49 protein-coding genes and 1 tRNA gene (2 of these 50 only partly in view) are annotated in these 57,671 nt (G+C 46.5%); 31 read left to right on the plus strand and 19 right to left on the minus strand.

All coding sequences use genetic code 11. From position 1 onward, the window contains the following. The 4 genes from DXN04_RS21395 to DXN04_RS21410 all read right to left on the minus strand — a co-directional run. Positions 1–353, minus strand: partial view of a DUF5995 family protein gene (locus tag DXN04_RS21395; protein WP_116855431.1) — the beginning only. Its footprint begins 418 nt before the window's first position; the window shows 353 of its 771 coding nt (coding positions 1–353); its start codon is at positions 351–353; its stop codon lies beyond the left edge, outside the window. 165 nt (positions 354–518) lie between these two features. Further along, entirely contained in the window at positions 519–3,749 is a 3,231-nt protein-coding gene (locus DXN04_RS21400; RefSeq protein ID WP_116855432.1) for a glycosyltransferase family 117 protein, read from the minus strand. A 253-nt stretch (positions 3,750–4,002) separates the two neighbouring features. Next, entirely contained in the window at positions 4,003–4,839 is an 837-nt protein-coding gene (locus tag DXN04_RS21405; RefSeq protein WP_116855433.1) for an SAM hydrolase/SAM-dependent halogenase family protein, read from the minus strand. Positions 4,840–5,068: 229 nt separating this feature from the next. Continuing rightward, positions 5,069–5,881, minus strand: coding sequence for an SDR family oxidoreductase (locus tag DXN04_RS21410; protein ID WP_116855434.1), 813 nt, complete (start codon positions 5,879–5,881; stop codon positions 5,069–5,071). Positions 5,882–6,045: 164 nt separating this feature from the next. Between DXN04_RS21410 and DXN04_RS21415 the strand changes: the two genes are divergently transcribed. Continuing rightward, positions 6,046–6,118, plus strand: a tRNA-Lys gene (locus DXN04_RS21415). Between the two features lie 62 nt (positions 6,119–6,180). Here DXN04_RS21415 and DXN04_RS21420 read toward each other — a convergent pair. Beyond that, positions 6,181–8,079: a DUF4132 domain-containing protein gene (locus DXN04_RS21420; RefSeq protein ID WP_158569099.1), complete on the minus strand. Its 1,899-nt coding sequence runs from the start codon at positions 8,077–8,079 to the stop codon at positions 6,181–6,183. A 207-nt stretch (positions 8,080–8,286) separates the two neighbouring features. Here DXN04_RS21420 and DXN04_RS21425 point away from each other — a divergent pair, with 207 nt between their 5' ends. Then, the gene (locus tag DXN04_RS21425; protein WP_116855436.1) at positions 8,287–9,147 is read left to right on the plus strand and encodes an alpha/beta fold hydrolase; all 861 of its coding nucleotides are present in this window, start codon (positions 8,287–8,289) and stop codon (positions 9,145–9,147) included. Between the two features lie 193 nt (positions 9,148–9,340). Here the strand turns inward: DXN04_RS21425 and DXN04_RS21430 are convergent, their stop codons facing one another. Beyond that, a complete protein-coding gene (locus DXN04_RS21430) occupies positions 9,341–10,291 on the minus strand; it encodes a hypothetical protein (RefSeq protein ID WP_116855437.1) in 951 nt (316 codons plus the stop codon). Positions 10,292–10,436: 145 nt separating this feature from the next. Here DXN04_RS21430 and DXN04_RS21435 point away from each other — a divergent pair, with 145 nt between their 5' ends. From DXN04_RS21435 to DXN04_RS21445, 3 genes are read left to right on the plus strand one after another with little or no spacing between them, the layout of a single operon-like run. Further along, positions 10,437–10,760, plus strand: coding sequence for an ArsR/SmtB family transcription factor (locus tag DXN04_RS21435; protein WP_116855438.1), 324 nt, complete (start codon positions 10,437–10,439; stop codon positions 10,758–10,760). Then, positions 10,760–11,230 carry an SRPBCC family protein gene (locus DXN04_RS21440; RefSeq protein ID WP_116855439.1) on the plus strand — a complete coding sequence of 157 codons (471 nt, stop codon included), beginning with the start codon at positions 10,760–10,762 and terminating at the stop codon, positions 11,228–11,230. The genes DXN04_RS21435 and DXN04_RS21440 overlap by 1 nt, the downstream gene beginning before the upstream one ends. Before the next feature lie 18 nt (positions 11,231–11,248). Then, positions 11,249–11,782, plus strand: a complete 534-nt coding sequence (locus DXN04_RS21445; protein ID WP_116855440.1) for a DUF4256 domain-containing protein — start codon at positions 11,249–11,251, stop codon at positions 11,780–11,782. A gap of 61 nt (positions 11,783–11,843) precedes the next feature. Here DXN04_RS21445 and DXN04_RS21450 read toward each other — a convergent pair whose 3' ends face one another. The 5 genes from DXN04_RS21450 to DXN04_RS21470 form a co-directional block, all read right to left on the minus strand. Beyond that, positions 11,844–13,715, minus strand: a complete 1,872-nt coding sequence (locus tag DXN04_RS21450) for a family 2A encapsulin nanocompartment cargo protein cysteine desulfurase (RefSeq protein ID WP_116855441.1) — start codon at positions 13,713–13,715, stop codon at positions 11,844–11,846. Then, entirely contained in the window at positions 13,702–14,622 is a 921-nt protein-coding gene (locus DXN04_RS21455; protein WP_116855442.1) for a family 2A encapsulin nanocompartment shell protein, read from the minus strand. The genes DXN04_RS21450 and DXN04_RS21455 overlap by 14 nt, the downstream gene beginning before the upstream one ends. A gap of 219 nt (positions 14,623–14,841) precedes the next feature. Then, entirely contained in the window at positions 14,842–15,309 is a 468-nt protein-coding gene (locus DXN04_RS21460; RefSeq protein ID WP_116855443.1) for a hypothetical protein, read from the minus strand. A gap of 28 nt (positions 15,310–15,337) precedes the next feature. Continuing rightward, positions 15,338–16,774: a glycoside hydrolase family 28 protein gene (locus DXN04_RS21465; RefSeq protein WP_116855444.1), complete on the minus strand. Its 1,437-nt coding sequence runs from the start codon at positions 16,772–16,774 to the stop codon at positions 15,338–15,340. Positions 16,775–16,805: 31 nt separating this feature from the next. Next, positions 16,806–17,642 (minus strand): methylated-DNA--[protein]-cysteine S-methyltransferase, encoded by an 837-nt coding sequence (locus DXN04_RS21470; protein WP_116855445.1) that lies wholly within the window; start codon positions 17,640–17,642, stop codon positions 16,806–16,808. An 86-nt stretch (positions 17,643–17,728) separates the two neighbouring features. On the opposite strand from DXN04_RS21470, the gene DXN04_RS21475 reads away from it, so the two are divergent. The 7 genes from DXN04_RS21475 (at position 17,729) to DXN04_RS21510 (ending at position 26,137) form a co-directional block, all read left to right on the plus strand. Next, complete coding sequence (locus DXN04_RS21475) at positions 17,729–18,292, plus strand: PhnA domain-containing protein (RefSeq protein WP_116855446.1); 564 nt, start codon at positions 17,729–17,731, stop codon at positions 18,290–18,292. Positions 18,293–18,641: 349 nt separating this feature from the next. After that, a complete protein-coding gene (locus DXN04_RS21480) occupies positions 18,642–19,142 on the plus strand; it encodes a T9SS type A sorting domain-containing protein (RefSeq protein WP_116855447.1) in 501 nt (166 codons plus the stop codon). A 25-nt stretch (positions 19,143–19,167) separates the two neighbouring features. Continuing rightward, positions 19,168–20,349 (plus strand): type IX secretion system outer membrane channel protein PorV, encoded by a 1,182-nt coding sequence (gene porV, locus DXN04_RS21485; protein WP_116855448.1) that lies wholly within the window; start codon positions 19,168–19,170, stop codon positions 20,347–20,349. Positions 20,350–20,375: 26 nt separating this feature from the next. Further along, a complete protein-coding gene (locus DXN04_RS21490) occupies positions 20,376–20,789 on the plus strand; it encodes a hypothetical protein (protein WP_116855449.1) in 414 nt (137 codons plus the stop codon). Between the two features lie 27 nt (positions 20,790–20,816). Beyond that, positions 20,817–24,158 (plus strand): collagen-like domain-containing protein, encoded by a 3,342-nt coding sequence (locus DXN04_RS21500; protein ID WP_199415100.1) that lies wholly within the window; start codon positions 20,817–20,819, stop codon positions 24,156–24,158. Positions 24,159–24,235: 77 nt separating this feature from the next. Further along, positions 24,236–25,186 carry a helix-turn-helix domain-containing protein gene (locus tag DXN04_RS21505; protein WP_116855450.1) on the plus strand — a complete coding sequence of 317 codons (951 nt, stop codon included), beginning with the start codon at positions 24,236–24,238 and terminating at the stop codon, positions 25,184–25,186. A 60-nt stretch (positions 25,187–25,246) separates the two neighbouring features. Next, on the plus strand, positions 25,247–26,137 hold the full coding sequence (locus DXN04_RS21510; RefSeq protein WP_116855451.1) for a hypothetical protein: 891 nt from the start codon (positions 25,247–25,249) through the stop codon (positions 26,135–26,137). Positions 26,138–26,180: 43 nt separating this feature from the next. Here the strand turns inward: DXN04_RS21510 and DXN04_RS21515 are convergent, their stop codons facing one another. Beyond that, the gene (locus DXN04_RS21515; RefSeq protein ID WP_116855452.1) at positions 26,181–26,834 is read right to left on the minus strand and encodes a suppressor of fused domain protein; all 654 of its coding nucleotides are present in this window, start codon (positions 26,832–26,834) and stop codon (positions 26,181–26,183) included. A 143-nt stretch (positions 26,835–26,977) separates the two neighbouring features. On the opposite strand from DXN04_RS21515, the gene abc-f reads away from it, so the two are divergent. Continuing rightward, positions 26,978–28,567, plus strand: a complete 1,590-nt coding sequence (gene abc-f / locus DXN04_RS21520) for a ribosomal protection-like ABC-F family protein (RefSeq protein ID WP_116855453.1) — start codon at positions 26,978–26,980, stop codon at positions 28,565–28,567. Between the two features lie 66 nt (positions 28,568–28,633). On the opposite strand, the gene DXN04_RS21525 is transcribed toward abc-f, so the two are convergent. Further along, on the minus strand, positions 28,634–31,015 hold the full coding sequence (locus DXN04_RS21525) for a discoidin domain-containing protein (protein ID WP_116855454.1): 2,382 nt from the start codon (positions 31,013–31,015) through the stop codon (positions 28,634–28,636). 100 nt (positions 31,016–31,115) lie between these two features. Here DXN04_RS21525 and DXN04_RS21530 point away from each other — a divergent pair, with 100 nt between their 5' ends. The 7 genes from DXN04_RS21530 to DXN04_RS21555 all read left to right on the plus strand — a co-directional run bounded on the left by DXN04_RS21530 (position 31,116) and on the right by DXN04_RS21555 (position 35,702). Next, a complete protein-coding gene (locus DXN04_RS21530; protein ID WP_116855455.1) occupies positions 31,116–31,841 on the plus strand; it encodes a DUF72 domain-containing protein in 726 nt (241 codons plus the stop codon). A gap of 22 nt (positions 31,842–31,863) precedes the next feature. Next, complete coding sequence (locus tag DXN04_RS21535; protein WP_116855456.1) at positions 31,864–32,970, plus strand: tetratricopeptide repeat protein; 1,107 nt, start codon at positions 31,864–31,866, stop codon at positions 32,968–32,970. 30 nt (positions 32,971–33,000) lie between these two features. Further along, on the plus strand, positions 33,001–33,690 hold the full coding sequence (locus DXN04_RS21540) for a DUF2461 domain-containing protein (protein ID WP_116855457.1): 690 nt from the start codon (positions 33,001–33,003) through the stop codon (positions 33,688–33,690). Positions 33,691–33,708: 18 nt separating this feature from the next. Continuing rightward, complete coding sequence (locus DXN04_RS21545) at positions 33,709–34,572, plus strand: serine hydrolase (RefSeq protein ID WP_116855458.1); 864 nt, start codon at positions 33,709–33,711, stop codon at positions 34,570–34,572. 19 nt (positions 34,573–34,591) lie between these two features. Then, positions 34,592–34,990 (plus strand): DoxX family protein, encoded by a 399-nt coding sequence (locus DXN04_RS21550; RefSeq protein WP_116855459.1) that lies wholly within the window; start codon positions 34,592–34,594, stop codon positions 34,988–34,990. A 69-nt stretch (positions 34,991–35,059) separates the two neighbouring features. Then, the gene (locus DXN04_RS34610; RefSeq protein ID WP_147320014.1) at positions 35,060–35,266 is read left to right on the plus strand and encodes a hypothetical protein; all 207 of its coding nucleotides are present in this window, start codon (positions 35,060–35,062) and stop codon (positions 35,264–35,266) included. A 148-nt stretch (positions 35,267–35,414) separates the two neighbouring features. Further along, a complete protein-coding gene (locus DXN04_RS21555) occupies positions 35,415–35,702 on the plus strand; it encodes a hypothetical protein (protein ID WP_116855460.1) in 288 nt (95 codons plus the stop codon). Positions 35,703–35,746: 44 nt separating this feature from the next. Here the strand turns inward: DXN04_RS21555 and DXN04_RS21560 are convergent, their stop codons facing one another. Then, on the minus strand, positions 35,747–36,838 hold the full coding sequence (locus DXN04_RS21560; RefSeq protein ID WP_199415101.1) for an anaerobic sulfatase maturase: 1,092 nt from the start codon (positions 36,836–36,838) through the stop codon (positions 35,747–35,749). 545 nt (positions 36,839–37,383) lie between these two features. Here DXN04_RS21560 and DXN04_RS21565 point away from each other — a divergent pair. Next, positions 37,384–38,094: an alpha/beta fold hydrolase gene (locus tag DXN04_RS21565; RefSeq protein WP_116855462.1), complete on the plus strand. Its 711-nt coding sequence runs from the start codon at positions 37,384–37,386 to the stop codon at positions 38,092–38,094. Here the strand turns inward: DXN04_RS21565 and DXN04_RS21570 are convergent. After that, on the minus strand, positions 38,064–39,461 hold the full coding sequence (locus DXN04_RS21570) for a carboxylesterase family protein (protein ID WP_158569100.1): 1,398 nt from the start codon (positions 39,459–39,461) through the stop codon (positions 38,064–38,066). The genes DXN04_RS21565 and DXN04_RS21570 overlap by 31 nt on opposite strands. 78 nt (positions 39,462–39,539) lie before the next feature. On the opposite strand from DXN04_RS21570, the gene DXN04_RS21575 reads away from it, so the two are divergent. From DXN04_RS21575 to DXN04_RS21595, 5 genes are all read left to right on the plus strand, one after another. Beyond that, a complete protein-coding gene (locus tag DXN04_RS21575) occupies positions 39,540–40,634 on the plus strand; it encodes a vWA domain-containing protein (RefSeq protein WP_072366085.1) in 1,095 nt (364 codons plus the stop codon). 85 nt (positions 40,635–40,719) lie between these two features. Beyond that, the gene (locus DXN04_RS21580; protein ID WP_116855464.1) at positions 40,720–42,231 is read left to right on the plus strand and encodes a MoxR family ATPase; all 1,512 of its coding nucleotides are present in this window, start codon (positions 40,720–40,722) and stop codon (positions 42,229–42,231) included. Between the two features lie 88 nt (positions 42,232–42,319). Next, entirely contained in the window at positions 42,320–42,901 is a 582-nt protein-coding gene (locus DXN04_RS21585; protein ID WP_116855465.1) for a TetR/AcrR family transcriptional regulator, read from the plus strand. Between the two features lie 13 nt (positions 42,902–42,914). Continuing rightward, positions 42,915–43,682, plus strand: a complete 768-nt coding sequence (locus DXN04_RS21590) for an SDR family NAD(P)-dependent oxidoreductase (RefSeq protein WP_116855466.1) — start codon at positions 42,915–42,917, stop codon at positions 43,680–43,682. A 40-nt stretch (positions 43,683–43,722) separates the two neighbouring features. Continuing rightward, positions 43,723–45,036, plus strand: coding sequence for a Gfo/Idh/MocA family protein (locus DXN04_RS21595; RefSeq protein ID WP_116855467.1), 1,314 nt, complete (start codon positions 43,723–43,725; stop codon positions 45,034–45,036). Between the two features lie 281 nt (positions 45,037–45,317). Here the strand turns inward: DXN04_RS21595 and DXN04_RS21600 are convergent, their stop codons facing one another. Continuing rightward, positions 45,318–45,824 (minus strand): GNAT family N-acetyltransferase, encoded by a 507-nt coding sequence (locus DXN04_RS21600; protein WP_116855468.1) that lies wholly within the window; start codon positions 45,822–45,824, stop codon positions 45,318–45,320. Between the two features lie 224 nt (positions 45,825–46,048). Beyond that, on the minus strand, positions 46,049–47,263 hold the full coding sequence (locus tag DXN04_RS21605; RefSeq protein WP_233525655.1) for an MFS transporter: 1,215 nt from the start codon (positions 47,261–47,263) through the stop codon (positions 46,049–46,051). A 107-nt stretch (positions 47,264–47,370) separates the two neighbouring features. On the opposite strand from DXN04_RS21605, the gene DXN04_RS21610 reads away from it, so the two are divergent. After that, complete coding sequence (locus tag DXN04_RS21610; protein WP_158569101.1) at positions 47,371–48,249, plus strand: LysR substrate-binding domain-containing protein; 879 nt, start codon at positions 47,371–47,373, stop codon at positions 48,247–48,249. Here DXN04_RS21610 and DXN04_RS21615 read toward each other — a convergent pair whose 3' ends face one another. Continuing rightward, on the minus strand, positions 48,250–49,479 hold the full coding sequence (locus DXN04_RS21615; RefSeq protein ID WP_116855470.1) for a BamA/TamA family outer membrane protein: 1,230 nt from the start codon (positions 49,477–49,479) through the stop codon (positions 48,250–48,252). It abuts the gene before it with no gap. A 264-nt stretch (positions 49,480–49,743) separates the two neighbouring features. Next, a complete protein-coding gene (locus tag DXN04_RS21620; RefSeq protein ID WP_116855471.1) occupies positions 49,744–51,096 on the minus strand; it encodes an amidohydrolase family protein in 1,353 nt (450 codons plus the stop codon). A 50-nt stretch (positions 51,097–51,146) separates the two neighbouring features. Here DXN04_RS21620 and ligD point away from each other — a divergent pair, with 50 nt between their 5' ends. From ligD to DXN04_RS21635, 4 genes are all read left to right on the plus strand, one after another. Further along, entirely contained in the window at positions 51,147–53,114 is a 1,968-nt protein-coding gene (gene ligD, locus DXN04_RS21625; RefSeq protein WP_233525656.1) for a DNA ligase D, read from the plus strand. Between the two features lie 32 nt (positions 53,115–53,146). After that, positions 53,147–54,838, plus strand: coding sequence for an arylsulfatase (locus DXN04_RS21630; RefSeq protein ID WP_116855472.1), 1,692 nt, complete (start codon positions 53,147–53,149; stop codon positions 54,836–54,838). A gap of 22 nt (positions 54,839–54,860) precedes the next feature. Beyond that, positions 54,861–55,295, plus strand: a complete 435-nt coding sequence (locus DXN04_RS34615) for a hypothetical protein (RefSeq protein WP_147320015.1) — start codon at positions 54,861–54,863, stop codon at positions 55,293–55,295. A 142-nt stretch (positions 55,296–55,437) separates the two neighbouring features. Further along, on the plus strand, positions 55,438–57,671 hold the 5' portion of the coding sequence (locus tag DXN04_RS21635; protein ID WP_116855473.1) for an ABC transporter permease. Its footprint extends 193 nt past the window's final position; the window shows 2,234 of its 2,427 coding nt (coding positions 1–2,234); its start codon is at positions 55,438–55,440; its stop codon lies off the right edge, out of view.

Genomic DNA, 57,671 nt, shown 5'->3' on the forward strand with positions numbered 1-57,671 from the left:
ATACCGAGGTCAAGGTTGATATGTGCATTCATACCCAGGAGCAAATGCTGTAATACCAGCACGGAGCGTTTTTGCAACTGTGTAAATGCGATCTGCCAGGAGAGAGAGACAGCGGCTTTATTTTTTGCCGTCCATGCATCATAAGCGGCAATATACCGGTTTGCAAAGACGACATCGAGCTTTTCCATCCTTGGACCATCCTGGAATTCGCCGATGGCGATTCCTTCTTTTACGCGACAGGTGACTTTGTGATATAAGGCGGCGAAATAGCCGGCTCTGTTGTCTGTGGTAATTGCATCTGAGATAATTTGTTCCAGGCGGAGGATCACCTCGTCAATAGTTTGTGCGGGCATGTTTTGGGGGTTTATTTTGGTAGCAAGTTAAAATTAATCCAAGGTAGTAAAAATACCGGGCGCTGCGAATGGGGTGTTTTATTCAAATTTAAATAACAGGGGTATTATAATAAAAAATCCCCGGCTCATAAGAACCGGGGACTGTACTTACTACATACAATATGTTTATTTACCAGAAGAATCATCAGCGCTGATGACGTTGCCACCAGGCACATCCAGCTGTTGACGATGGCTGGAGTCGCTAAAGTCCGATTTCATACGATCGAGTAATGAAATGAACTGTTGCGCCATCTGGCCGTCACGCTGCAGGTCGCTTGTAATCCTGTTCTGAGGCAGGCTACGATAATAATTCAGCTGCTGGTTACAATCTTTCTTGATCAGGCTTGCAATCTCTTCTGCCTTTTTCTTGTCGCCAGCCAGGTAGTAAGCATATACAGTCTGCATAGAGCTGTAGTTATGCATCTGCCCCGGAGTGGTCATAGCGTAAGGGAAGGTACTTTGCAGCAGGTTGCTGTCAGCTTTATTCAGTGCCAGCAATGCCTGTTCTTTCTTATTGTCCAGTGCGAGTGCAGTACCCAGGCGGGTATATGCATTTCTCAGGTACTGGAGCAGTTTACGGTTAGGCTCGTCGAAGTAAGTGGTTGGAATATTAGCACCACCAAAGGTGAATTTATTCATCATTACATCGTACATCACCGGCACGTTTACGTTTTTCTCGGCACCCATTGGATCATCACTTTCTTCTTTCTTCAGCGGAACCAGGCGGTATGTCAGACCATCCATGCGGAGGTAGTCGTTCAGACCCAGGTCGGTTGGGCTGGTGAAGTAGATTGGACGTTTCCATGCATTGGTAGCAATGATATCCAGTGCAGCGAGGTCATTCTTCAACAGGTAGTTTTTATTGATCTGGAACGGCAGCTGAGGCAGGATGCGGGCGCTGTCGTAAGGGCTTACAGTATTGGAAGCCAGTACTTCGGCTTTATCAACCGGGATGAACAGCCTTTTCACAGGCAGGTAGTTCATCTGATCATTTGCCTGAGTAGTTACCATCGCACGGGGATCAGTAGAGCCCATGAATGACAGTACTTCTTTCAGGTTATAGAATTTATCCTGCGGGAAGTTGCCGCCGTCGTAGAACTGAACGTAGTTGTGGTTTTCGCCGCGGTATTTGTCAGCAGTCCAGGTCATTGGGATTGCCGGACTCTGGTTCACCGCCTGGCGGGCCTGATCGATATACCAGTCCACACCGAGTAAGCTCAGGTTGATCACGCGTACATCGGTACGGATACCTTCTACTTCCTGTGCGAACCACAGTGGGTAAGTATCGTTATCACCTACGGTAAAGAGGATTGCATTGGGTGCGCAGGACTCGAGGTAGTCAGCTGCTACATCTTTAGCGATGGTCTTGGTAGAACGGTCATGGTCATCCCATTCCTGGGCAGCCATCAGCACGGGTACAGCCAGGATACAGATAAGGGTTGCTACTGGCGCAGCTACGGCAAGTTTAGCCTTGTTCTTCAGGAACTGGTAAACGGAGAGTACGCCCAGGCCAATCCATACTGCATATGCGTAGAATGAACCTACATAAGCGTAGTCACGCTCACGTGGCTGGTTACCAGCCTGGTTCAGGTACAATACGATAGCGAAACCTGTGAAGAAGAACAGCAGACCTACTACCAGGGTATCGCGGCGGTGGTATTTATAATGGTACAGCAGACCGAAGATACCTAAGATGAATGGCAGGAAGAACAGGGTATTGTGGCCCTTGTTGTTCTTCAGTGAATCCGGCATCATAGACTGATCACCATACAGGAAGTTATCGATGAAAGAGATACCGGAGATCCAGTTACCATCTCTCACGTTGCCATAACCCTGGGTGTCATTCTGTTTACCGGCAAAGTTCCACATGAAGTAGCGGAAGTACATGAAGTTGACCTGGTATTCGAGGAAGAACTTCACGTTGTCGCCAAAAGTTGGCTTTTGGCCCTGATCTAAGCCCAGGAAGCTGCGATAGTAGTCAGCATGCCCCTGATCGTTGGATGCGTCCCATACGCGTGGGAACAACATCTTATCTTCTGCGGCATAAACAGGTTCCTGTTTTTTACCGGCAACTACATATTTGGATTTGCCATTTTCATCCAGGCCGCGGGCATAGATGTTACTGGTTTCTTTGTATTCTGTAGGACGTGCGGTAAATACCTGACCATAGATCAGGGGGAAGTCACCGTACTGTTCACGGCCCAGGTAACCTACCAGGGAGATGGGATTGTCTACATTATACATGTCCACAGCCGGGTTGGCAGTAGACCTTACCATGGTGGTAATATAAGTGGAGTAGCCCAGCAAGAGGAAGAGTGTACAGTAGATCGTGAGTTTGGTAGCGTGTACGACAGGAGCAGCCAGCAGGTTACCGCCGAACTGTTTTACCAGCCATGGAATAGCGATAACAGCGGCGGCGACCAGGATCTTGAAGAATACCATACCACCACCATCGGCATCAACGAATGCAGGGATGACGATTACGGAAGCGATCAGGATCAATGGACCGTAGATGCCGAATTTTGGATTTCTGAGGGCATATACCAGTGCGCCTACAATAGCAATAAAGTAGAAAGCAAAGCCGGTGAAGAAAGGCAGGTGCAGGGAGTTCACAAAGAACACGTCCATATAACCTGAAGCCTTGATAGTATCCTGGATAATGAATTTCTGAATCAGACCTGTGATAGCACAACCGATAATAAACGCCCAGAAGGTACCCATTGGGGTCACTTTGTAACGTTTAAAGTAATATACCATCACGATAGCAGGGATGGTGAGGAGGTTCAGCAGGTGGACACCAATGGAGAGACCCATCATGAAAGCGATAAACACAATCCAGCGGTCGGCATACGCCTCTTCTGATTCGTGTTCCCATTTCAGGATGGCCCAGAATACGATGGCAGTGAAGAAAGACGACATAGCGTAAACTTCACCTTCCACAGCAGAGAACCAGAAAGAGTCGGAGAATGTGTAAGCGAGGGCACCTACGATACCTGCGCCCATGATAGCGATCATTTTTTCGCCGGAAATCGATTCGCCGGGTTTAACCATGAGACGGCGGGCGAAGTGGGTGATAGTCCAAAAGAGGAAGAGGATAGTAAATCCACTAGCGAGGGCAGACATCGTGTTAACACCAATAGCGGCATGCTTCTGGCCGAAGAAAATAATAAAGAGCCTACCCAACAGCACAAAAAGTGGCGCACCAGGAGGGTGAGGTATCTGCACCTTAGCGGCGGTGCTAATAAACTCACCGCAGTCCCATAAGCTGCCGGTCGCCTCCATAGTCATAATGTAGACAGTGCAGGCAATGATACAAATAACCCAACCCACAATGTTGTTGGTCCTTTTAAAATTCATAGAGATGTTTTAGGTCCGACAAAAATATAAAAAGCAGCAAATTATGATAATTAGAGATAACAGTTTTAACTTTTTCTTTAATAAGTGAAAAAAAATGAAGATTTCCAGGGATTTATGGGATTGGGGCCGGGATTTTTTAATACTATTTTAATGAATGGGAGAAATACGTCAGTGGAATTCCGGGAAAAATGAATTATGGAGGGGTGGGGATAAAAAATGCCGGCCCTGGGGCCGGCATGTAAGTAAAATGATTTTATTCGTTGAAGATGACCCGCACTGTCTGATAAAACGACAGTTTCTGGTAGCCGGTATTCTGCTGACTGGTCAATTGATCTCTCCGGAATCCCTGTAAACCAAACAGGCCGGCGGCATTCCCTTTATTGATAGCGATTTCCAGGTAACCGGCGGCATTGAACATGGCCAGCTTATGCCCTTCCGGTACATCGGAATAGCTTTCACTGAGAGCGGAGATGACTTCATCCCTGCGGAAGAAGATGGAGAACTTTCTGCCCTGGCGTTGTTCTTCGAACTGTTTGCGGGTGATATTTACCACGACGTTTTCGAAGTTGTCGATATGGATGATCTGACCATCGATATAATCCTGCCCGGTCATGGGCTGTAAATTATTCTTAATGACGTATTCGTTTGCCTGTTCTCCCAGGTCAGTTAATTTCTTACCGCTTTTGAGATCGTTGAAAGCCTGCGCAAAGCGTTTGAGGATGCCAAAGGTATCTTTCGGCTGATCTTTTTCGAGTGGTAATTTGACTACTACTCCAGGTAACCCCTCTGCAATCATGGTAATCAGCCCGTTATCTGCGCAGGCGATATACTGACCATTGTGCTGAGCGAGCAACACATGATCTGCTTTTCTATCGAACAGATTAATGAGTACTATATGAAATGTACCTGCTGCAAAATGCGCGAAAGCACCTTTACAGATATACGTAGCCTGCGGCAGGTTGAACGGAGAAATCTGGTGAGTAACGTCCACTAACTGAGCACCGGGGCAGTCCTGCGACAGCTGCCCTTTGATGGCACCGACGAGGTAATCCTGTAAACCGATATCTGATGTTAGTGTTATAATGGACATTCGTGATTATTAGATTCGCTTTATCTTCAAATTTGATGCCATTGAAGACTGGCGTTGATTTTAATGCAAAGTAAGATAATATTTAGATGCGGGAGACTGTCAATATAAAAATACTTGTTCAGATGTGAATAACTCTGTGAAGTGTAATTGGTAAGGGTTTGGGGCTGTGAATATAAAAGTTGTGAGAAGTCCGGAACTGACTTTCATTCAGATCCGGACTGAGACTCAATTATTTTAAAGGAGAATTAGGTTCTTTTTTAAAATGGTTGTACACCATTCCATCGAGGAATCCGGGCAGTAGTTTACTCAGTAACACGGTCAGTTTGCCCTGTCCTGTTAACACTAAAGTACGTTTCCGTTTAGCAATCGATTTATTGATAGCCTGTGCAACTGCTTCGGCAGTCATCAGTTTACCTTCATCGAGGGGTGTTTCGCCTTGTACATTTCCTTTTTCATTCAGTGCGGTATTGCGGATATTCGAAGCGGTAAAACCGGGACATACCCACATTACGTTTACGCCTGTATGCAGGAGTTCAGTGCGGAGTGATTCCAGGAAACCCTGCATGGCGAATTTACTGGCGGAGTAACCGGTTCTGCCGGGCAGGCCACGGTAACCAGCGATGGAAGATACACCTACAACTGTTCCTTTATTTTCGAGGATGGAAGGTAATGCATAATTGGTACAATATACGGTACCCCAGAAGTTGATATCCATCAGTTGTTTTAAGACAGACAAATTGACACCGTGGAAGAGGGCGCGCATGGAGATGCCTGCGTTGTTGATAAGGATATCTATTTTACCAAAATGCGCAATTGTTTGTCCGATAAAAGCTTTACAATCATCTTCTTTACTGACATCGGCCACATAGGTAAACAGGGCATTTGTTTTCAGCTCATCGCTCAGTGCTTGCAGGGCATCCTGCTTACGGCCGCACACGGCTACTTTGGCGCCGGAGCGGAGCAGATCAATGGCGATGGCTTTGCCGATACCGGAAGTACCACCGGTGATAACGGCTACTTTGTTTTCGAAAGGTTGTTGCATGAGCGGTTTTTTGCAGGCACAAAAATAGGTGGGATATTGGATAATATTAGATTTTGTTTGTGGGGAGGGAGTAAAACTGTAAGTATGTTTTAAAAAAAGTTGTCAAAAAGTTGGGAAATATTAAATAATTCCTATCTTTGCACTCCCAATCACAAACGGGGTATGATTCCGTAGCTCAGTTGGTAGAGCAATACACTTTTAATGTATGGGTCTTGGGTTCGAGTCCCAACGGGATCACAGGAATGAAAGCCGCGATGTTTCGCGGCTTTCGTTCGTTTTAGGAAGATGATGTGATGGTATCACCGTGCTAAAATGAAAACTTTTTCAATAATCTCCTGCAGCACACGATCCCCTTCTATAGGTATAAATAGCTGATCCAGCCCAGCGTCATTTCCACTTGCATCCACGCGCACGAACTCATTACCCGGTCCTTTTAGCACCTGCGCACTCCCTATATGAATTTTATAATTATTTACTGTTAAGTAATCTCCATCAATGCTGAGTTGATCTGCAATCGTCAACTGAGGAATAATGTATGTAAGGATAATTTTCCTGATGAGTGCCGAAGCCAGTAGTTCGCCGAAGGCATAATGATGCCAGGCAGCACGGCTCTCCGCATCGCGCGCTCCTTCCCATGCCGACTCATTACCAATACTGGAATTTTCTACAAAGCAATCTATGTCATGCAATGTTTCTGAATAAACGAGTGCAGGAATATTTACAAGTGATTCCTTTGCCAATAAATGGTTCAGAAAATGAATATCACCAGACCTGATGAAATAGTGTCCTGTGATTCCAGGAGGAAGTTCGATCTCATTGATTCGTTCAAACGAGAAAACTGCCTTCAGGTTAAAAGAGGGATAGTCCTTTTGAAAATGATGCGTTACCCAGTTTCTCGAAGCACCGTCCATGAGGAACCAGTCCATGATATGTCCCTGAAAAGTCCGATCGTGTACCGGGTCATCAGGTGCGACAGCTGCTAACCTGTACACTGCTCTGAATGCCTGCCGGAATGGTTGCAGGATCTGATTCTGGATGAAGTATTTCTGCCACTGGCTGATCAGGGCAGGTGTAGCTATGACGGGATGCCAGAGTTCAACACCTGTCTTGTCGTCTATCCAATTCAATACAGTGCCATCAATGGTTGTAAAGCCCTGGGGAGTCCAGATCGCCTCCTGTTGTTGTTTATCTGAAGAAAATAACCAGATCAGGCGCTTTCCAATTGCACCTGTAAAAGGATGTAAGATATATGTAGGCAGCCAGTCCTTATAGAGCCATTTTTGCGGATGGTTATAATATGATTCAATCTTTTGGCATTCATCCTGCAACTGCTTCAGGCCTCTTCTGCAAATTGCATAGAGCGCTTTCCTGGCTGATTTAAATTCATTGGACAAAAACGCCGCCTCCTGTTGCCGGGAGAATTCAAATGGGCGGGGATGTAACAAATGGAAAGCGACCTGATATGGCCCCACCTGTTTTACTAAAGTATGATGTTCATCAAAACCCAGTGTCGGGATGTTTGCAGCTTTGAGATCCTTTACCGGTCTTTTATGCTTATCCCCCATCCTCCGCAGGCGGCCTTCTATCTGCCAGACAGGGAAATCTGTGTGTAGACGATCACGCAGGAACCTGCAGCGGGCAACTGTTTCGCCCAAAGGTAATTGGGCATATATGTGGATGACATCCAGTATATACTCCGGATTATTGAGACCAAAGGTCTCTACCATCTCCAACATCTCAGGAGACCTGATGATTGCGGCAGTATGCAGGATGCCCCGTAGCAAACGCCCGGTCAAGGTATAGCTAAGCGGGTATTTTTTTGATAATAGGTAGGGAGATTGGCGTTGTAAATGCGCGAACTTTCTTTGCACCTTTGTTGGGGACAGTCTATTTATAAGTTTCTGTTCCGGTGGATAAAACTCCAAACCCACCTGATCTGACAACCTGGCGCTCTCTTTCTCCCTGGCTGCATACCAATCAGGTATCATCGTCGCAGCTACCTGCTCCATAGCAGTCATGCCATCTGCAAGACCGGGTTTTATAGGTTGCCGTAACCAATAATAGCGGGACTGTGCATCCCAGGCCATTTTTTGTTCTACCTGGAAGCCGAGCCAGCTAAATACCAAATGTTGATATTCGTTCCTGCCCACCTGGTCGATCAGTGCTGCTGCCTCTTCATACCAGGGTGATTCAGGCATGACAAGGTGATTATCCAACTTATTAAAAACAGAAAATAAGGGTGCTAAAATCTTCATAGGTAAGGGACTCCTAAACAATTCTATTATTTAAATATTGTGTATACGGTTTATTACCGGCATATGTCGCATTTTCCCCCATAATTGTCGCATACACACATTCATTGGTATGCATTTTCCTGAGAAATTTGTATTGAAACAATTAAAGATATGCATAAAAATATTATCACCCTTATTTTGCTGCTGATGACCTGCTCAGTCAAGGCCAATAAAGATTCTGCTTATGTAAATGTAAACGGTTTGAAAATGTACTATGAAGTGTATGGCGAAGGCAAACCTATCGTATTGCTCCATGGGTCATTTATGAACATTGCGATGAACTGGTCGCAGGTCATTCCTGTATTGGCCAAAACGCACAAAGTTATTGTTCCTGAAATGCAGGGGCATGGGCACACGAAAGATATTCCAAGGGCCATGAGTTGCGAAGCCATGGCCGATGATGTGTCGGCCCTGCTTAAACACCTGAAAGTAGATAGCGCGGATATTTTAGGTTATAGTTTGGGGGGTGCCATCGCCTTCCAGGTAGCAGTACGACATCCTGAGCAGGTACGCAGACTCGTGGTTTTATCAGCTACCTATGCCAGTAACGGCTGGTGGCCGGATGTGGAAGCAAGTTTTAAAACGATGAATGCTGATATCTTTAAGGGCTCTCCCATTGAACAGGCATATATCAGCTATGGAAATGATCCTGCTCAGTTTTCTGCATGGGTGAAGAAAATTCTGAGTATTGATGACAAGCCGTATGACTGGACACCGGCCGTGAAGCAGATCAAAGCACCCATTTTTATGATCATTGGTGATGCGGATGGGGTGAGGTATGAACATGCACTGGAGCTGTTTAAAGCAAAAGGCGGTGGGCAAACGGGCGATTTGCATGGATTGCCCAAATCACGGCTGGCGATTTTGCCAGGCACCACACATATCGGGATGATGATGCATACGGATTACTGGATTCCTATGGTCAATGAATTTCTGGCATCTGATCTGGATCCGAACCCACCTATGTTTTAAGGTTTATAGAGGCAGTTTTTTTAGTCTAAGGACTAAGCCACTTTATTGAGGTTGTATCGGAAGTAATTTGACGGCATGGAGAATTCGAAAAAGAAAATGCCCGCCATTGGGGATCCTGATTAAATCCCGGAATTTTACTTTCGCTACAACCTCAATTTATTTTATCGTTATAAACTTACATTTCATTATATCATTATAAACTTAGGTCTTCATAAAAAACAATCGTTCCCGGATCTTCGGGCAGATACATGATTTCTACAGGTCCTGTTTCCAGTTTATGAACTTCCAGCAGGGATACGATTTTCTTCACAACTATGCTATGCCGTTTGCCCTGCTTATCAGTAAATTCCACATTGAATGCTACCTGTGGCTGCTCATTGATATACATGCCTGTCTGCTGGTAGCTAAGAATGTCTGCAGTTACTTTCAGACCATATACCACCATGCGCACGGAGTTTTTATCGCCGCTGGCATTCACTATCATTTTCAGCAGAAATCCGATAAATAAGGCTGTCCCCAGGTTGATTAAAGGAATCAGGGTCCAGGGATGTGGTAATACAAAATATCGCCAGTCCTCAGACAAAGGGAAATAAACCGCTACGCCAATCAATACCAGGAAGATAAAGGTGTACAGGTATACCATGGGCACATTATGCTCCACCTTTACTCCTTTTGGTACGATCTGTCCACCCTTTTTCTTCATATTCACACTCAGTTCAAGCATCTTTCCCTTCTCATAGCGGTTCTCCTCAGGCTTGCTGTCCATGAGCTGGTAATTCACTTCAACAGGCGTACCGGAGAAGTTCGTAAATGCCAGTTTGAGTTGCAATACTGCGATATGGCGCATCATACCTTCCTGCACTTTGCTGGTAATTGTTGCGATCACCGTACTGCCTTCATCTGCGCGTTTTAAGATTTCTGCTTTGTTGGTAAAGACAGTTTTGATATAAAATCTGCCATAGAAAGCAAGAACCAGTAGCCATCCTACTATTGCAAGGCCAATCGAGAGGTAGGTGAAATTAGTTGGTTCTCCGGGTGTTTCAGGAATATCCCCTGAGGAATAATAGATAATCATAGGGAGGCCAACGGTAAAGGCCAGGGTGTATAAGGCCCAAAACGAAATGGTTAAACCAGGTTTTCTCATAATGGCATTTAAACGACAAACATCAGACCATAATTATTATAGATGATTATTATCATGCTTATATGAAGGGCAGTATGACCGCTCTCAAATTTATATTTGCGTAGTTAAATGACTACATTTATATTTGTAGCCAAATACCTTCATAATGATTATCAGAAGAGATGTTTTTCAAGCCATCGCTGACCCTACCAGGAGAGCTATTCTTATGCTGCTGGCGTCACAGGCAATGACGGCCGGATCCATTGCCGCCAATTTCAACACGGCCCGACCTACGGTGTCCAAGCACCTCGCTATTCTCACGGAATGCGAACTCCTTGATCAACAACAAAATGGAAGAGAAATTTACTATCATCTGAACCCTAATAAAATGAAAGAAATCGCTGATTTTATCGAGCCTTTCCGCAAACTCTGGGATGACAGGTTTAATAAATTGGAAGATATTATGAAAGCCTACAAACAAAAAAAATAATGGAACTGAAGACTAAAATCCACGCTGAAGACGGTAAGCAGGAACTCACCATCACCAGGGAGTTTGAATTGCCGGTTGAATTACTCTTCAAAGCATATGAAGATGCTGATATTGTTGCTCAATGGATGAGTACAACTGTTGTAAAACTGGAGAATAAAAAGTACGGTAGCTGGCAGTTTGATACCAGCGACGATAAAGGGAATATTGTATTCTCTGCCAGTGGGGTATACCATGAGTTTGTACCAAATAAAAAGATCACGCGGACTTTTGAGATGGGCAATGCACCTTTTGATGTGCAGTTGGAATTTTTGGAATTTGAAGCACTGGATGAAGACAGGAGTAAGCTGACGATGCAGATTGTATACAGGTCAGGGGCGCTGAGAGACCAGATGCTGAAACTGCCATTTAAGCAGGGTTTGAACATGGCGCATAATCGTTTGGAAGCCTTGGTGAAGAAGTTAAATTCGTAAACAAATTAAAATAACCATATGAGTACTGAATTGCTGAAAATATTAAAAACCCGTTTTGAAAAACATAAGAACAGGCATCAGGGAATTGAATGGGCACAGGTAGAAGCAAAGCTGACTGCCAGTCCGAAGAAACTAAAAGTGCTTGCCATCATGGAAGAGACAGGTGGTGAGCCGGATGTCATTGCTTTCGATAAAAAGACAGGTGAATATACTTTTGTAGATTGTTCTGCTGAAAGTCCGAAGGGACGTAGAAGCGTATGTTATGACCAGCAGGCGCTGGATGAAAGGAAAGAAGCGAAACCAGCGGATAGTGCAACGGAAATGGCGGCGGCCATCGGCATTGAATTGCTGGATGAAGAGGCGTATAGAGCATTGCAGGCACTGGGAGCGTTTGATCTGAAGACCTCCAGCTGGCTGCTGACGCCTCCTGCAGTCAGGAAACTGGGAGGGGCTATCTTTGGTGATCGCAGGTATGACCGGGTGTTTGTGTATCACAATGGTGCGCAATCGTATTATGCGGCGCGGGGTTTCCGCGGGTTATTGAAAGTATAAATAACCGGCATGCTAAAATAACAGGAGATGATAACATTATAAGGTAGGTTATAGGAGCGCCTCACAATGGTGAGGCGCTTCTTAATCTGTGTACTGTTGCTACCAGTGCATCAATATCTGCACAGGTATTATAAAATGCAAGAGAGGGCCGTACACTACTCTCCAATCCAAAGCGACGCAGTATAGGCTGTGCGCAGTGATGACCGGAACGTACGGCAATACCGTTATTGCTCAATGCAGTTCCCACTTCCTCAGTTCTGAATCCCTGCAATACAAATGATAGTACTCCTGCCTTGTCAGGCGCTGTACCAATCAATCTTAATCCGGGAATATCTTTTAATAAGCGTGTTGCATATTGCAATAAATAATGCTCGTACTGGTGTATTAACTCAATGCCTATACTATTTACATAATCGATAGCAGCACCCAATCCTACAGCATCAGCAATATTGCCTGTACCTGCTTCAAATCGCGCAGGGGCGGGCTGGTACTTTGTATGTTCAAAGGTGACATCACTGATCATGTTGCCCCCACCCTGCCAGGGCTGGGTTTCATTCAGCAGGTCTTCTTTGCCGTACAATACGCCTATTCCTGTAGGGCCAAATACTTTATGCCCTGAAAATGCAAACCAGTCTGCATTGAGGTATTGTACATCCGCCTTCATGTGGGATACGGATTGTGCACCATCTATCAATACCTTAGCCCCTGCCTGATGCGCAAGATCCGTCATCTGCTTTGCTGGTGTGACGGTGCCCAGCGCATTGCTGACCTGTGTGAACGAAACCAGTTTGGTTTTGGGACCCAGCAGACGGGCATATTCTTCCAGTATAATTTGTCCGTCATCGTCTACAGGAGCGACTTTCAGCACGGCACCTTTTCGGGCTGCCAGCTGTTGCCAGGGAACGATGTTCGCATGGTGCTCCAGGTGGGTGACTACAATCTCATCGCCGGCTTTGATGTTTTGATCCCCCCAACTGTTGGCTACAAGATTGATGGCTTCTGTAGTACCGCGCACAAAGACAATTTCGTTCGGACTTTTTGCATTCAGGAAGAGCTGCACTTTTTTGCGGGCTTCTTCGTATGCATCCGTTGCTCTTGCTGCGAGGGTATGAGCGCCACGGTGAATATTGGAATTCTCATGCCCGTAGAAATAGCTGAGTCTTTCAATGACATGCCGGGGTTTTTGTGTGGTTGCTGCATTGTCCAGCCAGATCAGCGGACGCCCGTTTACATATTGATTGAGAATAGGGAAATCGGCTTTCACCTTATTCACATCAAATGGAGCGGAGCCTACTGCGGAAGGTGCATCGGAGGGCATGAAATAATAGGAGGAGCCTGCAAATGGGAGCTGTGAAGCACCGGAAAAGGGCGATTGTGTTGCCGGGAAACCGGGAAGGGGCGGCTGAGAACCGGGGATGCCGGAAAAGGGTAATTGTGCTGCCGGGAAACCGGGAAGGGGCGGCTGAGAACCGGGGATGCCGGAAAAGGGCAATTGGTCGCTGGAATGACCAGTAAAAGGTAATTGCCCCGTAGGCGCATATTGCGTAATCCCCTTCAGCGCCTGCTGCAACTGTGCCTCAAAGGTATGCTCATTTTCCAGCGGCAATGAAGCAGGAGTTCTGCCCCCACCAGTGGAGGTCAGGGTAGAAGTATCCACCTGGTTCCCGGGCCCACCTATTTTCGGATCCTCGCCCAGCTGCTGTGCAGAAGGGGATTTGCCACTGCCCGCCACTGAAGCAGGAATAAGGCCCCTGCCGCCGGGGAAGTGCGGATCGTGCAGACTTGTCTGCGGCTCCGCCATATTCACCGTCTCCCCGTGTTGCAACAGTATATCATTGTGCGATGCCGCAGGCTGTTGACCCGGCTGCGCCTGGAAATACTGATTTGCCAGTTGCTCAAGGAGGGCGGTATCTAATGGATTACTTGTACTCATGGTATTTACCGATTTCAACGTCTTCAAGTACAGCAATGGCATCGTCTACCAATACTGCCAATGAACAATAAAGGGATACCAGGTATGAAGCGATTGCACGCTCATTGATACCCATGAACCGAACAGATAAACCCGGGGACTGCTCACCAGGCAAATTCGGTTGATACAGGCCAACCACACCTTGTCTGCTCTCGCCTGTGCGGATCAGGAGGATTTTGGACTTCCCTTTTTCAACCGGTACTTTGTCAGAAGGGATCAGCGGCACGCCTCTCCATGTAATAAACTGTGAACCAAACAGAGAAACTGTAGGCGGAGGTACGCCCCTGCGGGTACATTCCCTGCCAAATGCGGCAATCGTGAGCGGATGTGTGAGGAAGAAACCCGGCTCTTTCCAGACCTTAACCAGCAGGTCGTCCATGTCATCAGGCGTGGGGGCACCTGTACGGGTTTTAATACGCTGTGATGGCGCAATACTGCTTAACAGGCCGTACTCTTTGTTGTTGATTAATTCGCTTTCCTGCCTTTCTTTGATCGCTTCGATAGTCAGGCGTAACTGTTCACTGATCTGGTTATAAGGTTTACTGTACAAATCTGATACACGGGTATGTACATCCAGTACCGTGTTCACTGCTGTGAGCATATACTCCCGGGCATCTTCTACGTAGTCTACAAAGGTTTGCGGAAGGGTACGTTCATCACGACCGCCGCAGTCTACTTCTACCTGTGTAGCATCCTTTACCCTGTTCAGTCGATAGATCCCTGATTCTACCGGGATCCAGCTTAGTAAATGGGTCAGCCATCTTGGGGTGATAGTACTCATCTGAGGAACGGTACGTGTGGCAATGGCCAGCTGCCGTGCGGCCACGTCACCGAGTGCAGTTTGCTGCCTGGTCTTTGATTCTGCCATGGGGATAGCGTTTTAGTAAATGATAAAAGAAAGATGAATAATCAGGACTGACTGGTGGGATCAGTTCTTCATTGTGGTGGTTAATTAATATGGGTACTATATTAAAATAAATCTCTGATATAACAAACCTTCTTACTTAGTCTATCAACACAGTCTGGTAAATAGAAAACCCGCCTTAGCACAAGGCCAAAGCGGGTTTTAAATAATATGAAGTAAATGTTAAAACTTAAACATCTTGCCTAAGTCGCCCAGGTCTACATCACCATCGCCATCTTTATCCAACCCAAGTTTCGCACCCAGACCACTTAGGGAGTCCTGCAGGTTGCCACCGCCAAGGGAAGCCAGGATCTGCTGCACACTACCATTATTTTTCAGTGCATTCAGAATACCGGGAATCAGGGTAGCTGCAATTGTGGTAGCTACCTGGTTGTTGATCCCGAACTTCTGCATGATATTGGTAGCAAAGTTATTTTCCATATCCTTCGTCTCTGGCGTATTGCCACCGGAAGCTAACATTTCGGTGATCTTGTTTGTCTGGCCACTGGTCACCAGACCTGTTACCTTAGAGATGATAACATTCTTCAATTCTTCGACCACGCCCTGGTTGTGCTCATTTGGTATTGCGGGGTTTTCAGCTACGCTTTGCTGACTGTGCTCCTGGATCAGAGATGCTAATTGCTCGAACATATGTATCAATTTTAAACAAAGATAATTGTTAATATGAAATAGTCTTCGTTTCGGAACGAGATGCATTTATTACTTCCTTATCAGGTACCCCTACACGCTGTAATTGTAGCTCCTTTACATCCTCAAAATATAAAGCTGGTCTGAAATCTGGTTTCTCCAGGCCCAGTTTAAAATCCTCTACCTGAACACCCGAAGCATGTCTTATATACAATCCCCATGCAGGCAGGTCACCAAACATGGTGAATTCAGGATAGCCAGCTGCCTGCTCCGGGACCGGTGCTATTTCTGCTTTGTCATTTCCGCCTGCATAGTGCACGTCAAAGTTCCTGAGCTGTACATTCGTCACCAGGTGACCGGGTATACCTGCTATGACCACAGGCAGCAAAAAACGAAAAGGGATTTTTGGTAAGGGTCCTTCCTGCGGATAGCCAATATCCGGCTTTGTTGAAGGAATCTCTGCTTCCATCTTTTGTACCAGGATATTACTCACGGTGCTGTACCGTGCATCAGTATTCCGTTTTCCCAGGCGGATGAAGAGTGCATTCCCGGTATTGTATGCCCGCACGTTTGTTATTTTCACATTCTCAATGCTACCACCGTCTACGGCCTCCAGGGCAATCGCTGAACGATAGGTATCATAGACGGTGAGGTTCTCCACTACAATATTCTTAAAACCACCCAGGGAACCAGTTCCTAATTTAAAGCCATTCGCACTGGAACGTAGGATGCAATTCTTCACTGTTACATTCTCACACAGGCGGGCAGGGTTCTCTGACTTCAGGCAAATTGCATCGTCTGCTGAATTAAAAAAGCTGCCTTTTATCAGCACGTCCTTTGAATCAACAATATCGATACCGTCATTGTTCCAATAAGCGTTACTTTCTACGGTAATTTTATAGATTGTCACATCCGTACATTCTTTGTATAATTGCACCCAGCTGGCTGCATCTTTTAATGTCACACCCTTGACAAGGACACCTTTACAGTTTTCAAAATACAGGAGGTTTGGCCTGTTCTTTTCTGAGGGCCTTTTCTTCAGCCATTCATCGTCCCGGAGCTTGCCTTCCCGCAGGTTCTGAATGGTACTTTCTACCAGCTCCCTGCCCTGTCCATTAATCATTCCACCGCCTATAATTCTTACATTTTGCTGGTCCTTGCACACGATCAGTGCCAGGGGCCCTGATTTGCCATAATCCATCCTGTCTCTGCTCCCGAGCAGGGTAGTTTCCATATCCAGTTGTAAGGTGACATTGCTTTTGAGGAAAATTGTACTGGTCATAAATGTTCCGTTGGGAATGATGACGGTACCACCAGTAATAGTTGCGGAATCTATTGCAGCCTGTATACAGGGTGCATTGTCAAACCTCATTCCGGCTTTTGCTCCAAAACGGGTAATTGGATATTCTTTTTGTGCCAGGGCATGCATACTCTGGAAGAGCAGGCAGAAAACGATGATTCTATTCATAGTTATTCCAAGATACAAATATAACTGGCAGTTATAGACCTACCCTGGCTGCTTCCCAGCCAATAATCGCCGTTTTGCGCGTACTGCCCCACATATAGTTTCCGAAGCTCCCGCCGGACTGGATGACCCTGTGACAGGGAATTAAATACGCCACCGGGTTACTGCCGATCGCCGTACCTACCGCGCGGCTTGCATTCCGATGGCCAATGCTGGAAGCGATAGAACCATAGGTAGATAGTTTTCCTAAAGGTATTTTCAGGAGACTTTCCCATACCTTCAGCTGAAAATCCGTACCCCGCAAATGCAGTTTAATTTCGGGTAGTTTACTCCAGTCATGCTGAAAAATGAACAAGGCATTCTGTTGCAGCAAATCCAGTTTCCGTTGAAATACAGCATTGGGAAATTTCGCTTTCAGGTCTTCCAATGCCCGTACCTCATCGGCATCGAAAGCCATATAACAAACTCCTTTGGCTGTAGATGCCACGATCAGACTTCCAAAGGGGCTCTCTGCAAAACTATAATTGATTACCAGGTCCTTTCCGCCATGCTTATATTCTGCCGGGGTCATTCCTTCAATGGCAATAAATAAATCATGTAAGCGGCTGGTGCTGGACAGCCCTGTTTCATATGCCGCATCGAAGATGGTGGACTCCTTTAGCATACCTTTGGCGTATTCCAGACTGATGTATTGGAGGAATTTCTTCGGACTGGTTCCGGCCCATTCCGTAAACATCCGCTGGAAATGTGCGGGACTCAGGTGCACGCTTTCTGCCACCGCATCCAGGTTCGGTTGTTCCCTGAAATGGGCCCTTATATAGTCAATGGCTTCCGCAATGCGGTTATAATTGATATACTCCTGTGTTTTCATAATACAAATTTCCTGATTCCTGTCAATACATAAAATCCGGAATATGCGCTTATCTTTGCACCCTTCATATAGAAAATAAACCATTTATGAGTACGACTATTACGCCTGCATTAAGAGAGCGCAGCAACGGAACCTGTGAGCTGTGTACCAGTGAGGATGCCTCGATGGCCTTTGCTGTAAGCCCCAAAAACAATGATGCAATTGAAAATGAAGTAGCCATCTGTAATACCTGTGCTGCAGCTATGGAAGACGCAGGTGCCGCTATGCACTGGCATTGCCTGGCAGGCAGTATCTGGAATGCTGAACCAAGTGTGCAGGCCCTGAGTTACCGACTGCTTTACAAACACAAAGATCAGGAATGGGCGGCAGAAATCATAAATGGTGTGGAGCTGGATGAAGCGGTAAGTCACTGGGCACTGAGCGCTTTTGAAGTAAAAGCAGTCCATCGCGACAGCAATGGTACCGAATTGCAACATGGAGATACCGTTGTATTGACACAGGGTCTGAATGTAAAGGGTGCTAACTTTATGGCACCAAAAGGAACGATTGTACGTAAAATCAGGTTGGTATCGGACAATCACGAACAGATAGAAGGTAAGATCAATGAACAGACTATTGTGATCCTGACGAAGTATGTACGTAAATCTTAATCATGAAAGGCAATCCTGCACTCCTTTCAACAACAGCCGATTATTATAATAAGATCATATTTAATAATAAATGAACCTGCGATAAACCGCAGGTTTTTTTCTTTTATATACAACAATTATCCCATCTCCCTGTTTCTATAATCATCATAACCATTTGTCCTCCTTAGCCTGCCATTTAAAAAATGAATACCGCCATGTAAGAATTGAACATTGGCACCAGTAGGCAATTATAACATATTTGCAATCAGTTGTAGTTAGCATTTGATGTAGCATCGGATTATTATCAACCATATTCCAGGCAACTAAATAAACATGTAACCTTTTATTTTATTCACCCCAATATCTGCACATGCACACACTTTACAAAGGTATGCTGGCATTGACCTTGTCTACAGCAGCCGTATCTACAGCCGGCGCTCAGGTACTGAACCGACAGGTCACCGCCAGCTCGGGAGGTGTAGGCAAGGTCAATGACAAAGATTTCCAGTTTACGATCGGAGACCTCGCTACTACTACCCTATCCAAAGGCTCGCTGCTGATCACGCAGGGCTTCCAGCAACCGGAGGAGTTACCTCCTGTTGACCCCGGTACGAAAACAGTGCTTAACATGATCCTGTATCCCAATCCCGCTGCAACCAGTGTGAAGATTGAGTTCGACATGGTGGCGGCCAATTCTGTCTATCTCATGATCGTAAACAGCAGCGGACAACTGGTTTATAAAGACTACCGGGTATACGGCGCCGGCAGGATTATCATCACGTTGCCTGTCGATCATTTTGCCGCAGGCATTTATACTGTACGTGTTCAGGCCGGGGGTTATGCCTTCCAGGATAAGCTGATCATACAGTAATGTATTACCCCTTAAACCATCGTTTATGCAAAAAATCTCTACGCTATGTATAGGCATCTTTGCCTGTCTGGTACTCCCCTGTGTAGTACAGGCGCAGAAGAACTCCCAACAAACACTTAATCCCGGCGCAGCTTTCCTCATGGTTAATCCCGATGCCCGGAGTACCGGCACCGGAGATGCACTTACGGGGCTTGAAAGCGATGTAAATTCACAGTTTGCCAATGGTGCCAAACTTGTATTCGCCGGCGATATGGGAATTGCCGCCTCTTATTCTCCCTGGATGTGGGATCTGAACAACAGCAATCAGCGTGTGAACCTCGGTCATCTCGCGGCCTTCAAATCATTCAATGATCATAATGAAGCGATTGGTGTAACCATGCGTTATTTCTCGCATGGCACCGTTACATTCAGAGATCAGAATGGTACTGAAATGCAGCAGTATCGTCCCAAAGAATATGCGATTGATGCTACGTATGCGCGCAAACTGGGCAACCGTTATTCTATCGCCATTGCCCTTCGCTACATCCGCAGTGACCTCGGCCAGGGTAATTATAATAGTCTGAGCCAGCATCCTGCCAGTGCAGTTGCCGGCGATATCTCACTCTACTACGAGAACTATGCGAAGTTTGATCCTGCCGGCAACCGTTTTTGCTGGGGTATCACCTTTTCAAACCTGGGCAGTAAACTGAAATATACGGATGATGGCAATCGCCATGCGTTCCTGCCAATGAACCTGCGCATCGGCGGTGGCTATACGTTCGTGAATACACCTGAACACCAGTTCACTATACTGGCCGATATCCAGAAGCTCCTCATTCCGACACCACCTACTTACAAAACAGATTCTGCCGGTGGACTCACTGATGAGATCCTGAAAGGGAGAGATCCGAACAGGGGAATTCCTGAAGCGCTCTTCACCTCCTTCTATGATGCCCCCGGCGGCTTTGCGGAAGAGATAAGAGAGATCACTGCCGGTGGCGGTCTGGAGTATAGTTACAAGCACCAGTTGTACATCCGCACGGGATATTTCTATGAGTCTCCGACCAAAGGCTGGCGGCAGCATTTCAGCTCCGGTATTGGTCTGCAGCTCCAGGGACTCAGTGTAGACATGGCCTATATTATTCCTACGGGCAATAGCCTCTATCCACGTCGTACACTAAAGTTTACCCTTGCGTACAACTTTGGCAGGTACAATAAAGCGAATTAAATTTTAAACAATTACAACCCCGGCATATGAAACCAGTTCTATTCCTGATCTTTTTAATTACTGCAACTACCACGATCACTGTGGCCCAAACCCGTACCCGGGATGTGCTCTTCCCCCATTTTGCAGAAGACAAAGCAAAACTGGAGGCCAAAGAGAAAAAAGGAGACAATACCCCACCCAGGCAACAGGGACGTTCTTCCAAAGAATCGATCTTTACCAGCTACAATCCACAGTCTGCAGGCCCCAAAGCCAGGCCACTGGGAGCACAGGCCCGCAAGCAGTCAAAAGCTACCCCATCTGACCTGAGTGGGCAGGCAGCGCTTGAACAGCAGCAGGCAAATAAAGCAACAAGCAGCCCTCAGCCGCTCACACTGCCCACTCAGGGCGAAGAGCCGAAAGCTGATTTAAAGACTACAAAGGGCCAGTTAAAAAAGCACTAAAAGATCAATTACAACAAATCCGCTATCATGAAGAAATTTTATCTCAGCATTATATTTATCCTCGCCATTTACGCAGGTGCCTACGCCCAGGATGGGTTGACGGGTACCAACTACCAGGCGGTGGTTCGTAATACAAATGGTACTGTATTGCCGAATACAAGTATGACTGTTCGTACATCCATCTTAGGTGGTTCTGCAAACGGGGTGTTACAATACGAAGAAACACATGAAGTAACGACGAATGCACTGGGACTGTTTACCATCCAGATTGGTAAGGGCAATGCCAGCACCGGGACTTTTGCCGGTGTACCCTGGAGCAATGCAAATCAGTATTTAAAAGTAGAAATAAATATAGGACAGGGTTACACTGTGCTGGGTACAACACAGCTGATGAGTGTTCCGTATGCCATGTATGCTGCCAATCCTGGTCCTGCGGGGCCTGCGGGTCCACAGGGTCCTGCCGGTCCGCAAGGTGCCAAAGGAGATGTGGGTGCTACTGGTCCTGCTGGTGCTACAGGGCCTGCGGGAGCTACTGGCCCTGCCGGTCCTAAAGGCGACAAGGGGGATGTGGGTGCTACCGGTCCTGCTGGTGCTACAGGCCCACAGGGTGCCACTGGCCCTGCCGGGCCTAAAGGCGATAAGGGGGATGTGGGTGCTACCGGTCCTGCTGGTGCTACAGGCCCACAGGGTGCAAAAGGTGATGCGGGTGTAGCAGGTCCACAAGGTCCTGTTGGTCCTGCAGGGGCAAAAGGCGATAAGGGTGATCCGGGTGTCGCGGGTCCGCAAGGACCTGTAGGCCCGGTTGGTCCTACGGGCCCACAGGGGGATCCTGGTCCACAAGGCCCGCAGGGTATAGAAGGTCCTCAGGGTCCTTCAGGTTTTAATGGTGCGGACGGCCCTCCGGGTCCTGAAGGTCCTCAGGGGCTTACTGGTCCTGAAGGTCCAATTGGCCCTCCGGGTGTAGCTGGTGCTCCTGGTGCAGATGGTGCTACAGGCCCACAAGGCCCTGCTGGCCCACAAGGTCCGCAAGGTCCGGTTGGTCCTGCGGGTCCACAGGGTCCTGCCGGTGCGGACGGCAATTCTACCGGCCCTGCGGGTGGAGACCTGAGTGGTAATTACCCTAACCCAACAGTTGCAAAAATTCAAACCATTCCTGTTTCAGCTACTGCACCAGCTGCCGGACAATTCTTAAAGTTCGATGGTACCAACTGGATGCCGGCTGCAGGTGCCGGTGGTTTCACCATTCCATACATTTCTGTTGAAAATAATGCTTCTACCCTCTTCTCGCTCACCAACGATAATGATGGTACCAGCATTGAAGGTATCAACAACACTACCACTTCCAGCATTGCAGCTGTAAGAGGTATCGTGAACTCTACAGCTCCTGGTGGTTTTTCTGCGGCTGTACGTGGTATTAACAATGGTACCGGTGGTTTAGGTATTGGTGTATGGGGTTCCCAGGCTGGTTCTGGCTGGGGTGTATACGGTGTGACACCAAATGGATTAGGTGTATATGGTAATTCTTCCGCAAATGGTACAGGTGTATATGCAAACAGTAATTCCGGTACCGGACTTACCGCAACTTCTGTGAACGGTATTCCTGCCAGCATTTCCATCTTCAATAATGCAAACAACAACACTGCATTGAATGTAAACTCCGTTGGTAATGGTACAGTACTGAATGTAACGACCACAGGGAATGGTACGGGTGTATTGAGTTCTACCGGTGCAGGTTTTGGTGTACATGGTATTACTTCCCAGCAGACTTCTGCAGGGATCGTAGGTGATAACAATGGTGCCGGTGAAGCGGTTGTGGGTCGTACCACCAGCGATATTGCAGGTGCGGTAGTAGGCAGAAACGATGGTGGTGGTTATGGTGTGAGAGGCTTTGTAGCTACCAGCACCGCAGGTACAGGTATCGGTGTTTACGGCCAGGTGGGAATCAACAGCAGTACCGGTCGTGCAGGTCGTTTTGAAAACTTCAATACAAGCAATGAAGTAAATACTTTCGAGGTAGAAACAAACAGCAATGGTAACATTCCTGACAATACACAGGGTAATGCTGCTTCTTTTCTTGTAAACAATACAAACAGTGTTTCTGCAGCTGTAAGAGGTGAAGTAAAAACTATCTTTGGCAACTTTGGTGCTGCCGGCATTTTCGGGGTATCTTCAGGTACCGGTGGTTTTGCGGGTTTGTTCCATGCCTCCAATCCTGCCGGCAACGGTGCGTCTTTGGTATCTATCAATGATGGAAATGGCAATGCGATCACCGCAAATGCTTCCAAAGATGGTAACGGTGTAGAAACAAATATTGATGGTGCCGGTAATGCTCTTTATGCATGGGTACCCAGCTTTGCTACTGGTCGGGCAGGCCGCTTCCAGATTTATAATGAAGATAATGAAAGCGATGTAATTACCTCCAAGACTATTGGTAATGGTATCGCAGGTAACTTTATAGTAGATCGTACGACAGGTACCTCTCCTGCAGTTAAAGGTGAAGTGAACTCTATGTTCGCCAACTTCGGCACCGCGGGCATATATGGCGTTTCTTCCGGAACCGGTGGTTATGCCGGCTTGTTTTATTCTTCCAATCCGGCTGGTAACGGACCTGCATTACTCGCACTGACAGACGGTAATGGCAACGGTATTACTGCCAATGCCGGTGGTTCCGGCGATGGTGTGGAGGCTACCTGCGATGGTAATGGTAATGCTATCTTTGGCTGGATTCCTAACTTTGGTACAGGCAAAGCAGCCCGCTTTGCAAACTTCAACACAAGCAATGGCCAACCTGTAGTGCAGGTGAACAACTCGGGTACCGGTAGCGGCATCCTCGTGAATCATTCCGGTGCCTCCGGGAACCTGCTGGTGCTGCAGAGTTCAAGTGCGAATGTAGCACGTGTAAACAAAGCAGGCCGTGGTTTCTTTAATGGCGGTACACAGAACAGTGGTGCGGACGTTGCCGAAGCATTTGCAGTAGAAGGAAAAGTATCTGCTTATGCTCCCGGGGATGTACTCGTGATCTCAACTGAAGATGATCGTACTGTAACCCTTTCTTCCGAGCCTTACTCTACATTGGTAGCTGGTGTTTATGCTACTAAACCAGGCGTAATATTAACCGAAGATGAAGACATGGGAGATGAACTGGTAGATAAAGTACCGATGGGTGTGATCGGTGTGATCCCAACAAAAGTATGCGGTGAGAATGGTGCTATCAAACGCGGGGACCTGCTGGTGACATCCAGCAAAGCGGGTCATGCAATGAAAGCAGACCTGAACAAGGTAAAACCTGGTCAGGTGATTGGTAAAGCACTGAGCAACTTTGACGGGAATGGTACCGGCGTGATTAAAGTATTGGTGTCAATAAGATAAGACTGACCTATATACTGTTGTAGTTTTGAAGAAAGCGTCTGCCGTATGGGGCAGGCGCTTTTTTTGTATATTGACGTATGATTTATGCCCTGACCTGCGGCAGTATCTTTTTACTGTCCTTTTTACTGATCAGTACCGCGACTAAGGTAAATGTGCCGGCAAACCGCTGGCTGGGGGTATTTTTCTTTTGTATCGGTTGCGCCATTGCTTCTATGATCGTAGCCCCCAGGTGGGTACCGCTGACAGAGCTGAGTCGCTTTGTAATGGCACCGGCCCTCTATATCTGCGTATTGCATTATACGAAGGGATTTAAAAATACGGCTTACTGGCATTTCTTACCGGCAGGGATGTTTCTTATTTTCTCCCTGCCCGAAATCATTCTCAACCGGCATATTTTTTCCCTACCCGCACCTTTCAGCCAGATCCTGGGCTGGATCATGGGTAGGATTGTAAAGGTGCAGTTCTTCATATACGTTTCCCTCTCCATTTACCAACTCATGAGGTACCCCATGCAATTGCCCTGGCTCCGTTATTTGTTGTGGAGTATCTGCTGCCTGATGCTTATCTGGTTCAGTGGCCTCAATCAATATGCAGCGGGTATTTACCTGGTGGTGGTCTTTGGCATCGGTTTTTTTGCCATCCGCCAAAAGGATTACCAGCCCCGCCCGGTGAAAGCACCCATTCCCGGTGATTTAAAAGCCCGCCTGGAAGATCTCATGACCCGGGAAAGGATTTATACCGATAGCGACCTGAGCCTGCCTTTATTGGCCGAAAAAATGGCTCTCAGTGTTCATGATTTGTCCGCTCTTCTAAATAATGGGTACGGTCAGAACTTCAACCAGTTCGTCAATACTTACCGGGTAACCCTGGCCAAGGAATTGCTGCTTTCTGAAAAACATGCTCACCTGAGCATCCTGGGCATCGCCTTTGAGGCTGGCTTCAATTCCAAGACCACCTTTAATACTACTTTCAAAAAAGTGACCGGCGTATCCCCTTCTGACTGGAAAAAAAGTGGTCCGGAAATATAGTTCGGAACGCCGGAACCCTTGTCCCATGGTAGTATTGTAAAAATTAAAACAATACGACCCATGAGAAAAATAAGCCTTTCCCTATTGTGTGGATTACTGGTAATCGCGGTATTTAGCCGGATTGCCATCCGGTATTTCATTGAATTTTTACCCATGCCCTGGATCTGGGGCCTGAGCGGGTTGCTCTTTATTTTGTCCCTCTGGCGACCTTCCAGACAGTTACTTGTCTTCGGTATCTCCTTTGACCTGATTGTTTTTGGCTGGCAGAAACTCTTTCACCAGCAGGCCAGGGTTCCTCAATCGGTCCTGGATCTGCCCTTTAGTTCCCTGCCTGCGGACACGGTGAACTGGGCATATTTCCAATATTCCTACCCTTATATGGCAACCATTGGTCTTACACAGATTATTTGCTCCTCCCTGTTGTTCTTTCGAAGGACACGTTTATTAGGACTTGTTATGCTGATTCCAGTTTTATTGAATATCATGATGATAGATGTTTTCTACCATATCGGGGTGGGTGCCCTGGCTCATGCAGGTATTTTAATTGCCGGGGTCATCTATCTGTCCGGTGATTATTATGCGCAATTAAAGGGGATCTTTTTCGAAAATACTGACTTGCCCAATCTTACGAGATTAATTATTCCCATTGTAGTTGTCGTATTTTCATTCCTGTTAGTCGCAACCGCTCCTTCTACTGACCTTCATCCGGAGCTGACAGGGAAATACCAGGTGCAAAACAGCCCGCTTACCACGCTTTATTTAGAGCAATACAATGACGTGACCCTGGAATGGGGCAATGCCAGCCACAGGTATGTAGGTAAATACCAGTACCGGGGTGACAGTCTAATAGCAGGGCCACTCAAAGGTGTGATTAAAAAAGAATTGGGGCATCTCACATTCACGGGTACACTGGAAAATAACCCGGTACATTTAAATCTGGTAAAGCTATGATCAATTGCCGGTTCCAGGAGCACCTTTGCACTTTATTTGCTGACTAAGACCGTCTTTCAAGATCTGTAATTAATAAAGGATTGGTCTGCGCCAGTTCCTTTAGTAATTCCTCCACAGCTGCCCTCGTATTGACTTGTTTAAGCCGCTCCAGCTCAGCTGTGGTCAATCCTACCATCTGCAAAAAGGTTAGCTCTCCATGCGGCGTATCTATCCGGCCCGCCTCGGGATCTTTGATAAATGCAAGTGCTGTAATATCAGTATCCGTATCCAGGCGAATCGGCCCATTGGCAGGTATATACTGAAACTCCTCAAACCATTTTCCACTATTGAATACATAGCGGGCCAGGTTGTTCATCATACTGATCACCCAGGTCGGCTTATCCGCATCGCCTGGGAATGGTTTAATACGCATGGTAAATTCAAAACCCCATTTACTGAAAGGCCCCCCGGCTGCTTTTTCATTATAGTACAGTTCAGACATTCCATAACTTACGATATGAAAATGATCTTCCTGCTTCGTACTCCTATAAATACTCGTACCATCAATCGGATCTGATCCCCCAATGGCAAAGTGTAAAGGCGGGGCATAATGCGCGGGTTCCTGACCTGGGTAAATTTTGTCAAACACATTGTCGATGGCCGTCCATCCTACGGTATCGTCCTCGGTAAACAAACGTTTGTATTCTTCTGCTGACATAAAATAAAGTATGGTTGCGCTGAAAAATAGAACCTTTTCCCTATTTTTGCAAAAATTATTCCTACTTCAATGTGAGATCTATTTTCAATCAATAATCAGTAATCAAACCCACTTCACTAATCTTTTACTGAAGAAAATAGTCCATGTTCACTTTACAACAGGTAAGCTATCTGCATCCTAATAAGGATCTGCTGTTCGACCGTATTGACCTCACCATTCCTGCGCATACCAAAGCTGCATTGATCGGGAATAATGGTGCGGGCAAGTCAACCCTGCTCAAATTATTGGCAGGCATACTCACTCCTGCTTCCGGTGTTATTCATACCGGCAGTCAGCCCTATTATATACCACAACACTTTGGTCAGTACAACGATCTCACGATCGCGCAGGCATTACATATTGAGGATAAAATAAAAGCCCTTCACAGCATCCTGGAGGGTGATGTTTCCGAGACCAATATGACCCTGCTCAATGATGACTGGAGTATAGAAGAAAGGTCCGCAGCCGCCCTCTTACACTGGGGCCTGCAGGACCTTCCCCTCTCCCAGCCCATGAGTACCCTTAGTGGTGGTCAGAAAACAAAAGTATTCCTGGCCGGCATCGCCATTCATGAACCGGAAATCATCCTGCTCGATGAGCCCAGCAATCACCTGGATAGCCAGGGTCGTGCACTGTTGTATGAGCTGATAGAACAATCAACTGCAACCTTAATCGTGGTTAGTCATGACCGGCAACTACTTCGGCTGCCGGACCAGGTATATGAACTCAGCAAAAAAGGCATCAGCCTCTATGGTGGTAATTACGATTTCTATCTCGCACAAAAACAGATAGAAAACAATGCCATGGCACAGGACCTGAAGAGCCGTGAAAAGGCCCTCCGCAAAGCAAAAGAGACAGAAAGGGAAACCATGGAAAGGCAACAGAAACTGGATGCCAGGGGCAAAAAGAAACAGGAGAAATCCGGTTTGCCCACCATCTCCATGAATACCTTCCGCAACAATGCAGAGAAGAGCACCGCCCGCACCAAAGGCATGCATGAAGAAAAAGTAGAACAGCTTTCAACGTCGCTCCAGGATCTGCGCAAAGAACTCCCTGACATGGATAAAATGAAACTGGGATTTGAAAACGCACACCTGCACAAAGGCAAGCTCCTCATTAATGCACAGGAAATCAATTTCGGCTATCAGCATTCCCCACTCTGGTCGGCACCACTCAGTTTTCAGATCAGGAGTGGCGAGCGACTCGCCATCAAAGGATTGAATGGTTCAGGCAAAACAACCCTGATCAAAATGATCCTTGGTTACCTTTCACCTACTTCAGGTACCATCAGCAGCCAGGCAGGTAAAACCGTATATATCGACCAGGATTATTCATTAATTAATAACCAGCTGAGCGTGTATGATCAGGCACAGGTGTTTAATCACACCGCACTCCAGGAGCATGAAATAAAGATCCGGCTTACAAGGTTCCTGTTTACAAAAGAATACTGGGATAAACCCTGCAGCACGCTCAGTGGCGGGGAGAAAATGAGGCTCCTGCTTTGCTGTCTCACCATCGACCAGCAGGCACCTGATATGATCATTCTCGATGAGCCAACCAATAACCTGGACCTGCAGAATGTAGAGATCCTCACAGCTGCTATCAATGCATATGATGGAACACTCATCGTCATTTCGCACGACCAGTATTTCCTGGAAGAAGTACGGGCCCTGAGAGCAATTGAACTTCAATAAAAAACCGCCCCGGCACTATGGCCGGGACGGTTAGTTCCCTTATTCATCAAAATTTTTCTAACAGTATTATTGTACTACGATTTTCTGTGTGTGACCAGCTGCGGATATAACATAAATCCCCTTAGGCCACCTGGAAACATCCACCTGTAACTGATTCACATCCTGTTTCAGGAGTGTGGTATACATGGCTTGCCCGTTCATACTATATACGCGCAATACTGAGGGTGAATGAATACCCTGTACCCGTATGTTGAGTATATTGGTACTGGGATTGGGTGATGCCTGCAGGGTGAAATCCAGGGCAGCAGCTGCTGCTGTCGGGGCCTTTCTTGCACCGGCACTTTCTGTTCCATGAATCACTACTTCCCACAGGGAGATTCCATAGGCGGTAGCACGTTTCAATCCAAACACTCTTACGTATCGTGCATTTACAGCAGGGAAACTGATGGTCTCCGTACCACCTGCACCATTCGTTACGATCTGTTGTACCGTCCAGTTCAGCGTATCCAGGGATGTTTCTATTCTATAACTGCCAGCATAGGCAGCCTCCCATTTGAGTACGACTTCGGAGACAGAACGCAGGGTATCGAGGTCTACTCTTACCCACTGACTATCTTTGAATGCTGAGGACCACCTGGTAGTGGAATCATTGCCGTCAAATGCATAGCTGGCTGGGAAATCAGCTGTTTCTACGGAAGAAGCCACAGCTTTTTTACCGGCCGCGAGATCTTCGGCCTGCAAGTTAAAGTTGACCCAGTTCAGGTTGAACTGATCGCTCTCCATATAGATACGCAGTACTTTTTTACCTGTAGTCAACACCGGCGTAGTTACGTTCACGGTAGTCCAGGTCTGCCAGCCACCAGTATTAGGAATAGCAATGGTACCTGTGATATTCTTACCATCCAGTTCTGCATGAAGGGCCCTGCCGGTAGTGGTAGCCGCCACCCGTGCCTGGAAAGTATAAACACCTGCCTTCGTGATATTGACTGTATATTCCAGCCATTCGCTGGTATGTGTAGCACCTACATCGTAACCGCCATTTGTATCGGTACAGCCTTCGACATCCACACCTTCTGTTGTTCTGTATTGACCGAGTGTATTGCCGGCATCAAGATCATGATAAGCGATACCTTCGCCGCCATTGTCATAATTCTCTGCCTCAATCCTGCCCGGGATGATCCAGGCAGTACCGTTATACGGGCTTTGCGCCGCTGTACCATAAACCTCCAGTTCGAAAATAGAGTAGCCATAGGCGGTAGCTCTAGCTGTAGCATAGATCCTTACATAACGCCCAGTGCCACTCAGGCCTGTCAGGTCATTGGTAGTTGTGGTATTTCCACTCACCGTTTTAATCGTGGTCCAGGTGTTTGCATCTGCAGAAACCTGTACCTGGTAAGCGGTAGCATATGCCGTTTCCCAGGTGATTTTTACTTCACTGAGATCATAGTTTGCACCCAGGTCTACATACAGCCACTGGGGATCACTATAGGCAGAAGACCAGCGGGTACTGTAACTGCCATCCGTAGCATTGTTGGCCACATAGGTGGTACTGGTCTCGACAGATGATGCCACCGCTGTTTTGCCTTTGGCAAGGTTCTGCGGTACCGGAGTACTACCTGTACAGATTGTACCCAGGGTGCTGTAAATAGCATTGATATCGCCGTATTCAGAAGCAATATCCCAGATCATAATACCACCTGCGGTGGACTTAGCCAGGGTGGACTTCTGAATATGCCCGGCCGTATTATTGTCAGCACTGTAAAAAGGAACTCCCAGCATGCGTTTGCTTTGTGGAACACCTCTCGATGTCCAGTAAGACATAGAACTGCTGGCCAGGCTATAATTACCATAGCACATGATGTTCACAAGATCCAGCATAGACACATCATCATAATGGTCGCCATTGTTTGCGGCACTCTCTGAAACGGCAGCGGTAAACAGTTTGCCCATGCCGTGGATCTTAGTACCCAGGGCTGTAGCCAGTGCATTCCACTTAGCCTTGGTAGTTGGATATTCCCAATCCAGGTCAATCCCATCCAGGTTGTACTGGGTGATCAGGTTGCCGCAGGCAGTGGCCAGGTTATTGATATAGGTGCTATTAGCAGAAATGGTTTCGAAAGGTGTATTGGAGGGAGAAGAATCCAGCCATCCACCAATAGACAATAACACTTTTACATTGGCAGCATGTGCGCGTGTTACAAGATCCGTCAATGAAGCACTGTTATCTACGGAACCAATCTTTCCATCAGTGCCGGGAATGGCAAATGCATACATGATATGCGTGTATTTGGTATAGTCGATCTTCGAAGGACTGTTGATGTAGTAACTGCCACCAGCTACCCAGGAAGGATAATACCCTACGATGTTGTAACATGATACCTGTGAGAAGCATTTCACAGAGAGCATGACGAGGGATAAAAGAATGATTACTTTGAGTTTTTGCATCATGAGCAATTTAATGGTTTTACTGTTGAATGAGGGAAATTGATGAACATAGGTATGAATCAAATATAATTGATTATAATATATTATCAAATAGCATCTTTGTATGAATAGTCTGTATAAATCAGGCACCAGCGGGCTTGTACTGCCCGTTCCGAACAAGCAATCTTTCCCGCCGGCGTATCGTGACAAGTCCCGGCTTACTTACTATTCCAGTTTGTTTAACAGCATTGAAATCAACAGCTCTTTCTATAAAGTACCTAAGGGAAGTACGGTAAAGAAATGGACAACAGAGGTGCCCTCTGCATTCGTATTTACTTATAAATTATGGCAGGAGATTACCCATGTGAAAGGATTAGCTTTTAACCCGGAAGATGTGCTAAATTTTATGTCGGTTATCAACGAAGCCGGGAACCAGAAGGGTTGTTTGCTGGTACAGTTCCCGCCTTCGCTGACAATAGATGGATTTGGCCAGGTAGAATCCCTGCTGTCGTTGATTACAGACTGGAAAGTAGCACTCGAGTTCAGGCATTCCAGCTGGTACATCAGCGAGACCTTTGAGCTGGCAGACCAATATGGAGCAAGTGTAGTCCTGCACGATATTCCGAAATCCAGGAATACCAGGCTCAATAACAAGGCGGATTTTGTTTATCTTCGGTTTCACGGTCCGGCGGGTGACTACAAAGGAGGCTATACACCCGCTCAGCTGGAACAATATGCTATACAGATCAAAGCGTGGATGAAAGAAGGAAAAGAAGTGTTTGTGTATTTCAACAACACCATCGGGGATGCAATTATTAACCTGATGGACCTGAATGCATTGATCGGTTAAACGGAAAAAACGATCCCTATATATGAAAAAGATTTTCGCAACCATCTGTTGTTGTTGCGCCCTGTACCAAAGTTACGCCCAGGACAGCGTACGATTTAGAATACTGGCCAGAGCTGAGAACTGGCAGGATATTATCGCAGCCACCACCTTACCCGATACTTTATCTGCACCGGCCTTACAGGTCCTTGGCACCGCATATCATATGTCTGCACAAAATGACAAGGCGCTGGCTATCCTGAACCTGGCCAGTGCAAAATCGCCCAGGGATCCCCGCTCCTATTACCTGAAAGGAAACATATTCCTGACGATGGAGCAATACGAGGAGGCAATAGCCGCTTTTTCAAAGGCACAGGACTGTGATGTCAGCTCCCGCAACTATGTAGGATTAGGGATCGCCTACCGCCACCTGAATAAGATCCCGCAGGCCCTGGATGTGCTGACCAAAGCCAGTGAACTCCCGGATGACGATGGCCACGCGAATATACTGATTGGCCAGATTTACACTGAACGCAATGAGAATGAAAAAGCACTGGCTGTTTTTTATAAAGTAAAAGATAAACTCCTGAAAGATGGGGAGGATTACCAGACAGCCTGCATCGGCATCTGTGATCTTGAAATCAAAGAAGGCAGGCATGATTTGGCATTGCCGGTGGTACAGGAACTCTTGGAAATAGATACGGCGAACTATGTGGCGATGACCAAAATGATCCAGATCTGCTACCACAATAAGGACTATATAACAGGCGACCGGTTCAAGGCAAAATTGTACGGTGCGCAGCGCGATGGCAACCTGGATGGTGAACTGAATGACCGCTTTTGCCTGGACATGTTTAAGTGGAACAGGAAAGACATTGTGGTATATGAAAGATACGAGCATGGTAGCTCGGACAAAAGATATAACAAGACTATTTTTGTGGTGAAGCCTTATCCGGATTCGGTGGAAATGACGATCCAGACGGAATATACCGTTCCAATTGAAGGCAGTGAGGGAGGTATGCCATATGTGCTTAGTGCTAAGGATGACAGCGGCCATCATGTTTATGAACAGCACTTTGATGACAGCTCAAAGTACGATGATCTGAAAGCTGCCGTGCTGAAAATACTGGATGATAAAAAACAAACGCATTAAGCCTATCTTTGCCCTTCAATTTTCATTGTCATGGCAAAACAATCACAGGTAATTATACCTGCATCGGGATTTAAATTTCTCGGGGACCTAAAGAAGAATAACAACCGCGAATGGTTCAATGAACATAAATCAGTTTACCAGCAGGAGTTGCAGCACCTTGAAAACTTTGCTGAAGCCCTGCTGGGTAAACTAAATACACACGACCTGATCGAAACTCCTTCCGGCAGGAAAAGCCTGTACCGCATCTACAGAGATACCCGTTTTTCACAGGATAAGACACCCTACAAAACCCATTGGAGCGGAAGTTTCAAACGTGCAACCAAACAAAGGAGAGGTGGGTATTATTTCCATATAGAACAAGGAAACAGTTTCCTGGCTGGCGGCTTTTTTGGCCCCGTTCCTGCCGATCTGAAACTGATCAGGGATGATATCTACTTCGATCCAAGACCCCTGCAAAAAATCCTGCAAAGCAAGGCATTTACTTCCTCATTCGGAAAACTGGAAGGTGAGCAATTAAAGAAAGCGCCTAAGGGCTATCCTGCTGATCATGAAGCCATTGACCTGCTGCGGTTCAAACAATACCTGCTCATCAGGCGGTTTACAGATGAACAGGTGATGGAAGAAAACTTCCTGGACGAGGCGAATAAGACGTTTAAAGCCATGCGCCCGTTTTTTGACTATATGAGCGAGGTACTGACATCTAATGGAAATGGAGCGTAAATTTCATATCTTACAGATATGAAGTTTCTCTATCTCTTACTACTCATTCCTTCTTTTGTCTTTGCACAGCATGACCAGCAACTGGAAAAAGGGCTGCGCAATGTAATCTCCGGCTTCCGCGGGGATGTAGGGATCTATGTTCGCAACCTGAAAACGGGGCACTATGCCGAAATTAATGCCGACAGTGTATTTCCTACTGCCAGTATTGTAAAGATTCCCATCCTGATTGGTGTATTCGATAAGATTGAGAAAGGGGAATTACAATACCACCAGCCACTCGTATACCGGGACAGCGCCAAATACGGCGGTTCCGGCATCATGCAGTATTTCAAAGACAGTTCGGATACGGAGCTAAGTGTACTCCTGGCCCTCATGATGTCTTACAGCGATAACACGGCATCTCTCTGGAACCAGGCACTGGCTGGTGGTGGAGAACGCATCAACCAGCTCATGGAGCAGTACGGGATGCAGGTTACCAGGGTCAATTCCCGAACGGCCGGCCGGCAGGAGATCTGGAAGATCTATGGCTGGGGCATGACCACTCCCCGTGAGATGGCTACCCTGATGCTGAAGATCCGTAATGGAGAGATTATCAGTAAATCAGCTTCAGAAAGAATGTACCGCCTCATGACCCACCCTTATTATGATGAGGGGGCCATCTCCGCAATCCCTCCCTATGTACAGGCTGCTCATAAATCAGGAGCGGTAGATGAATCCCGGTCTGAAGTCGTGTATGTGAATGCCCCACATGGGGAATATGTATTTTATATTGGCACCAAGAATATTGCCGACCAAAGCTGGACGGATGATAATGAGGCATCTGCCCTCATCAGAAAGGTATCTAAATACCTATGGGAGTATTTTGAAAAGAAAAAGGCATGATATTTAGCATACACTCTTTATGATCCGCAATATATTTCGCATTTTACTGGGCTTATTTTTGATCTTTGCCGGTACCGGGCACCTAAGCTTTGCCAGGTATGAATTTGAGGCCCAGGTGCCTTCTTTTGTTCCTATGAACGCTGACCTGGTGGTACTACTCTCTGGTGTCGTGGAAATTCTGATGGGCCTTGCCCTGATCTTTGTCCGGAAATACCGCGTACAGGTCGGCTTGTTCATCGCACTTTTCTTTGTACTGGTATTTCCGGGCAATATTGCACAATACGTTCATCACAGGGATGCATTTGGGCTCAATACAGACACTTTACGACTCATTCGACTCTTCTTCCAGCCTGTATTGATACTTTGGGTATTATGGGCTACTAATGTGCTACGATCACCGGCAGGCAGATCGCATTAAAACAGGAATACTGTTGCCATACACCATAATTCCGTCTTCGGGTGCAGTCTGCCCCGCAATGGTGATGTTTTGAGACACCACAATCCGGGAATTGACATGGATGGCACCGCCTGCCTCCGCCACAACAATTCTGTCAGGCTTACTTACGACATCCTACAGGGAACCGCTTCATCTATCGTTCAGGTTGGTCACGATGTACCCGGCACCCATCCCGCCCACCGCTGGCAGAGCGTCGGAAACCTTCCGCACAGGGAAAGAACAAAGTTTGGTCAATAAAGCATTGGAAATGCATCAGCATGCAAAGGGTAATAGTTTTTCATGGTATATGTGGGTTGAATCACTACTATGAAAACAGGGGCAATTCCTGCTGTGGAATTGCTGACTTATGGCCTGCGTTTTGCCCTACAGTTATAAACTCAAACATATGACCAGGCAAATCACAATCAACTTAGATGGGCAACAGTTCATGCTGGACCTGGAATTCGAACAACGCGATCATTCCATTGTCTATCATGTAACTCCAAACAAGCATTTCAGTGATCAGATCCCGGCAGGATTTGAAATGATTCAGGCTGAAACCGATAAGGAGGGAGCACCTACTTATGATGCATCCGGTCTGAGTGAACAGGGCAGGCAAATTGCTGAAACGATCAGTCGTCAAATCAGTCTGCTGCCTCCTCAGTTCAAAGGTGGAAAACCTGCTGAAGCTTAGCGCATCACATTTGCTTCGCCGGCGATAGCTTCAATTCAATAGCTTTAATTCAATGGCGGGAATTTTGAAGATGCATAACGCATCACATTCGCAGGAGATCGCTGATGGGCCAGTTCATTGGCCATAAATTGCAGATATGGACGGATATGCCTGAAGAACAGACCGTAGCCTTCACAAAGATAATTCAGACCATCTGGCAGCCTGTTCTTCGGGCATTCTCCCCGACAATATTTATACACATCACACCTGCAACAGGCTGCCGAAAGCAGCCTGAACTTATTCAGGCCAAAAGCCTGCTGCTTCTCTGAGTGCATCACCTGTTGCAAACTTCCTGTCAATATATTTCCAACTTTAAATTGCGGCTCTACAAAATGATCACAGGCATATACATCACCGTTATGCTCGACGACAAGCGATTGTCCGCAATAATCATTGAATACACAACTACCTGCCGGCACACCTGCTTCATTTGCCAGCGCAGCATCGAAAACAGGTACAAAATAGCGGCCTACATCTCTCTTCACCCACTCGTCGAAGATGCTAATCATAAAGCGCCCGAATTCCAGGGGCTTGACCGCTTCTTTTTTACCTACCAGTGGAATGAACTGCATGTACTCACTCCCCTCCCTTTTCAGAAAGCGATATACTTCCAGCGGATGCTTTGCATTCAGGTCGTGCACCACTGTGAGCGTATTGAATTCTACCCTGTACTTCAGCAAGAGCTGCAAGCCACGCATCACCTGTTTAAAAGTGCCTTTCCCTCCCTTATTCACCCTGTATGGATCATGCAATTCCGCAGGGCCATCGATGGAGATGCCTACCAGGAAATTATTATCCCGGAAGAAACGGCACCAGTCCTCATTCAATAATGTACCATTTGTCTGAAAAGCATTTGTAATCACCTTCCCATTTCTATATTGCTTTTGCAGCTGCAATGCCTTTTTAAAAAACGGAATCCCCTGCAGGGTCGCCTCACCTCCCTGCCAGACGAAATCCACCTGGTGACTGGGTTGCTCATTGATATAGTGCCGGATATATGCTTCCAGGACGGCATCTTCCATATATGGAGTTCCCTTTTCCAGGTAATAACAATAAGAGCATTGCAGGTTGCAGGTAGCACCCGCAGGTTTTGCCATTAAATTGAAAGGAATTTGCATCATAGGCACAAACCTAAGAGAAAAAAAGAGGTTAAACTATGACGGCGATCATTCTCCCACAGCGGATTACAGACGCTTTAACAGTAAATAACAATTCAATTTTGACTCTGGCACACTTTTCTCATTTACTATATCAGAAGTTTAAAAAAACGCCTGCAGACGCTGACTTAAACACCTTTATTGATCACAGTTTATTCAAATTTAAATATCATGAAAACGTATAAATATTTCATCATCGCAACATTATTCGTTGGTACCCTTAGCTTAAGTAGCTGCTTAGTAGAACGTGGCCCAGGGTATGGTCCCCGTCCTTATCATCATCATCATTATCATGGTGGCGGATATTATCATTATTAACCGTTTCATGTTCCAAATAAACAGCGAAGGCTGGGATGCTTATTGGGTAGGCATTCCGGCCTTTTCTTTATCAATCAGGTTTCTCTTTCAAAAATCAAAGCATCTCCGGGGCCGGCTTTATTACATTCAAAAGGAAGTACTAACATGTTTTTCTTTATTTTGCAGGGATGAAACCCCACTTACTCGTACTCCACGGTGCCATTGGTACCTCCTATCAGCTTCGCGCCATTGCCGAAGCATTATCTGATCATTACACTATTCACCTGTATGATTTTCCCGGACATGGCGGTCAGCCAATAGCAGATGCGCCTTTTTCCATTCCTTTCTTTTCTGCAGCGGTAGCGGATTATATTCGTACGCAGCAGCTGGAGCACCTCAGCATTTTCGGTGCCAGTATGGGTGGTTATGTTGCATTGCATTTAGCAGCTACACAGCCCTCCCTGGTAGACAGGGTTATTACCCTTGGTACCAAATTCCACTGGGACCCTGTTACGGCATTAAAAGAGACAAAAATGCTGCAACCGGCCCTGATGAAGGAGAAAGTCCCTGCATTTGCTGATTCTTTGGAAAAGATGCATGCACCGGCAGACTGGAAGATCGTGGTAGAAAAAACTGCTGAGATGATGATGGAAATGGGTGCAAAAAATCCATTGCAGGCAGATGATTTTAAGCACATCACTATCCCGGTATTGTTACTCTTAGGAGACAGGGACCGCATGGTTTCTTTTGAAGAAACGATCCAGGTATATAAACTACTGCCGGATGCCGGATTCGGGGTCTTACCCCATACCCCGCACCCGGCAGAACTGGTCAATGCGCAGTTAGTCGCTGCTATTGTTTTAAATCATCAATCCAGTAAAAAGCCCATTGCCGGATAATTCGGATCTTCATAACCAGGAATCTGCCCCTCGTATGTAGGTTCCCCATAAATCATCCCCAGTTTCCGGCTATCATATTTTGTCCAGGGATTTTTCCCTTTGATAAAATTCACCCAGTCCGCATGGATCTTTGACTGCAGGGCAGGATTTTCCAGTGGCTGATTACTGCCCCAGATGTATCCCAACTCCTGCCCATGGGTAGCAGGTTTGCCATGGGCGGGCTGCTCGAATGAATATAACCATACATTGGCCTTCTGCGCCCCTAATACATTTGCCAGGCGGTAGGTATGCAGCTGGTACATAATACGGCTCAGCGTTTGTATAATTCCGGCTGTATCCATTGGTGGGTGCACCAGGTCACCGTTCCTGCCAAACCAATCCCTCAATACGGTTGCATCCGGATGATACAGCCGTTTATCTATATTCATAAACAGCAGGGCTTCTGCTTTATTACTCCCCAGCAATACCCTTACATTTTTAAGCGGATGCTTTTGCAGCCAGTTGTATGCATCACTATAAATAATTTTATTGTCTGCCATAGGTCCGAAATAATTCGTTCCGGAGGCACCTTTCAGCACTTTCGCCTGGGCAGCAATGATGTCCTGCACTGTTAAGGTGAGAAACTGTTTCGGATCAGAGATACCCAGGGTATCCATCAGGCGCTGCCTGATAGCCCTGGCCGTAGTCGTATCCCTGATACAGTTTACGCCACCACTTTCCAATACCAGTTGCTGGTATTTACCTTTGGCCCCTGGTGCAACAAGGAGTACACTACTTAGCTTGGCACCGGCAGATTCTCCCATTACCGTGATTTTATCTGGATTGCCTCCAAAAGCCGCGATGTTTTCCCTGATCCATTGTAAAGAGGCTATCAGGTCCAGCACTGCGTTATTAGGTGCCGTTTCATAACCGGGAACATCATCCAGGTACAAAAATCCCAATGCACCCAGGCGATAATTGATGGTAATTGTAATAATACTGTCATGGTCTGCAAATGCGTGACCGTTCATCCACATGCCGGTACCGCCTGTCATACCTCCGCCATGTACCCAAACCACTACGGGCTTTTTCCCTTTTAAACCGGGTGTATAGAGGTTCAGGCGCAGGCAATCTTCATCACCTACCACCTTACCGTCGAACTGCGGTGCCACCGGTCCGAATGCAGTGCACGAAAGTGTGTCTTTCCATGCGGGTCTGGGAGTGGGCGCTTTAAAGCGCGCTGCGCTGGCATATGGAATTCCTTTGAAAACGAGGATGCCCTGTTCTTCAGTGCCTTTGATGTAACCGCGGGTTGTTTTAACTGTCTGAGCCGTGGAAATAGAGCATTGGAAAAGGAGGGCCAATGCAGGAAATATTGATCTTAACATAAACATAAAATTAAAAAAATCCCGCACATCCTGATGCTGTCTGTGACTGTCAACTAAATTCACTAATTTAGAACTATTATGAGAGGCTTACATTTTTCCAAATTTGAACCCGACGAGCAGGGAAAATCGCCATTTGACAAACTACTTGACGTGTTTACCCAACTGCTGACTTACACCAGTGGCGACGTTAGCGAAGCACTGCAATGGCTGACCGAACTGGACAAAGAATACCAGCTGACCAACGAAGACTACGGGATCGGAGACTTCATTCAGGAACTAAAGGAAAAAGGATACATCCGCGACAACGAAGAAAACGGGAGTATTCAGATCACCGGAAAAACCGAACAGAACATCCGCAAACGTGCCCTCGAAGAGATCTTCGGTAAACTGAAAAAGTCAAACGTGGGTAACCACAACACCCGTAAATCCGGGCAGGGTGATGAACTCAACGCAGATTCCAGACCTTACCAGTTTGGTGACGCACTGGAACAGATCGACATGACAGCGTCCATCCGCAATGCCCAGATCAATCATGGCATCGAGAGCTTCTCCATACATCAGGACGACCTTGAAATACAGGAAACGGATTTCAAAACACAAACGTCTACCGCCCTGATGATCGACATCTCCCACTCCATGATCCTCTACGGTGAGGACCGCATCACCCCAGCCAAAAAGGTAGCCATGGCCCTGAGTGAACTCATCACCACCCGCTATCCAAAGGACACACTGGACATCATCGTTTTTGGCAACGATGCCTGGCAGATAGAAATCAAAGATCTTCCTTACCTGCAGGTAGGGCCCTACCACACCAATACGGTGGCTGGCCTGGAACTTGCCATGGACATCCTGCGCAGGCGACGGAATCCCAACAAACAGATCTTTATGATCACTGACGGAAAACCTACCTGTCTCAAAGTCGGCAAACAGTACTACAAAAACAGCTTCGGCCTTGACCGCAAGATCCTGAACCGCACTCTGAACCTCGCGGCTCAATGTAAAAAGCTGAAGATTCCCATCACTACCTTCATGGTAGCGACCGACCCGTGGTTGCAGAAGTTTGTGACCGAGTTCACGGAAACAAATAACGGGAAGGCGTTTTTCTCCGGGCTGGACAAGCTGGGACAATTCCTGTTTTTTGATTTTGAAAATGGGAAGAGGAAAGTGCTGTAAAATGCACGCATCCTTTTTTATTTAGAATTGTAAAACAGCAAAAACGCCCAAATTTCAATTGTAATCAGTAAAACTTTATCAATTAATGAATATCAACATCAGCACGTTAGGTGAGTTAAAGAAGAGTGGATATCAACCAAAGTCAGTAAAGGAAGAGATCAGACAAAACCTGATTAAAAAACTACAGCAAAAAGAGATCACTTTCCCAGGTATCATCGGTTACGAAGATACCGTCATCCCCGACACAGAAAGAGCTTTGCTGTCCAGGCACAATATCCTGTTCCTCGGTCTCCGCGGACAGGCTAAAACCCGTATGGCAAGGCAAATGATCTCCCTGCTCGATGGATATATTCCCATCGTGGAAGGTTCTGAAGTGAATGACAGTCCCTTCGAACCATTGTCTAAATACGCCAGGGACCTGGTTGCTGAACTTGGCGATGCCACTCCCATCTCTTGGCTACCGGCAGAAGCCCGCTATGGCGAAAAACTCGCTACGCCGGATGTATCAGTTGCCGACCTGGTAGGGGACATCGATCCTATCAAAGCAGCAAATCTGAAACTGAACTACGCTGATGAAAGGGTGATCCACTTCGGTATCATTCCCCGCTCTAACCGCGGCATCTTCGTCATCAACGAACTGCCCGATCTGCAGGCCCGTATACAGGTATCCCTGTTCAACATCCTGCAGGAAGGCGATATACAGATCCGTGGCTTCAAAGTACGTATGCCGCTGGATATCCTCTTCATTTTTACCGCGAACCCGGAAGATTATACCAACCGTGGTTCAATCGTTACGCCACTGAAGGACCGTATCGAAAGCCAGATCATCACCCACTATCCAAAGAACGTGGAAAACTCTCTGCTCATTACCGAACAGGAAGCCAATGTACATGCAGAACAGCAACATGTACATATCAGTGATATGATCAAGCGCATGATCGAACAGGTGGCCTTCGAAGCACGTAACAGCGAATACGTAGATAAGAAATCCGGTGTATCTGCGCGTCTTACTATTGCCGCATACGAAAATGCGGTGAGTGCAGGTGAACGCAGGGCTATCATTAATGGGGAGAAGGAAACATTTGTACGGATCGCAGATCTGCAGGGTATCATTCCGGCCATTACCGGTAAGATCGAACTGGTGTACGAGGGTGAACAGGAAGGCCCGCTGCAGGTGGCCGTGAACCTCCTCGACAAATCTATCCGTACATTATTTGCAACTTACTTCCCGAATCCCGATTCTTTCAAGAAACGCAGCAAACAGGTACAACAGGCGGAGAACCCTTACAGGCAAGTCATCCAGTGGTTTGACAAAGGGAATGCCGTACAACTGTTGCAGGACGTAAGCGATAAGCAATACGAAACTGCCCTGTCAAAAGTAGATGGACTGAGAGAACTGATTAAAGGCCGCTTTCCCCAGGCGAATAAACAGGAGCAACTGCTGCTGATGGAATTCGTGCTGCATGGCCTGGCATCTTACTCACTGATCAGTAAAAAGGTCGTGGAAAATGAAACCAGGTTCAGCGACCTGCTGGGCACTATGATGAATTTTGGGACCAGTGCCGCCGAAGAAGAAGAAGAAAGTGAAGATTTCTAAAAAACATTGAATTTTGAATAAAAAAGGCTTCCGCTCTTGGTGGAAGCCTTTTTTTATCTATTTTTGTAGTGATCATTACAAAAAAGAAATGAGAGGAAGACCAAGCATTTACGATAATAGTGAAGCGCTCACCAAGGCGCAGCAGGTATTCTGGAAGAAGGGGTATACGGCTACCTCCCTGCCGGATATTTTGCAGGCTATCGGCATTGGTGCGGGTAGCTTTTACAACGCTTTTAAAGGAGGAAAGAAAGAGCTATTCAGCAAAGCTATACAGCAGCGCAGGGAGGCCTTTGCGGCATTCAAAGCAACTTTAAAGCAGGCAGCGGTACCAGTAGATCTCATTAAAGATTTCTTTCGCAGCATTGCTGCTGCCGATCAGCACACTCATATGCAGGGCTGTATTATTGTGAATACAGTGGTGGAAATGGCGAACCTGGATCCGGAGCTGGAGGCAGAAGCAGTGACCATACTCAAAGAGGTAGAAGCGATGTTTACCGCCACCATCGCAGATGCACAGAAAAAAGGTATGATTAAAAATCAAACAGACCCCGCCATACTGGGGCGCTATCTCATCACGCTCTGGAATGGCATCAATGTCACAAGGCGCATGTATCCAGACAATACAATTCTTGCCAAACAAATAGACATGCAACTGGAAATACTAAATTAAATCAGCTACAAACATGGATTTACAACTTAAGGGGAAGACTGCCTTTATCAGCGGCTCTTCCCAGGGGATTGGTTTTGCCATTGCGGCGCAGTTACTCAAAGAAGGCGCTGCTGTCATTATCAATGGCAGAAACAAAGAAAAACTGGATCAGGCTGTTGCGCAATTGCAGCCACTGGGTGAGGTATCAGGTATAGCAGGAGATATTGCCGATGTAGTACATGAAGTGCCGGCTGTAGACATTCTCGTGAACAATGTCGGTATCTTTGAACTGAAGTCTTTCTTTGAGCTTACGGATGCTGACTGGCTTCATTTCTTCAATGTGAATGTAATGAGCAGTGTACGCTTATCGCGTGCCCTTATGCCTGCTATGCTGGAGAAAAAATGGGGCAGGATTATTTTCATCAGTAGTGAATCGGGAGTCAATATTCCTGCAAACATGATCCATTATGGCATGACCAAAACGGCCATGTTATCGATTAGCCGCGGTCTTGCGCAACTGACCAAAGGCACGGCAATCACCGTGAATACCATCCTGGGTGGACCGACCTATTCCGACGGTGTCAAAAATGCGGTGGAGCAAATCGCATCGCAGCAGCATATGGAGGCATCCGTACTAAAACAGCATATTTTTGAAACCACGAATCCAGGTTCCCTCTTACAAAGATTTATTGAGCCGGAAGAAATCGCTCAACTGGCCACCTACCTGGCTTCCCCATTATCTATAGCTACCAATGGTGCGGCGCTACGTGCAGATGGCGGAGTATTAAATACAATACTCTAAGATATTTTTATATCTTGTATGAAGTCTCAATTTCCACTTTATGAACACATCACGCAGAAACTTCCTCCGTTCCGCGTCTACCCTTGTAGCGGGTGCCGGACTAGCCGCTTCTCTCCCATCCACATTGCGGGCCATGGCACCCAGTGACAGGATTAATGTCGCAGCCATCGGCATCAATGGAATGGGATGGTCTGACCTTACAGCTATGCTGAAAAATCCCGCAGCCGCCTGCGTAGCCCTTTGTGATGTAGATAAGAATGTCCTTGACAAACGAGCTGCCGAACTGGCCGCCAGGGGCATCCAGGTAAAGACCTATGGCGATTACCGCCAGTTGCTTGACAACAAGGATATAGATGCCGTCATCATTGGTACGCCGGATCACTGGCATTGTCTGCAGATGACAGATGCCGTATCCGCCGGCAAGGACGTGTACGTTGAAAAGCCTATCGGTAACTCTATCTCCGAAATCCGCGCTATGGTCGCGGCCCAGGAACGAACAAACCGTGTGGTACAGGTAGGCCAGTGGCAACGCAGTATGCAGCACTTCAATGATGCGATTGCCTTTGTACACAGTGGCCAGCTGGGTCAGATCCGCCTGGTAAAAGCCTGGGCTTATATGGGCTGGATGCATTCTATTCCTGTATTACCTGACAGCGAAGTACCTGCAGGGGTGGATTATAACACCTGGTTAGGCCCTGCGGAAAAAAGGCCTTTCAACCCTAACCGGTTTCACTTCAATTTCCGCTGGTATTGGGATTATGCCGGTGGATTGATGACAGATTGGGGGGTGCACCTGCTTGACTATGCATTGCTGGGTATGAAAGCGACAGATCCGCAGTCTATCATGGCTGCCGGGGGTAAATTTGCCTACCCGGATGATGCTGCAGAAACACCGGATACCCTTACGACAGTATACCAGTTTGAAGGGTTCAATATCCAGTGGGAACACGCCACCGGGATTAACGGGGGGCCTTATAACCGGGACCACGGTATTGCCTTTATCGGGAACAAAGGGACCCTTGTTTTGGACAGGGGTGGCTGGGAAGTGATTCCTGAAAAAGAAAACGGGAAAGATAAAATGGAAGCTGTGCCACGCAGACTGAAATCCGATGACGGGCTGGATAAACATACTACCAATTTCCTGGAGGTGATTAAATCCCGGAAACTGGATGACCTGCATGCCCCTATCCAGGTAGGTGCGCATGTGGCTAAAGTAGCTCAAATGGGCAATATAGCCTATAAAACGGGCTTAAAGTTGCATTGGAATACAGATGACCAGCGCTTCAAAGAAAAGGCCGGGAATAAGCTGATAATGCCACATTATCACAATGGCTACCGGGTGCCACATTCTTAAAATGCCAATTTGAATTTGGGGCTGACCGAAGGCCGATCTTTTCCGCCCTTGAACACTAACACTTAAGGTAGCAGTGTTCAGGGGCGTTTTTTATATCCCTTCCCGGGAGTAGAAGACATACCTCTCCCCATTGCCATCGGCATTCACAGTTTTGCAAAATTCTATAAATGGAAAACACAAGGGGGTAGGTACGCTTTAATGCGTAAATATCACACAACAGTTACCTGGCAATCATTGAGCATGTATTACCACTGGTGTTACGCTATAAAAAGCAGCATTAATTAAGCTGCATTGCCTGCACTCTCATTTTCTGTCTCAAGACTCATAGACAGATAAACAGCATCACTGATTGGATTGTCGTAATAAGCTGCGATAGGTCTGAAACCCAATCCTGTATAAAGGTCTATCGCACGGCGCATGTGAGCGAGGGTGTCCAGCAAAATACGTTTATAACCCAATTTCCGACCAGCTTCAATGGCACTTGCTGCCAGCGCTTTTCCAACCCCATGGCCTTTGTAAGCATCTCTTACAAAAAGGCGTTTCATTTCGCAGGTTGAATTTTCAAAAGCCCTTACTGCAACACATCCGGCAGGTTGACCATCTACAAGGGCCAAAAACAGTGCTCCTTCGGGTGCTACATAAGCAGGTTCAGGCAGGTTACTTAATTCTTCTTCGAAACGCTGAAAGCTCAGATCTACACTCAGCCAGTTAGCATACTCCCTGAAGAGGCCTTTTACCTGCTCCAGTCTTTTTACATCATCCTTTGTTACTTCTACAATTTCCAACATACACTTTCTTGATTTGGTTACAAAAAAACAAAAGCCTCCTGAAGCATCAGAAGGCTTGATATCTATTACTGTAAAATATTACTTTACAATTAACTCAACGTCAGCATCCTTTGCGTACACAAAGCCTTACTGCTCACTTCCCTGTACAAATAGGGAGGGTAACAAATATAACCAAAAAATATTAAAAAAGAAAGTGTATTGAATAATTAATATGTAATTAATATTTATTTTTTTGGCTTTACCAATAAAAGCGATCCCAGCACCAGCATAAATAATACACCAATAAAGATTTCCCAGTTCCATTTTTGTAAGGCTATACCCGTACTACTGCCCAGCAGACTGGATCCAAGGTAATAGAATAGCCAGTATAAAGACGTTGCCGTGCTCTTCCCTTGTTTTGCCTGCTGTGCTACCATTTTGCTTGCCATGGTATGTGCACCGAAAAATGCGAATGTAAAGATGCCCAGACCTATAATTATCAAGCCGACACTTTTAGTCAGCAAGAACAATAATCCAGGTACCAGCAACAACATGAACACACGGAGAATTTTATCAGCAGGATGCCTGTCAGACCACTTGCCGGTCACCAATGAACCCGCTACCCCTGTAGTATACATCAGGAAGATGAATGCGATCAGGTAATGTGGCAGATAAAAAGGTGCCCCTTCCAAACGGAAGCCTAAATAATTATAGACACTGACGAAAGCACCCATGATCAATGCTGCTACAAAGTATAAGCGAACGATCAATGGATCACGCAGGAATTGTCCCATATGTTCCAGCTTCCGCCTTGTCTGCACCCTGGCAGGTGTAAAGTGCCGGGATTTGGGGAACACATGTGCGAATACCAGGCCCAAAGCCAGGCTACCTGCACCAATACCTACTGTGGCCCACTGCCATCCCCACCAGCCTGACATCAGTGTAGCACCTACCCGGCCCATCATACCACCCATGGTGTTACCGGCGAGGTATAAACTTATTGATTGTCCCAGTGATTTCGCATCTACTTCTTCTGACAGATAAGCCAGTGCTACTGCAGATACTCCACTCAATACCATCCCTTTCAGGAAATTGATTGCAATCAGCAATTCAAAATTTCTGACAGCTGCTGAAATCAGGGTGAGGATTGTAGAGATTATCATGGAACTCACCATCAGTTTTTTTCTCGGGAAACGGTCGGCTTTAAAGGCAAATAAGAACAACCCCGTCGCCATACCCACCGTACAGGCAGATACTGCCAGACTACTATGGGCAGGGGTGATGTTAAATTCTTTGCACAGTAAAGTAAGCATAGGCTGAAACAGATATAACTGTGCAAAAACCGACAACCCAGACAAAAAGATACCAAATTTGATACGTGTATAACGTAAACATCCTTTCACCGCTTTTTGTCTTTCAGGGCGCATCTTAAACACCCTGGGGTCTGCTACCGCTTGCATAATCCTTGTATTTATTACACAAATTTATAACGGCTCTTCGATTAGTAAACATGGTATTTTTCTATGGTTATCATTGATAAAACCGATCGATGATTTACATTTGTTCCATGGAACTACGACAGTTGCGCTATTTCGTGAAAACGGCCGAAATTCTGAACTTTACAGAAGCGGCAAGTATGCTTTATATCAGTCAAAGTACCCTTTCTCAGCAGGTCAAACAACTGGAAGAAGAACTGAACACCCCACTTTTTGACCGGATTGGCAAAAAAGTGATGCTCACGGAGGCCGGCAAGCTCTTTTTGCCCTATGCCAGACAATGTATCAAGAATGCTGAGGATGGTCAGCACCTGCTGGAAGACCTGCAGGAACTGCATACCGGTGAACTGGCTATTGGGGTCACTTATGGTTTGCAATCCCTGGTTACCCGGACCATCATTGAGTTCTCGGCCCTCTATCCACAGATCAAAATCATTCTGACTTCGGGACCTTCGCAGGATTTGCTGGAGAAACTCCGGCAGGTACAACTGGACTTCGTACTCTCCTTCACTCCTGCCCAGAAAAATGATGTGCTCATTTCACAGACATTATTCGAGTCCCGCTTATCCCTTATTGTACCGGTCAATGATCCGCTTACCAAACGTAAAAGTGTGGATATAAAAGAAGTGGAAACCCTACCGCTGCTCATGCCATCCAAAGGCTTTAACACGCGGAGTTTTTTGGATATCATGTTTGAGAAAAACAGGATCTATCCTGATATCAAAATGGAGTTGAGCGACATCAGTATCTTATTGCAGCTGGTAGCCACAGGGCGCTGGTATACGGTATTGACCACCGCATCGCTGGTAGGCCAAACGGCCGTACAGGCGGTGATGATTACAGGCAAAGAAATGAGCAGACAGGCCACCATCTCCTGGCCAGCCAATGCATATAGGAAGAAAGCAGCGATTGTTTTTGCTGAAATGCTGCAAAAATTTGGCGGAGAATGATTAAAACGCCTCACCCAGCATCATACTGAAACGGCCACCGGCGCTGCTGATGCCATAGTCAAATGCGATGTTGGTATTAGAGCGTTTGTTGAACTTCACACGCAAACCTGTGCCCACAGCGGGATGTGGTGCGGTAAAGCGATAGTCATCCAGTTTGGTAACCGTATTCATGTTGGCAAAGAGTACAAAGCCCAGGAAGCCATTGCGGGTGATATCTCTGCGGTATTCTGCCTCCAGGTCCAACAATCCCTTGCCCCTGTACCTGTTTTGGGTGATGCCCCTGCCACTGTGTGTGGTAGGATCCCAGCCGATACTGGGTAAATCGAGATATGGGGTTTTATTACTCAGTGCTGTCCAATAAAAGCCCCACAATGCCAACACATTTTGACTACGGGCATCGCCAAAGTGCAGATATCGCCTGTAATCTACATATAGTGAAGGCCAGTTGTCCGTACTACCCAGCCAGCGAAAATTATAGCGTAATACTGTATTGAAATAATAGCCTGCCTGCGGGTTGATGGAGTTCTGGCGGGCATCTTTCTGTACATTTAATGTGAGACCAGATGACATGGAATGCTTGCCAGGTTGGGTTCCATATTTATAATGACTAAACTCCGGCAAGGATATACTATCATTATCTTTGAATTTGATAGCTGAATACCAGTCCAGCATATAACCCAGACCAGCCATCCATTTTCCGCCATCTATCTTATGCAGCCAGGTTTGATAAAACCTGAAATAGTTGCTGTATAACAATTCTTTCTGGTCGTTCGGGACACCATTTCCAAGTCCCCAGGTATACTGTGGATTGATAATGAAACGCATATCGCCGGTAACATTGTCTTGGTTGCCGGTGAGCCAGATATTACTGTGAAAACTAAATGAAAAGCGGCCCCTGAATGAAAATGAGGGAGCAAATGACACGTTAGACAAATTGGTAGATGCCCGTGGTCCCATGTAAAAAGCCGCATTGGTACTGGTAATGAGCGCAACACCACCACCCGGAATATTGGTAGGAATAGGTACTAATGAATAATACACCTTTTTATCTCCTTTCTTAGGCATCTTCTTGCCATGGATGTTGAATGTTTTGCTGAAGATGTCGATCAGGTCGAGTTTCGGTACAGTATCTACATCATAACCGTAGTCTCTTCTCCTTCTTGGGATTGAATCCTGGGCAATGGCATCAAACGTAAGCGTCAATAATATAATTATAAATAGTCCCTTCATTACAAACAAGGATATAAAATACTGTGCCACAATTCAGTTCGCTATCAATTGACGACGATCATTGAATTGTTTGAGAACGATCATTTCCCACGGAGCCATACCGCCCTACCTTAGCAATGATAATTATTCGAATTACTCACAATTAAATAACCCAAGGAGATAATTTTTTATCTGATTGGTTTGATAACAAACACAGGCGATCAATAAGTAAAAGAGATCAGATGATCAATGCAAACAGCCGGCTTAGCACCGGCTGTTATTTTTTTATTTCTGTAAAGGTCCGTTGCTGACCTGCTTTCCAGCTTTATAGACAGCGAATATTTTCCTGGTATTTTTTATATCCTCTGCAGGATTTGCATCCAGTATGATAAAATCTGCGCGCCTGCCTGCTGCAAGTGTGCCAAAGGAACGGTCTATGTCCAGTACCCTGGCAGCATTGCGGGTAGCCGCTGTGATAGCTTCTATGGGCTTAAGTCCTGCCTGTACCATCAGTTCCAGTTCAAGATGTTCGCTAAAGCCCTGCGTTCTGATCGGTGTAGCTCCAGAATCCGTACCCATGGTGAGCAGAATACCGGCAGCATGGAGCTTAGCTACGTTTTGTAAGGCCGTTTCAAATGCATGTACGTTTCTTTCGTAATCAGGGGAGTTCTTTAAACCTTCCTGGTATTGGGGAGATGTGATCTTCTCGTAAACACCCGGTTCCAATGAGGATTTGAAGAAAGGATCATTGATCCATTCAGGCCGGCGGGCATAGATATAAGCGTACTCATCTAAGGATAAGGTGGGAATATAGGCGATTTCTTTTTCACGCATTTCTTTGATCAATGCATCATCAATTACACTGTCCCTGACACTATGGGCAATGATGTCAACACCTTCTTTCACCAAAGAGCGCGCATCGGAGAGATAATATAAGTGAGCGGCTACACGCAGATGGTGTTTATGTGCTTCTCTGATGATGGACCGGTATATGGCAGTATCCATCTTTGGAAATTTCTTATTGAAATCATCGACCCAGATCTTGACCAGGCTGGGTTTCAGTTCGGCCAGGCTATCCATTTCGGCAGGCACCTGGTCTACCGTGGCGGGTCTGAATACACTATCCATGGCCATTGCAACCGGCGGTGCGCCATTGGGAACACCAAAGCCATAGCCGGCGGAATGCAGGCGGGCACCAGGCAACAAACCATTCTGTGAAGAATCGCGCAGACCGGTATGGAAAAGCATGGGCCTGTCGGTTCCCATTACCTGTACATTGGTTACACCGTAATCAGCATATTTTCTTAGTTGATTCAGGATATTATCACGGGTATAATTCTCTCCTTTATTGGTAGTGTCTTTCAGCGTACCAATATGCATGTGCGCGCTGATCAGTGCAGGCATAATGGTTTTGCCGGAGAGCTGGAGTACCGTAGCGCCTTCCGCATGAATGTCATTACCGATAGCGGCAATAGAATCTCCTTTAATCAGGAGATTGGTATGAGTGATAGGCGCAGCACCGCTACCATCTATGAGGGTCACATCTTTGAGTAATAAAGAGGGATGTTCCGCATTACGATGTGCCTGGTGGCAGGCACAAAGACCTGACAGCAGGACCAGGAGGAAAGTCTTTTTCATAGCTGACACTACCACAAGTTAAGGACCACTTTTTGTATCCTGACATTATTATGAAGAAAGATGCATTTCCCAAACTTATTAAGCCCATGCTGGCTACCCTGATCACAAAGCCTTTTGATGAACCTGGCTGGTTGTATGAAGTGAAGTGGGATGGCTATAGGGCGCTTGCCTATTGTAATAAAGGCGATGTAAATCTCCTGTCGAGAAATGATAAATCATTTAATGAAAAATTTTACCCTGTGTATAATGCATTGAAGGCATGGGGCATCAATGCCGTGGTAGATGGAGAGATCTGTGTACTGAACAAACAGGGTGTATCTCACTTTGGGTCTTTGCAGAACTGGAGAAGTGAGGTGGATGGAGACCTGGTTTATTATGTCTTTGACCTCCTGTGGCTAGACGGGCGTAACCTGATGGAATTGCCCCTGGCGGAAAGACGGCAATTGCTCTTTTCTAAAATGCCTGCTATCGATATTATCCGGTATAGTGAAACCTTTGAGACGAAGGCGGAAGAGTTTTTAGAAGCTGCCAAGAAAATGGGAATGGAAGGGATTATTGCGAAGAAGGCGGAAAGTATTTATGAACCGGGAGAACGGAGTCGTAACTGGGTGAAAATAAAAACGAATAAAAGGCATGAAGTAGTAATTGGAGGGTTTACGCAAAATGAAGACTCACCTAAGCCATTTAGCAGTTTGCTGGTGGGTGTGTATGAAAATGGCGTGTTGCAGTACACAGGGAAAATAGGTACCGGCTTTAACCAGGCCATGCAGAAGGAGCTGATGGCAGCATTTAAACCCCTGGTGCGAAAGACCTGTCCTTTTGCGCAGGTGCCTGATATCAACAAGCCGTCAAGGTTCAGGCCTAATCCACCGAAGGCCATAGCGACCTGGCTGAAGCCTGTGCTGGTATGCGAAGTGAGCTATGTGGAGATAACGGATGATGGCGTAATGCGGCATCCGAGTTTTGAAGGAATGCGAACGGATAAAGCAGCCGCTGAGGTCAAGGCGGAGAAAGCAGTGGAGCTGGCGGTTGAGGGTAAGCAGGCGGAAAAAACGCCTCGTAAAACAGCTATGAAAATGCTGAAGCCAACTGTTACAGGCAGTTTAAAAACACTCCTCAATCCATCAGAAGAAACACAGGTAAAGAAAGTAGCAGGGCATCAGCTGACCTTCTCCCATTTAAGCAAAATCTACTGGCCGGATGAAGGAATTACGAAGAGAGATCTGCTCAATTATTATTACCAGATCGCACCTTACATACTTCCCTATCTGAAAGACCGACCGCAGTCCCTGAACCGCTATCCTAACGGGATTAAGGGACATAGTTTTTACCAGAAAGATATAACGGGGAAGGCACCGGAATGGATCAAACAATTTCCTTACACGACCAGTGATGGGGAAGATAAAAATTTCCTGGTACCGGAGGATGCGGCGAGCCTGTTGTATATGGCGAACCTGGGAGCGATAGAAATGAATCCATGGAATTCCACCATTCATAAGCCTGATTATCCTGACTGGTGCATGATAGACCTGGATCCTGACAAAGGAAATACGTTTGAACAGGTAATAGAAACGGCACAAACGGTGAAGGCTGTACTGGATGAGTTAAAAATTAAAAGTTATCCCAAGACCTCGGGATCTACAGGTATTCATATCTACATTCCATTTGGTGCGAAGTATACTTATGATGAGTGCCAGTTGTTCGGCAAAATCATCGCTACAGAAGTCCATAAACGGCTGCCAAAGTATACCAGCATAGAGCGGATGACACGCAACCGGAAAGGGAAACTGTATATAGACTATCTACAAAACCGGCCCAAAGCTACGCTGGCGGCACCGTATAGTTTGCGGCCGAAGCCGGGTGCTACTGTGTCGATGCCCCTGCATTGGGAGGAGGTGAAGAAGGGATTGCAAATGAAAGATTTTAACATAAAGAATGCGATAGCAAGGATTCAACGCGAGGGAGATATTTTTAAAGCGGTGCTCGGGAAAGGTATTAATCCTGGAAAATTATTGTAATTTTCAAAGGTTGATTTTAATCCTTTTCTGATATGAAAATTCGTTTAGCCCATCTGCTGTTTTTACTGTTGGGAATTTCTGTGAAGGCGCAGCAGCGTCCGAATATCATTGTCATATTGAGCGATGATATGGGATATTCAGATATTGGTTGTTATGGCAGCGAGATCCATACACCCAACCTGGACCAGCTGGCGGCATCAGGCATACGGTTTTCGCAGTTTTACAACGGGGCCAGGTGTTGTCCTACCAGGGCCTCATTGCTGACAGGACTCTATCCGCACCAGGCAGGTATGGGTTGGATGCGGGATACGGATTATCAGTTGCCCGGCTACAGGGGTGATCTGAACCCTAAAGCAACTACGATGGCGGAGGTGGCCCGGTCCGCAGGATATTCAACATTCCTGGCGGGGAAATGGCATGTGAGTCAGAATATCAGAGAGGATGGCCCCAAAACAAGCTGGCCCTTACAACGTGGTTTTGACAGGTATTATGGCACCATTCAGGGAGCGGGCAGTTATTTTGACCCGGCAGCCCTTTGCAGAGATAACCATTTGATTTCTCCTTTTACGGACCCGGAATATAAGACAGATAGCTTTTATTATACAGATGCTATTACCCATGAGGCCATTCGCTTTATAAAAGAAAGAGATGCCAGCAAGCCTTTCTTCCTGTATGTGACCTATACAGCAGCGCACTGGCCATTGCATGCAAAGCCGGCAGACATTGCTAAATATAAAGGCAGGTATGATAAGGGCTGGGATGTGATCCGCGATGCAAGGTTCAGTAAACTACGCCATGAGGGATTGATCTCTAACAACACGGAACTGGCACCGGCTGATTATCCTGGCTGGGATAATAACGTTGACAAGGCGGTGCAGGCCGCGCGTATGGAGGTATATGCTGCCATCATAGATGATATGGACCAGGGCATAGGGGCCATCAGGGAAGCACTTAAGCAGCAGGGTATTGACAAGAATACAGTGATCATGTATATGCAGGATAATGGTGGCTGCGCAGAAGATATTGGTGCGACAGGTGCTACGGGCAACTGGGCACAAAACCCTGCAACACTGAAGCCATTGCAGAAAGATGAAATTTCTTACGCTACCATTCCGCACATCACCAGGGATGGTAAACTGGTGAAGAAAGGGAAAGGTATAAGCGGCGGTCCTGATTCTACGTATATTTCTTATGGTAAGTCATGGGCGAATGTATCCAATACACCCTTCAGGGAATACAAGCACTGGGTGCATGAGGGTGGCATCTCTACCCCACTGATAGTAAACTATCCGGGCGTGATTTCAGGGAAAAATAAGATAACGCCTTTTGTAGGTCATATCATCGATATAATGCCGACGATCGTGGAACTGACCGGAGCGAAATATCCAGGAAGTATACCCCTGGAAGGTGTAAGCCTGGTACCTTTGTTCAAAGGGCAATCTTTGGACAGGGGGAAGGCGATCTGCTGGGAGCATGAGATGAACAGGGCAGTGAGATTGGGCGACTGGAAACTGGTGTCCAAAGGAGAATTGCTGAAGGATAAAGAACACTACAGGGAAGGGAAATGGGAGTTGTATAACATGAAGAAAGACAGGAGCGAATTGCATGACCTCGCGGAATTGTACCCGGAGAAAGTAAAAGAATTGAGTAATATCTGGAATGCCTATGCAAGACGGGTGGGTGTATTTCCAGCTCCCTGGAAGCCGATCATGGATATGAATTAAAAGATCCTATAAAAAAGCATCATTGAAACCAAATATAAAATACACGAGTGCTATCTCAGTTGCGCTGCTATTATCCTTTTTTATACCATGGATCAGCTGGCGTTTTTTAAAATTCAGCGGCTATGATCTGCCTCCTGTTATTAATTCAATTTATACTACCGGTAGGCTGACGATAGACGGCATACCCATCATTTCAATGGCCTACCTGCTCTATCTGATCCCTTTCCTTTGCGTGCTGAGTATCATAAGAGATCTTACCGGACTGCGGTTAGTCCCCGTTACGAGTGAATTCATAGCAGGCCTTGTACTGGGCGGCGTGTTTTATTATTATATCGACAACGTTGGGAATAACTTTCTCTATTCACTTAGCATAGGGTATTATCTCACAATAATCTCTTCGGTCCTTGGTTTGGTCTTCAGTGTCATACAAAGAAACCTTAAGGTACAGTCCTACTGATTTGAATGAATCGTTCACTAGCGGACACATTTTAAGGCAAAAGCGAACACATATAATTTTTAAATAATTATATCATCTTTGGAATCATCTCCTGGAGAACAGGCATATTACATGTATGCACCTGACTACAAATCTCTAAAGTATGATCAGGAATTATCTCAAAATCGCCTATAGAAATCTGGTCAGTAACAGGCTGTACACTGGCATCAATATATTGGGGCTTACACTTGGCATTCTGGCCTGTGTAGCCATCTGGCTGACCTGCCAGTTTGAATTAAGTTATGAAAATTTCCAGCCGGGTAAGGGGCAGATTTACAGGGTAGTCGGGGATCTCACTTCGCCGGAAGGCAGGCATGATTTTTTTTCCATGCCCCCGGATCCGGCGGCAGAAGCTATCAGGGGCAAGATCAGTGGTGTGGCGGAAGTAGCAGATTTCCATGCTTTTTATGCGAAGGTGGATGTACCGAACGGGAAGCGTTTTCCAGAGGCGGACTTTCACGATCAGTCTACCGGGATCATCGTAACAGGTCCTGAATATTTTAAAGTCTTTACTTATCAGTGGCTCATAGGTTCGCCGGCTACGGCCATGTCAGAGCCATTTAAAGTGGTATTGACAGAGAGCAGGGCCTACAAATATTTTGGAAAGCTCCCATTGCAGGAGATTGTCGGTAAGACATTGCGCTATGCGGATTCCCTGCCACTTACAGTAGCTGGTATAGTAAAGGATTATGCAGCAAACAGTGATTTCAGGTTTACAGACTTTGTATCTGTTAGTACTGTTCCAAACAGCTTTCTGGCGGAGAAGAGGGTTTTTACAAAGAACTGGGGCGGGTATTCTTTCTTTACCCAGGTATTTGTAAAATTAATACCGGGAGCTGGAATTCCAGCCATTAACAAGCAGCTGACAGCCTTGTTGCATCAAAACATAAGCCTTCGAAAAGGAGAACAGAAAACCCTCTTTTTACAAGCATTCACCGGGCTTCATTTCGATACGAAATTTAACGACTTCTTTTCAAAGCAGGCGCATTTGCCCACCTTGTATGGGTTAATGTGTATTGCGGCTTTCATCCTCATTATTGCAGTCGTGAATTTCATCAACCTGTCTACAGTACAGTCCATCAGGAGATCTAAGGAGATTGGGGTAAGAAAGGTATTGGGCGGAACCAGAAGAAGCCTGATTTTCCAGTTCCTGAGTGAAACTTTTTTAATTACCCTGGCGGCGATGGTATTGGTGATAGTGCTGGTCTACCCGGTCTTACACCTGTTACAGGATTTTGTGCCGGCAGCTGCGGTGGCCACGGTTTTCAACAGTCAGAATATATTGATGATGGCAGGCTTGCTGGTGATTACTACTTTGCTGGCAGGAATTTATCCGGCCATAGTATTGTCAGGTACAATTCCGGTCATCAGTTTGAAAAGTAGTACAAGAGAGCGGGGGTATTTAAGGAAAGCCCTGGTGGTATTTCAGTTTACCATTTCACTGGTCTTTATAATAGGCACATTGGTGGTGCAGAAGCAACTGGATTATGTGCTGCATTCGGACCTGGGTTTCAGGAGTGATGCGATTATTAATATCAATACGAAACCGGCTTATGAAAGGTCGAAGGTGGAAGTGCTGGCGGATATGCTGCGCAGGATCCCCGGCGTGGAACTGGTGAGTATGAGTAATGGTACACCTTCTGCTGCATCGCACTGGGGTACGGAGTTGAGATACAAGGGAGGGAAAGAGCCGGTGAAAGCAGATTGCCAGTTGCAGTGGATAGATGAAAATTATGTGCCTTTGTACCAGCTGAAACTGGTGGCGGGAAGGAATGTGCAGGCATCTGATAGTATGCGGGAATTTTTAATTAATGAGAGTGCGGCGAAAGCCCTGGGATTTGCCCGGCCGGAAGATGCGATTGGAAAGATCGTGGAGAGTGGAATGAGTGACAATGCTTCTCCAGTTCTGCCGATTGTGGGTGTGCTGGCAGATTTTCATGCACAGTCATTACATGAGGCGATTAAACCGGCGTTTTTTACAGCATCTAAAATATTTGCGACTAACCTGAGTGTGAAGTTGCACGGGGATTATAAAACATTGGTGAAGGAGATGGGAGATGCCTATAGTAAAGTGTATCCGAACGAGGAGTTTGAATTCAAATTCTTTGACAATACGATAGCAGGATTTTATGCGAAAGAGCAGAAGACGGCGGCCATTCTGAATACGGCGACCACCATGGCGATCTTAATCTCCTGTATGGGATTGTTAGGTCTGGCGGCGTTTAGTATTCAACAGCGCACGAAAGAGATCGGGTTGAGGAAGATCTTAGGTGCCAGTGTGGGGAACATTGTGGTTTTGTTGACGAGGAACTTTATCATCCTGGTAGTGATAGCGAT

The sequence above is a fragment of the Chitinophaga silvisoli genome (assembly GCF_003412465.1).
GTDB lineage: Bacteria > Bacteroidota > Bacteroidia > Chitinophagales > Chitinophagaceae > Chitinophaga > Chitinophaga silvisoli.

What these genes read in the sequence shown, in the direction of transcription:
- DXN04_RS21510 (WP_116855451.1), top strand. Translation starts at nt 25,247, where the DNA reads ATGAGAAAAATAAGCCTTTCCCTATTGTGTGGATTACTGGTAATCGCG.
- DXN04_RS21530 (WP_116855455.1), top strand. Translation starts at nt 31,116, where the DNA reads ATGAATAGTCTGTATAAATCAGGCACCAGCGGGCTTGTACTGCCCGTT.
- abc-f (WP_116855453.1), top strand. Translation starts at nt 26,978, where the DNA reads ATGTTCACTTTACAACAGGTAAGCTATCTGCATCCTAATAAGGATCTG.
- DXN04_RS21400 (WP_116855432.1), bottom strand. Translation starts at nt 3,749, where the DNA reads ATGAATTTTAAAAGGACCAACAACATTGTGGGTTGGGTTATTTGTATC.
- DXN04_RS21450 (WP_116855441.1), bottom strand. Translation starts at nt 13,715, where the DNA reads ATGAGTACAAGTAATCCATTAGATACCGCCCTCCTTGAGCAACTGGCA.
- DXN04_RS21595 (WP_116855467.1), top strand. Translation starts at nt 43,723, where the DNA reads ATGAACACATCACGCAGAAACTTCCTCCGTTCCGCGTCTACCCTTGTA.
- DXN04_RS21420 (WP_158569099.1), bottom strand. Translation starts at nt 8,079, where the DNA reads ATGCCTGAATCACCCTGGTATGAAGAGGCAGCAGCACTGATCGACCAG.
- DXN04_RS21475 (WP_116855446.1), top strand. Translation starts at nt 17,729, where the DNA reads ATGAGTACGACTATTACGCCTGCATTAAGAGAGCGCAGCAACGGAACC.
- porV (WP_116855448.1), top strand. Translation starts at nt 19,168, where the DNA reads ATGCAAAAAATCTCTACGCTATGTATAGGCATCTTTGCCTGTCTGGTA.
- DXN04_RS21430 (WP_116855437.1), bottom strand. Translation starts at nt 10,291, where the DNA reads ATGAGAAAACCTGGTTTAACCATTTCGTTTTGGGCCTTATACACCCTG.
- DXN04_RS21465 (WP_116855444.1), bottom strand. Translation starts at nt 16,774, where the DNA reads ATGAATAGAATCATCGTTTTCTGCCTGCTCTTCCAGAGTATGCATGCC.
- DXN04_RS21570 (WP_158569100.1), bottom strand. Translation starts at nt 39,461, where the DNA reads ATGTTAAGATCAATATTTCCTGCATTGGCCCTCCTTTTCCAATGCTCT.
- DXN04_RS21565 (WP_116855462.1), top strand. Translation starts at nt 37,384, where the DNA reads ATGAAACCCCACTTACTCGTACTCCACGGTGCCATTGGTACCTCCTAT.
- DXN04_RS21590 (WP_116855466.1), top strand. Translation starts at nt 42,915, where the DNA reads ATGGATTTACAACTTAAGGGGAAGACTGCCTTTATCAGCGGCTCTTCC.
- DXN04_RS21480 (WP_116855447.1), top strand. Translation starts at nt 18,642, where the DNA reads ATGCACACACTTTACAAAGGTATGCTGGCATTGACCTTGTCTACAGCA.
- DXN04_RS21445 (WP_116855440.1), top strand. Translation starts at nt 11,249, where the DNA reads ATGAGTACTGAATTGCTGAAAATATTAAAAACCCGTTTTGAAAAACAT.
- DXN04_RS21505 (WP_116855450.1), top strand. Translation starts at nt 24,236, where the DNA reads ATGATTTATGCCCTGACCTGCGGCAGTATCTTTTTACTGTCCTTTTTA.
- DXN04_RS21490 (WP_116855449.1), top strand. Translation starts at nt 20,376, where the DNA reads ATGAAACCAGTTCTATTCCTGATCTTTTTAATTACTGCAACTACCACG.
- DXN04_RS21550 (WP_116855459.1), top strand. Translation starts at nt 34,592, where the DNA reads ATGATCCGCAATATATTTCGCATTTTACTGGGCTTATTTTTGATCTTT.
- DXN04_RS21500 (WP_199415100.1), top strand. Translation starts at nt 20,817, where the DNA reads ATGAAGAAATTTTATCTCAGCATTATATTTATCCTCGCCATTTACGCA.
- DXN04_RS21560 (WP_199415101.1), bottom strand. Translation starts at nt 36,838, where the DNA reads ATGGCAAAACCTGCGGGTGCTACCTGCAACCTGCAATGCTCTTATTGT.
- DXN04_RS21605 (WP_233525655.1), bottom strand. Translation starts at nt 47,263, where the DNA reads ATGCAAGCGGTAGCAGACCCCAGGGTGTTTAAGATGCGCCCTGAAAGA.
- DXN04_RS21455 (WP_116855442.1), bottom strand. Translation starts at nt 14,622, where the DNA reads ATGGCAGAATCAAAGACCAGGCAGCAAACTGCACTCGGTGACGTGGCC.
- DXN04_RS21610 (WP_158569101.1), top strand. Translation starts at nt 47,371, where the DNA reads ATGGAACTACGACAGTTGCGCTATTTCGTGAAAACGGCCGAAATTCTG.
- DXN04_RS21575 (WP_072366085.1), top strand. Translation starts at nt 39,540, where the DNA reads ATGAGAGGCTTACATTTTTCCAAATTTGAACCCGACGAGCAGGGAAAA.
- DXN04_RS21555 (WP_116855460.1), top strand. Translation starts at nt 35,415, where the DNA reads ATGACCAGGCAAATCACAATCAACTTAGATGGGCAACAGTTCATGCTG.
- DXN04_RS21470 (WP_116855445.1), bottom strand. Translation starts at nt 17,642, where the DNA reads ATGAAAACACAGGAGTATATCAATTATAACCGCATTGCGGAAGCCATT.
- DXN04_RS21525 (WP_116855454.1), bottom strand. Translation starts at nt 31,015, where the DNA reads ATGATGCAAAAACTCAAAGTAATCATTCTTTTATCCCTCGTCATGCTC.
- DXN04_RS21580 (WP_116855464.1), top strand. Translation starts at nt 40,720, where the DNA reads ATGAATATCAACATCAGCACGTTAGGTGAGTTAAAGAAGAGTGGATAT.
- DXN04_RS21515 (WP_116855452.1), bottom strand. Translation starts at nt 26,834, where the DNA reads ATGTCAGCAGAAGAATACAAACGTTTGTTTACCGAGGACGATACCGTA.
- DXN04_RS21620 (WP_116855471.1), bottom strand. Translation starts at nt 51,096, where the DNA reads ATGAAAAAGACTTTCCTCCTGGTCCTGCTGTCAGGTCTTTGTGCCTGC.
- DXN04_RS21545 (WP_116855458.1), top strand. Translation starts at nt 33,709, where the DNA reads ATGAAGTTTCTCTATCTCTTACTACTCATTCCTTCTTTTGTCTTTGCA.
- DXN04_RS21630 (WP_116855472.1), top strand. Translation starts at nt 53,147, where the DNA reads ATGAAAATTCGTTTAGCCCATCTGCTGTTTTTACTGTTGGGAATTTCT.
- DXN04_RS21440 (WP_116855439.1), top strand. Translation starts at nt 10,760, where the DNA reads ATGGAACTGAAGACTAAAATCCACGCTGAAGACGGTAAGCAGGAACTC.
- DXN04_RS21405 (WP_116855433.1), bottom strand. Translation starts at nt 4,839, where the DNA reads ATGTCCATTATAACACTAACATCAGATATCGGTTTACAGGATTACCTC.
- DXN04_RS21425 (WP_116855436.1), top strand. Translation starts at nt 8,287, where the DNA reads ATGCATAAAAATATTATCACCCTTATTTTGCTGCTGATGACCTGCTCA.
- DXN04_RS21460 (WP_116855443.1), bottom strand. Translation starts at nt 15,309, where the DNA reads ATGTTCGAGCAATTAGCATCTCTGATCCAGGAGCACAGTCAGCAAAGC.
- DXN04_RS21410 (WP_116855434.1), bottom strand. Translation starts at nt 5,881, where the DNA reads ATGCAACAACCTTTCGAAAACAAAGTAGCCGTTATCACCGGTGGTACT.
- ligD (WP_233525656.1), top strand. Translation starts at nt 51,147, where the DNA reads ATGAAGAAAGATGCATTTCCCAAACTTATTAAGCCCATGCTGGCTACC.
- DXN04_RS21435 (WP_116855438.1), top strand. Translation starts at nt 10,437, where the DNA reads ATGATTATCAGAAGAGATGTTTTTCAAGCCATCGCTGACCCTACCAGG.
- DXN04_RS21540 (WP_116855457.1), top strand. Translation starts at nt 33,001, where the DNA reads ATGGCAAAACAATCACAGGTAATTATACCTGCATCGGGATTTAAATTT.
- DXN04_RS21615 (WP_116855470.1), bottom strand. Translation starts at nt 49,479, where the DNA reads ATGAAGGGACTATTTATAATTATATTATTGACGCTTACGTTTGATGCC.
- DXN04_RS21535 (WP_116855456.1), top strand. Translation starts at nt 31,864, where the DNA reads ATGAAAAAGATTTTCGCAACCATCTGTTGTTGTTGCGCCCTGTACCAA.
- DXN04_RS21585 (WP_116855465.1), top strand. Translation starts at nt 42,320, where the DNA reads ATGAGAGGAAGACCAAGCATTTACGATAATAGTGAAGCGCTCACCAAG.
- DXN04_RS21600 (WP_116855468.1), bottom strand. Translation starts at nt 45,824, where the DNA reads ATGTTGGAAATTGTAGAAGTAACAAAGGATGATGTAAAAAGACTGGAG.